Source organism: Streptomyces sp. NPDC005496, from assembly GCF_042872045.1.
In the GTDB taxonomy this organism is placed as follows: Bacteria; Actinomycetota; Actinomycetes; order Streptomycetales; family Streptomycetaceae; genus Streptomyces.
In genome coordinates this window covers 620,851-678,521 of the sequence record NZ_JBIAJQ010000002.1, presented here as the reverse complement: position 1 = coordinate 678,521, position 57,671 = coordinate 620,851, and the positions used below count along the sequence as shown (strand labels likewise).

Annotated in this window: 45 protein-coding genes (2 of these 45 only partly in view); 20 read left to right on the top strand and 25 right to left on the bottom strand. The window is 72.9% G+C overall.

Annotation, left to right across the window (positions count from 1 at the left end; all coding sequences use genetic code 11):
- The 12 genes from eccCa to ACFYQQ_RS07445 form a co-directional block, all read right to left on the bottom strand.
- On the bottom strand, nt 1-3,429 hold the 5' portion of the coding sequence (gene eccCa, locus ACFYQQ_RS07500) for a type VII secretion protein EccCa (protein WP_355789354.1). The gene continues 561 nt to the left of window position 1, outside the view; the window shows 3,429 of its 3,990 coding nt (coding positions 1-3,429); the start codon lies at nt 3,427-3,429; its stop codon lies beyond the left edge, outside the window.
- A 61-nt stretch (nt 3,430-3,490) separates the two neighbouring features.
- A complete protein-coding gene (locus ACFYQQ_RS07495; RefSeq protein WP_356237652.1) occupies nt 3,491-4,924 on the bottom strand; it encodes a hypothetical protein in 1,434 nt (477 codons plus the stop codon).
- A gap of 9 nt (nt 4,925-4,933) precedes the next feature.
- Nucleotides 4,934-6,319: a type VII secretion integral membrane protein EccD gene (eccD, locus tag ACFYQQ_RS07490; RefSeq protein ID WP_355795085.1), complete on the bottom strand. Its 1,386-nt coding sequence runs from the start codon at nt 6,317-6,319 to the stop codon at nt 4,934-4,936.
- A 10-nt stretch (nt 6,320-6,329) separates the two neighbouring features.
- Complete coding sequence (locus ACFYQQ_RS07485) at nt 6,330-6,647, bottom strand: hypothetical protein (protein WP_356164749.1); 318 nt, start codon at nt 6,645-6,647, stop codon at nt 6,330-6,332.
- Between the two features lie 127 nt (nt 6,648-6,774).
- Nucleotides 6,775-7,086 (bottom strand): pore-forming ESAT-6 family protein, encoded by a 312-nt coding sequence (locus ACFYQQ_RS07480; RefSeq protein ID WP_121402948.1) that lies wholly within the window; start codon nt 7,084-7,086, stop codon nt 6,775-6,777.
- Nucleotides 7,087-7,109: 23 nt separating this feature from the next.
- A complete protein-coding gene (locus ACFYQQ_RS07475) occupies nt 7,110-7,442 on the bottom strand; it encodes a hypothetical protein (protein WP_355793989.1) in 333 nt (110 codons plus the stop codon).
- Between the two features lie 475 nt (nt 7,443-7,917).
- Nucleotides 7,918-8,307 (bottom strand): D-ribose pyranase, encoded by a 390-nt coding sequence (gene rbsD / locus ACFYQQ_RS07470; RefSeq protein WP_355793988.1) that lies wholly within the window; start codon nt 8,305-8,307, stop codon nt 7,918-7,920.
- Nucleotides 8,304-9,203: a ribokinase gene (locus ACFYQQ_RS07465; RefSeq protein ID WP_356237653.1), complete on the bottom strand. Its 900-nt coding sequence runs from the start codon at nt 9,201-9,203 to the stop codon at nt 8,304-8,306. Before ACFYQQ_RS07465 ends, rbsD begins: the two co-directional genes overlap by 4 nt.
- 166 nt (nt 9,204-9,369) lie before the next feature.
- Nucleotides 9,370-11,322, bottom strand: a complete 1,953-nt coding sequence (locus tag ACFYQQ_RS07460; RefSeq protein WP_355782309.1) for a substrate-binding domain-containing protein — start codon at nt 11,320-11,322, stop codon at nt 9,370-9,372.
- Entirely contained in the window at nt 11,312-12,850 is a 1,539-nt protein-coding gene (locus ACFYQQ_RS07455) for a sugar ABC transporter ATP-binding protein (RefSeq protein ID WP_355782311.1), read from the bottom strand. The genes ACFYQQ_RS07460 and ACFYQQ_RS07455 overlap by 11 nt, the downstream gene beginning before the upstream one ends.
- The gene (locus tag ACFYQQ_RS07450) at nt 12,847-13,872 is read right to left on the bottom strand and encodes a LacI family DNA-binding transcriptional regulator (RefSeq protein WP_355782314.1); all 1,026 of its coding nucleotides are present in this window, start codon (nt 13,870-13,872) and stop codon (nt 12,847-12,849) included. The genes ACFYQQ_RS07455 and ACFYQQ_RS07450 overlap by 4 nt, the downstream gene beginning before the upstream one ends.
- Before the next feature lie 138 nt (nt 13,873-14,010).
- The gene (locus ACFYQQ_RS07445; protein ID WP_355782317.1) at nt 14,011-14,436 is read right to left on the bottom strand and encodes an ATP-binding protein; all 426 of its coding nucleotides are present in this window, start codon (nt 14,434-14,436) and stop codon (nt 14,011-14,013) included.
- A gap of 256 nt (nt 14,437-14,692) precedes the next feature.
- Between ACFYQQ_RS07445 and ACFYQQ_RS07440 the strand changes: the two genes are divergently transcribed.
- From ACFYQQ_RS07440 to ACFYQQ_RS07425, 4 genes are all read left to right on the top strand, one after another.
- Complete coding sequence (locus tag ACFYQQ_RS07440; RefSeq protein ID WP_355782320.1) at nt 14,693-15,496, top strand: helix-turn-helix transcriptional regulator; 804 nt, start codon at nt 14,693-14,695, stop codon at nt 15,494-15,496.
- Nucleotides 15,497-15,504: 8 nt separating this feature from the next.
- Nucleotides 15,505-15,702 (top strand): DUF397 domain-containing protein, encoded by a 198-nt coding sequence (locus ACFYQQ_RS07435; RefSeq protein WP_355782322.1) that lies wholly within the window; start codon nt 15,505-15,507, stop codon nt 15,700-15,702.
- 32 nt (nt 15,703-15,734) lie between these two features.
- Nucleotides 15,735-17,993, top strand: coding sequence for an ATP-dependent RecD-like DNA helicase (locus ACFYQQ_RS07430; RefSeq protein ID WP_355782324.1), 2,259 nt, complete (start codon nt 15,735-15,737; stop codon nt 17,991-17,993).
- 261 nt (nt 17,994-18,254) lie between these two features.
- A complete protein-coding gene (locus ACFYQQ_RS07425) occupies nt 18,255-19,544 on the top strand; it encodes a citrate synthase (RefSeq protein ID WP_121402961.1) in 1,290 nt (429 codons plus the stop codon).
- 708 nt (nt 19,545-20,252) lie between these two features.
- On the opposite strand, the gene ACFYQQ_RS07420 is transcribed toward ACFYQQ_RS07425, so the two are convergent.
- The 3 genes from ACFYQQ_RS07420 to ACFYQQ_RS07410 all read right to left on the bottom strand — a co-directional run bounded on the left by ACFYQQ_RS07420 (nt 20,253) and on the right by ACFYQQ_RS07410 (nt 23,653).
- The gene (locus ACFYQQ_RS07420; protein WP_355781631.1) at nt 20,253-22,511 is read right to left on the bottom strand and encodes a heavy metal translocating P-type ATPase; all 2,259 of its coding nucleotides are present in this window, start codon (nt 22,509-22,511) and stop codon (nt 20,253-20,255) included.
- 112 nt (nt 22,512-22,623) lie between these two features.
- Nucleotides 22,624-22,863, bottom strand: a complete 240-nt coding sequence (locus ACFYQQ_RS07415) for a heavy-metal-associated domain-containing protein (protein WP_355781633.1) — start codon at nt 22,861-22,863, stop codon at nt 22,624-22,626.
- 148 nt (nt 22,864-23,011) lie between these two features.
- On the bottom strand, nt 23,012-23,653 hold the full coding sequence (locus ACFYQQ_RS07410) for a TetR/AcrR family transcriptional regulator (protein ID WP_355781646.1): 642 nt from the start codon (nt 23,651-23,653) through the stop codon (nt 23,012-23,014).
- A gap of 235 nt (nt 23,654-23,888) precedes the next feature.
- On the opposite strand from ACFYQQ_RS07410, the gene ACFYQQ_RS07405 reads away from it, so the two are divergent.
- Together ACFYQQ_RS07405 and ACFYQQ_RS07400 are read left to right on the top strand one after the other, a co-directional pair.
- A complete protein-coding gene (locus ACFYQQ_RS07405) occupies nt 23,889-26,102 on the top strand; it encodes an MMPL family transporter (RefSeq protein WP_388903833.1) in 2,214 nt (737 codons plus the stop codon).
- Between the two features lie 41 nt (nt 26,103-26,143).
- A complete protein-coding gene (locus tag ACFYQQ_RS07400) occupies nt 26,144-27,187 on the top strand; it encodes a zinc-dependent alcohol dehydrogenase family protein (protein WP_355788217.1) in 1,044 nt (347 codons plus the stop codon).
- Nucleotides 27,188-27,336: 149 nt separating this feature from the next.
- Here ACFYQQ_RS07400 and ACFYQQ_RS07395 read toward each other — a convergent pair whose 3' ends face one another.
- Together ACFYQQ_RS07395 and ACFYQQ_RS07390 are read right to left on the bottom strand one after the other, a co-directional pair.
- Entirely contained in the window at nt 27,337-27,537 is a 201-nt protein-coding gene (locus tag ACFYQQ_RS07395) for a MerR family transcriptional regulator (RefSeq protein ID WP_355788220.1), read from the bottom strand.
- A gap of 358 nt (nt 27,538-27,895) precedes the next feature.
- Nucleotides 27,896-28,897 carry a sugar phosphate isomerase/epimerase gene (locus tag ACFYQQ_RS07390; protein ID WP_355788222.1) on the bottom strand — a complete coding sequence of 334 codons (1,002 nt, stop codon included), beginning with the start codon at nt 28,895-28,897 and terminating at the stop codon, nt 27,896-27,898.
- Nucleotides 28,898-29,019: 122 nt separating this feature from the next.
- On the opposite strand from ACFYQQ_RS07390, the gene iolC reads away from it, so the two are divergent.
- From iolC to ACFYQQ_RS07360, 6 genes are all read left to right on the top strand, one after another.
- Nucleotides 29,020-29,970: a 5-dehydro-2-deoxygluconokinase gene (gene iolC, locus ACFYQQ_RS07385; protein ID WP_355788224.1), complete on the top strand. Its 951-nt coding sequence runs from the start codon at nt 29,020-29,022 to the stop codon at nt 29,968-29,970.
- Between the two features lie 80 nt (nt 29,971-30,050).
- A complete protein-coding gene (locus ACFYQQ_RS07380; protein WP_356165068.1) occupies nt 30,051-30,929 on the top strand; it encodes a deoxyribose-phosphate aldolase in 879 nt (292 codons plus the stop codon).
- Between the two features lie 7 nt (nt 30,930-30,936).
- Nucleotides 30,937-31,761 carry a 5-deoxy-glucuronate isomerase gene (gene iolB, locus ACFYQQ_RS07375; RefSeq protein ID WP_355790740.1) on the top strand — a complete coding sequence of 275 codons (825 nt, stop codon included), beginning with the start codon at nt 30,937-30,939 and terminating at the stop codon, nt 31,759-31,761.
- On the top strand, nt 31,758-33,632 hold the full coding sequence (gene iolD, locus ACFYQQ_RS07370) for a 3D-(3,5/4)-trihydroxycyclohexane-1,2-dione acylhydrolase (decyclizing) (RefSeq protein WP_355790742.1): 1,875 nt from the start codon (nt 31,758-31,760) through the stop codon (nt 33,630-33,632). The genes iolB and iolD overlap by 4 nt, the downstream gene beginning before the upstream one ends.
- A gap of 13 nt (nt 33,633-33,645) precedes the next feature.
- Nucleotides 33,646-35,148, top strand: coding sequence for a CoA-acylating methylmalonate-semialdehyde dehydrogenase (mmsA, locus tag ACFYQQ_RS07365; protein ID WP_356164791.1), 1,503 nt, complete (start codon nt 33,646-33,648; stop codon nt 35,146-35,148).
- A gap of 377 nt (nt 35,149-35,525) precedes the next feature.
- The gene (locus ACFYQQ_RS07360) at nt 35,526-36,935 is read left to right on the top strand and encodes an APC family permease (protein ID WP_356164794.1); all 1,410 of its coding nucleotides are present in this window, start codon (nt 35,526-35,528) and stop codon (nt 36,933-36,935) included.
- Between the two features lie 4 nt (nt 36,936-36,939).
- Here ACFYQQ_RS07360 and ACFYQQ_RS07355 read toward each other — a convergent pair whose 3' ends face one another.
- Complete coding sequence (locus ACFYQQ_RS07355; protein ID WP_356164797.1) at nt 36,940-37,389, bottom strand: GNAT family N-acetyltransferase; 450 nt, start codon at nt 37,387-37,389, stop codon at nt 36,940-36,942.
- 116 nt (nt 37,390-37,505) lie between these two features.
- On the opposite strand from ACFYQQ_RS07355, the gene ACFYQQ_RS07350 reads away from it, so the two are divergent.
- The 3 genes from ACFYQQ_RS07350 (at nt 37,506) to ACFYQQ_RS07340 (ending at nt 42,721) form a co-directional block, all read left to right on the top strand.
- The gene (locus ACFYQQ_RS07350) at nt 37,506-40,157 is read left to right on the top strand and encodes an alpha/beta fold hydrolase (protein WP_388903829.1); all 2,652 of its coding nucleotides are present in this window, start codon (nt 37,506-37,508) and stop codon (nt 40,155-40,157) included.
- On the top strand, nt 40,154-41,017 hold the full coding sequence (locus ACFYQQ_RS07345) for an ABC transporter permease (RefSeq protein ID WP_355788946.1): 864 nt from the start codon (nt 40,154-40,156) through the stop codon (nt 41,015-41,017). Before ACFYQQ_RS07350 ends, ACFYQQ_RS07345 begins: the two co-directional genes overlap by 4 nt.
- Before the next feature lie 153 nt (nt 41,018-41,170).
- Nucleotides 41,171-42,721, top strand: a complete 1,551-nt coding sequence (locus tag ACFYQQ_RS07340; protein WP_388903826.1) for a von Willebrand factor type A domain-containing protein — start codon at nt 41,171-41,173, stop codon at nt 42,719-42,721.
- Between the two features lie 46 nt (nt 42,722-42,767).
- Here ACFYQQ_RS07340 and ACFYQQ_RS07335 read toward each other — a convergent pair whose 3' ends face one another.
- Nucleotides 42,768-45,956, bottom strand: coding sequence for a glycoside hydrolase family 2 TIM barrel-domain containing protein (locus ACFYQQ_RS07335; RefSeq protein WP_355789998.1), 3,189 nt, complete (start codon nt 45,954-45,956; stop codon nt 42,768-42,770).
- 258 nt (nt 45,957-46,214) lie between these two features.
- Here ACFYQQ_RS07335 and ACFYQQ_RS07330 point away from each other — a divergent pair, with 258 nt between their 5' ends.
- A complete protein-coding gene (locus ACFYQQ_RS07330) occupies nt 46,215-48,140 on the top strand; it encodes an AMP-dependent synthetase/ligase (RefSeq protein ID WP_388903824.1) in 1,926 nt (641 codons plus the stop codon).
- Between the two features lie 76 nt (nt 48,141-48,216).
- Here the strand turns inward: ACFYQQ_RS07330 and ACFYQQ_RS07325 are convergent, their stop codons facing one another.
- Nucleotides 48,217-48,609 (bottom strand): rodlin, encoded by a 393-nt coding sequence (locus ACFYQQ_RS07325; RefSeq protein WP_355792990.1) that lies wholly within the window; start codon nt 48,607-48,609, stop codon nt 48,217-48,219.
- Between the two features lie 250 nt (nt 48,610-48,859).
- On the opposite strand from ACFYQQ_RS07325, the gene rdlA reads away from it, so the two are divergent.
- The 3 genes from rdlA (at nt 48,860) to ACFYQQ_RS07310 (ending at nt 50,725) form a co-directional block, all read left to right on the top strand.
- The gene (gene rdlA, locus ACFYQQ_RS07320; protein WP_355792992.1) at nt 48,860-49,252 is read left to right on the top strand and encodes a rodlin RdlA; all 393 of its coding nucleotides are present in this window, start codon (nt 48,860-48,862) and stop codon (nt 49,250-49,252) included.
- A 296-nt stretch (nt 49,253-49,548) separates the two neighbouring features.
- Nucleotides 49,549-49,740: a chaplin gene (locus ACFYQQ_RS07315; RefSeq protein ID WP_355792996.1), complete on the top strand. Its 192-nt coding sequence runs from the start codon at nt 49,549-49,551 to the stop codon at nt 49,738-49,740.
- 100 nt (nt 49,741-49,840) lie between these two features.
- The gene (locus tag ACFYQQ_RS07310; protein ID WP_355792994.1) at nt 49,841-50,725 is read left to right on the top strand and encodes a chaplin; all 885 of its coding nucleotides are present in this window, start codon (nt 49,841-49,843) and stop codon (nt 50,723-50,725) included.
- A 45-nt stretch (nt 50,726-50,770) separates the two neighbouring features.
- On the opposite strand, the gene ACFYQQ_RS07305 is transcribed toward ACFYQQ_RS07310, so the two are convergent.
- Both ACFYQQ_RS07305 and ACFYQQ_RS07300 read right to left on the bottom strand, forming a co-directional pair.
- A complete protein-coding gene (locus tag ACFYQQ_RS07305) occupies nt 50,771-52,033 on the bottom strand; it encodes an NAD(P)-binding domain-containing protein (RefSeq protein ID WP_356164815.1) in 1,263 nt (420 codons plus the stop codon).
- Entirely contained in the window at nt 52,033-53,337 is a 1,305-nt protein-coding gene (locus ACFYQQ_RS07300; RefSeq protein ID WP_388903820.1) for an ATP-grasp domain-containing protein, read from the bottom strand. The genes ACFYQQ_RS07305 and ACFYQQ_RS07300 overlap by 1 nt, the downstream gene beginning before the upstream one ends.
- Nucleotides 53,338-53,505: 168 nt before the next feature.
- Between ACFYQQ_RS07300 and ACFYQQ_RS07295 the strand changes: the two genes are divergently transcribed.
- Nucleotides 53,506-54,855 carry a glycoside hydrolase family 26 protein gene (locus tag ACFYQQ_RS07295; protein WP_388903818.1) on the top strand — a complete coding sequence of 450 codons (1,350 nt, stop codon included), beginning with the start codon at nt 53,506-53,508 and terminating at the stop codon, nt 54,853-54,855.
- A gap of 64 nt (nt 54,856-54,919) precedes the next feature.
- Here ACFYQQ_RS07295 and ACFYQQ_RS07290 read toward each other — a convergent pair whose 3' ends face one another.
- The 3 genes from ACFYQQ_RS07290 to ACFYQQ_RS07280 all read right to left on the bottom strand — a co-directional run.
- Nucleotides 54,920-55,987 carry a GNAT family N-acetyltransferase gene (locus tag ACFYQQ_RS07290; protein WP_356237766.1) on the bottom strand — a complete coding sequence of 356 codons (1,068 nt, stop codon included), beginning with the start codon at nt 55,985-55,987 and terminating at the stop codon, nt 54,920-54,922.
- Between the two features lie 137 nt (nt 55,988-56,124).
- On the bottom strand, nt 56,125-56,793 hold the full coding sequence (locus ACFYQQ_RS07285; RefSeq protein ID WP_356164823.1) for a lipopolysaccharide biosynthesis protein: 669 nt from the start codon (nt 56,791-56,793) through the stop codon (nt 56,125-56,127).
- Nucleotides 56,790-57,671: the 3' portion of a glycosyltransferase gene (locus ACFYQQ_RS07280; RefSeq protein ID WP_356164826.1), read on the bottom strand. 252 nt of this gene lie beyond the right edge of the window; only the last 882 of its 1,134 coding nucleotides appear in the window; the start codon falls outside the window, past its right edge — the gene reads right to left on this strand; it ends in the stop codon at nt 56,790-56,792. The genes ACFYQQ_RS07285 and ACFYQQ_RS07280 overlap by 4 nt, the downstream gene beginning before the upstream one ends.

Sequence of the window (57,671 nt, the reverse complement as noted above, 5' to 3'; positions counted from 1 at the left end):
CTCCACGAGCTGCCCGGCGATCAGCTTCAACAGGTTGGTCTTGCCGCACTCGTTGTCGCCGAGGACCAGCAGGTGCTGGTCGCTCCCGAACAGGTCGAGGAGGGCGGGCGCCAGCGCGTCCTGGTCGACGCCGATCGGCACCCGCCGCGGCTCGGCGGCCACGGACAGCAGCTGCGCCGCCGGCATCCGCGTCGGCAGCACCCGTACGGGCGGCGCCACGTCCCCGTGCCAGGTGGCCCGGATCGTGCGCGCCGCCTCCTCCAGCGCGGGCCCGATGTCGTCCCTGGACGGCGAGCCGTCGATACGCGGCAGCGCGACCTGGGCGAACAGCTTCCCGTCGGTGAGGACCCGGCCCGGGGTGTCCGCGGCCAGCGTCTCGGACAGCTTGCGGTCGACGGAGGAGTCGGCCGGGTCGTTGAGCCGCAGCTCGACACGCGTGCCGAACATGGACTGGGTGGCGATCCGCACGTCGTTCCAGCGCAGCATGCCGGCGACCACGTGGATGCCGTAGCCGCCGCCGCGCTTGAGCAGGTCGGTCACCGAGTCGTCGAGGTCGGCGAACTCGTCGCGCAGCGCCCCGAACCCGTCGACGAGCAGCACGACGTCGGTCGAGCCGAGCTCGGTCAGCCGGCCCTGCGCGCGCAGCCGGCGCAGCTGCTCCACGGAGTCGATGCCGTGCTCGCGGAACAGCTCCTCGCGGGCGGCAAGCATCGCGCGCACCTCGGCGACCGTCCGCGCGGCCCGCTCGTGGTCGGCGCGCCCCGCGATCCCGCCGACGTGCGGCAGCCCGGCCAGCGCCGACAGACCGCCGCCGACCAGGTCGAGCCCGTACACGGCGACGTCGTACGGGGTGTGCGTGGTCGCCAGGGACAGGGCGAGGGTGCGCAGCATCGTGGTCTTGCCGGACTGGGGCCCGCCGATGACGGCGACGTGCCCGCCGGCGACGGTGAGGTCGAGCAGCCACTTGCCCTGCCACTGGCTCGCCGGGTCGTCCAGCACCCCGAGCGGCACGCGCATCGCCCCGGCCCGCCCGGCGGCCAGGTGCAGCCCGCGTCCGGTCACCTCGACGGGCCCCGCGGCGGCGTCCAGCGTGATGGCGGCCGGCAGCGGCGGCAGCCAGATCCGGCGCACCGGCGGCGCCGCGCCGGTGAGCCGGCCGACCATCACGGACATCACGGTCGGCCCGGTCTCCCGCTTGGTGGCCGCCGGTTCCGCGGCGCCCTCGGCCGGGGCCGCGTCGAGCGTGTTGAAGGCGGGGTAGGGCCAGGCGAGCGGCTCGTCGTCCTGCTGGTCGCGCAGCGCGGGACCGCGGTAGGCGCCGGACACGTACCCGGCCTTGAACCGCTCGTACAGCGAGGTGTCGACCTTCAGGTAGCCGAAGCCCGGCAGCGGCGGCAGATGGAAGGCGTCGGTGGTGTCGAGCACCGTGCGCGACTCGTCGGCGGAGAAGGTGCGCAGACCCAGGCGGTACGACAGGTAGGTGTCGAGACCCTTCAGCTTGCCGCCCTCGATGCGCTGGCTGGACAGCAGCAGGTGCACGCCGATGGAGCGTCCGATGCGGCCGATGGACAGGAACAGGTCGATGAAGTCCGGCTTGGCGGTGAGGAGTTCGCCGAACTCGTCGATGACGACGAACAGGTGCGGCAGCGGCTCCAGATCGGGGCGCCCGGCGGCGCGCAGGGCCGCGTAGTGCCCGATGTCGGCGACGTTCCCGGCGTCCTTCAGCACCTGCTGGCGGCGCTTGACCTCGCCCGCGAGGCTGGTGTGGACGCGCTCGACGAGCCCGGCCTGGTTCTCCAGGTTCGTGATCACCCCGGCCACGTGGGGGAGTTCGGTGAACGGCGCGAAGGTGGCACCGCCCTTGTAGTCGACGAGGACCAGGGCCAGGTCCTCGGGGGCGTGGGTGGCGGTGAGCGCGAGCACCAGGGTGCGCAGCAGTTCGCTCTTGCCGGAACCGGTCGCGCCCACGCACAGCCCGTGCGGCCCCATGCCCAGCTCGGAGGACTCCTTCAGGTCGAGCAGCACCGGCTCGTGACGGTCCGTCAGTCCGATCGGCACACGCAGGAACTCGCGCTCGCCGCGCGGCGCCCACAGCCGCTCCAGGTCGAGCGCGGTCGGGTCCTCGACACCGAGCAGCCCGGGGAAGTCGACGGGCCCGGACACCGGGGTCCCCTCGGCGGCGGACTCCGCGGACAGCCGCAGCGGGGCGAGCAGCCGCGCCAGCCCCTCGGCGCCGGCCGGGCTCACCGCGTCCGCCGTGCCCTGCGCCACCGGGGACGGCTCGCGCAGGTCCTCGACGGTCACCTGGTCGCCGTCGACGCGGATGCGCACGCCGACCTGGTCCGGTTCGTGCACCTGCCGTTCCAGCAGGTGGAGCACGGTGACGCCCATGTCCCGCAGCTCGACGGCCGTGTCGGGCCGCGGGAGCTCGGCGGCCGTGGCGCCGTACTCGTCGCTCACCACCAGCAGCCGGCTCGTCAGCCGCAGCGCGTCGCGGCCGGACAGGCCCCGCCGCACCTCCGCCGCGTACGACGCCCGCTGTCCCAGCTCGTGCCGGCACAGCGCGGCGAGCTGCGGCAGGCTCGGGGCGATCCGGCGGGCGGCGACCGGGCCGTCCTGCTCCTGCGGATCGAGCACGTGGGGCAGCCACTTGGCCCACTCCCACTCGGTCAGCCGGTCGCCCGGCACGCCGAGCGCCATCGCCACGTCGTCGGGCGCGTGCGTGACGGCGGCCTGGACGAGCAGCGCGCGGGCGACCCGCAGCACCCCCTCGCGGTCACCGACGATGCTGACGTTGCCCGCCCGGTCCAGCGGCACCGTCAGCGGGCAGTCACTGGCGACCGAGTACCGCGCCAGCAGCGCCCGCGCCTCGTTCAGCATGAACGGGTCCGGCGGGGTCATCACACCGCCGGCGTCGGAGCCGATGGCCAGTTCCTGCACCGGCACGTCGCCGGTGCCCACCCGCACCCGGAGGAAGTCGGGGTCCTGACGGCGCCGCTCCCACAGCCGCGCGGGGTCCCGCACCAGGTCGTAGAGCGCCTCCGGGGGCGGGTTGAGGACCCGGGCGAGCTGCCGCCGCTCCCGCTCGGCCGCCCCGAACTCCTCGCGCAGCTCCTCCAGATACTCCAGGTACCGCTCACGCTGGGCCCGCCGGGTGCGCTGCGCCTTGCCGCGCTGCGACAGGAACAGCCCCACCGCGCCGAGCAGCGCGATGACCAGCACCATCGCGCCGAGCGCCGCGAACTGGCTGTTGCGGATGACGGTCATCATGACGACCGAACCCATGACGCCGGCCATCGGCAGCAGCGCCGTCGCCGCGTTGCCCAGCTTGCCCTCGGGCAGGTTCGGCGGCGGCTCCACCGTGCGCGGCCCGGCGGGCGCGAGCGGCCGGGTGGAGCGGGCGGGCCGGTGTATCAGACTCTGGGTCACGGACGGACCCTTTCTCGTACGGCTCCTGTGGCGTGCGGCGCGGCGGCGGTACGGCGGACGCTCATCGCACCCTCGTCGCGCGCCGCATGGCCTCGGCGGCGAGGCGGACCGTGGCGTCTCGGGTGGCCTGCCCGAGCAGCTCGGGGCGGATCGGGCCGCCGCCCGCCAGATGACGGTCGTAGGGCAGGGGGACGACGGTGACGCCCGTCTCCTTCAGGTGCGCGACGGCCGCCTTGACGTCCAGCACCAGATCGGGCGATCCGGCCGTGAGCGCGACGACCGTCGAGGCGAGCGCGGCGTGCGGCAGCTGGGCCAGCCAGTTGAGGACCTGGCGGGTGCCGTTGACGCCCTCGGCCGTGGTCGGGGCGACGACCACCCGGGCGTGGGCGGTGTCCATCGCGGTGCGGGCCACCTCGCCGGGCAGGCTCTCGCAGTCCACCACCGTCACCGCGAAGTAGCGGCGCAGCGCCAGCGTCACCGTGCGGTACGTGGGGACGTCCAGCGGGGCGCCGACGCGGCCCCGGCTCGCGGGCAGCAGCCAGCCGCCGTCGGCGACCGGCACCAGGTAGCCGGTGACGTCGTTCAGCCGCATCGAGGGGCTGAGGATCGGCGCCAGGTCCCCGCAGGCCCAGCGCACCGACTCCGCGCCCATGCGTACGGGCAGCGTGCCGAGTGCGGCGTCGGCCTCCAGGGTCAGCACGGGGTCGTGCCGGTAGTGGTTGAAGGTCCGGCCGAGCAGCGCGGAGACCGTCGACTTGCCGACGCCTCCGCGGATCGAGGTCACGGCGATGACCCGCCCGGTGGTGACCGGTTGTTGCAACTCCCGGGCGATCCGGGTCTCCTCGGTCACGTCCTGCGCGGCGGACGCGGTGAGGCGGCGCAGCGAGCGTCCGGTGCGCCGGGTGAGGGAGTCCCCGTGCTGCGGGCGGCCGAGGGCGCGGGCGAGCCGCGGGTCGACGGTGGGCACGGCCTCCGGGGCGGACTCCGGCAGCCGGGGGTCGCGTGAGCCCCGCGGCACGGGACTGTCCCCGGGCTGCCCTCCGCCCGCCGCGGCCGAACGGGCCGGGTGCGGCAGGGCCGGTGAGGGCGCGGGGCGCGTGGGCGCGGGCGCCGGCTGCGGCTCGGGGTGCGCCGGGGCGGGCTCCGCGGTCTCCAAGGGCGGGGCGGGGTACGCCGGTTCGCCCCCTCCGGCGGGCGGCGCGGCGGCCAAGGGCTGCGCTCCGGGGCGCGGCGGATGCACGAGACGCAGCGCGGGCTCGCCCCGCCGCACGCCGGGGACCCCGGCGCCGGGAGGGCCGGAGGGCCCCACGCCGGGCGTCGGAGCGGTCGCCGCGGGGTTCTGCCCGGCACCGCCCGGTGCGGCGGCCGTACCGGAGGCGCCGGCCCCCGTGGGCACACCGGTGTCACCCACGGCCCGGGGTTCCCCGGTGGTCTGTCCCAGCCGGCGCAGCACGTCGCGCTGCCAGTCCCCTCCCCGTCCCTGTTCCTGCGCCATGTCCGCCCCTTAAGCGAAGGTGTCGAGCAGTCGTCCGTACACGCCGAAGACGCCGAGAACCAGCGGGAACAGGGCGATCACCCCGACGGTTTCCAGCATGTCGCCGGCGCGCCGCAGCCGTACGCGCACATGCTCGGCGGGCTGCACCGACAGGACCAGCAGCGGCAGCACCGCGAGCCCCGCCAGCACGGCCAGCGGCCCCGCCGCCCCGGACCGGTCCAGCCACACCAGGAGCAGCCGCACCGCGAGCACGGCCGACGCCGCCAGCAGCACCACCACCTCCGCGACCAGCGGGAAGGCACGGGCCCGCAGCGCCACCACGACGGTCGTGACGACCGCGAGCAGCACCGTCCACACGGTGGGCTCGCGCAGCGCCAGGACACCCGCGGCGACCGCCGAGACGGCCACCGTGACCGTCGCCAGCGCCAGCCCCCGGTGCGTTGCGGCCAGCGCCGCCGACACCTGGTACCGGCTCACCGAGGCGCCGCCCGAGCGCCGGTCGTCGAGACCGGACAGCCCCGACGCCATCAGCGCCAGCCGGGGCAGCAGCCCCAGCACGACGACGGACCCGACGGCGAGCACGGCGCCGACCCGGGCCTGTTCCCCGGCGTCCGACATGCCCGGTTGGAGGGCCACGGCCGCCTCCCAGCAGAGGCCCGTCGCGGCCAGCGCGGCACCGCCGACGAGCCCGCCCCGGCCGAGCGGCGTGAACCGTCCCAGCAGGACGAGCGTCACGACGACCGCCGCCACCGCACCCGCCGCCTGCGCCGCCCCCGGCCAGCCGCGGGCGTCGCCCAGCGTCCAGGCACCGAGCACCCCCAGTGCCCCGCCCGTGGTGAGCAGCGTGGCCGCGAGCCCGCGCCGTCCCGTCCGCCCGAGCAGCACACCGCCGAGCAGGCACACCGCGGCGAGTGCCAGCAGCGCGGCGCCGACGGACCCGTGCGTGTAGTGCGCCCGCGCGACGACACCGGCGACGAGCGCCCAGCCGACGGTCGCGAGCCCGGCCACGATCCGCCGGACGGCGGGCCGCCAGCGCCAGGCACGCGAGTCCAGGTCGTCGGCGGTCTCGTCGCTGACGTCATGTACCACCGGCGCCGAGGGCGCGTCCTCGGCACGCACCAGCCGCAGCACGGCCCCGTCGGGCACCCCCGCGGACTCCAGCGTGCCGTCGTGCGCGAGCGCGGAGCCGTCCGCGGTCACCAGGTGGCGCAACTGGGGGCGCTCGGAGACCTGGTCGCCCAGCAGCCGCAGCACCTCGGGCAGGAGCAGCCCGACGGGTTCCCGCGACGGCAGGACCAGGTCCACCCTCCGTCGCTCGCCGACCAGGGTGACCCGGCTCAGCGCCGTGCGGCCCGTCGGTCCGGTCTGGCTCGAAGCCCCCGCGGATATCGCCATGTCGTACCAATCACCGGGTCGAAGGAGTCACTGAGGAAGCGGAAGGCTGCGGGGAGGACCCCGGCGACGACGGGGCGGAGACACCCGGAGAAGGCTGTACGGGACCGCCGTTGGGGCTCTTGCCGATGATCCGGTGGGACACGAACGACCACCCCACGCACCCCGCGCACAGCACCGCCGCGATCACCACCCCGGCGAACACCTTCCCCAACCGCTCGTCCACCGAGCGCCGTTGCCGCTGCGTCCCGAACAGCAGGGCGTCCCGCAGCCGCCGTCGCCGTACCGACACGGACTCCAGCAGCTGGCTGTCGTACTCCTGGGCCGTCACCGTGTTCCCTTCGGCATGGACGTGCCGTTCGCCGGGATCCGGTGGATCCCGTCCGCGGTTCCCCCGCCGCGGCCCGGTGTGCCGGACCCGGGGCCGCGGACTCGCCGCGGCCCCGGGCCGGTCCGCCTCAGCCGATGTTGTCGACCGCGGCGCGCGCCTTGGCGAGCGTCGCCTGCGCGGTGCCGTCGTTCTGCTCCAGCGTGGTGCGCACGAGGCGGATGATGTCGCGGACCTCGTTCGCCGCGCGGTTCCAGCGGACTTCCTTGCCGTGGTAGTCGTCGGAGACACCGTCGGCCTGGAACTCGGCCATCGCGGCCTGCACCGCGCGGTCGCGGTCCCCGAGGACGCGCTCCAGCTGGCCGATGATGCCCTGAAGGCTGCCCTGCACCTCCGTGGAGGCGCCGGTGTCGTACGAGCGGCGGTCCTGGTTCTGACCCATGATCCAAATCCCCCTGAGTCGTCTTATCGGGCGCCGAAGCGGGCCGCGTCGAAGTTGGCCTGCCCCATGTTCTGGTGGGCGTTGTCCTGCTGCTCGGTGTCACCGGTGCCGAACGCGGTGTCCATGCCGCCCTGGCCGCCGAGGATCGCGCCGAGCGAACCGTTCAGCGCGTCGGTGATCTCGTCCGCCCGGCTCTTGAACGAGTCGAACGCGGCCTTGCCGGCGCCGTTGAACTTGCCCTCCAGCGGCTCCGCGGCCTGCACGAGCCACTTGATCAGGGTGCCCAGGTCGTCACTGGATCCGACCGTGCTCTTGCCCAGGTCCGCCAGGGTCGTGGCCCCCATGTCGAACTTCACGTATCCACCCCCGTGTATCGCGTATGACTCACCAGTACGTCGAACATCGTGACCCATAACGCGTTGCAGCGGCAACGCCGTTGGGTGCCAAGTGACACGATCAGGACGTAACACGGACTTCTTCGCGACGCGTCGCCCCGGGGCTCCGCCGGGGCTCCCACGGGGCTCCGGCAAGGCTCTCGCGGGGTGCCGGAGTGCCTCGGAAAAAATCTTGGAAATACCGTGCAACCCTTCCGGGAGTCCGCGGGTCTAGGTGTGCGTCAGGACTCTTGGAGGGGGATCCGGGGGGATCGCGGGGGTTCTGATGCGGAGGGGAAAGCCGAGGGGGCCCGGTCGACGGACCGGGCCCCTTCGAAATGCCCGCGCACGGCCGGGAACCGGCCCGACGGGCGGCTGATCCCGGCGACGGACGGCCGCGACCACGCGCCTCACGGCCGCAATCAAGCGCCTCACGGCCCCGGGCGCGCCGTCCTCCTCAGAAGAACACCCCGCACCGCAGCAGCACGTTGGCGTACGGCCGTGCCTCCCCGGTGCGCACGATCAGCCGCGCGCCCGCCGAGCGCGACTTCAGCTCCTCGTGCGAGACCAGCTCCAGCACGGGCAGGCGCGAGCGGAGCAGGGCCGCCGCCTCCGGGTTCGCCTCCCGCACCTCGTGGGCGGCCGTCCCGCACTCCACCACCAGCTCCGCGAGCAGCCCGTCCAGGACCTCGGCGAACGACGGCACCCCGGCCCGGAACGCCAGGTCCACCAGCCGCGGCCCGTCCGGGACGGGCATCCCCGCGTCGCACACCAGCACCCCGTCCCCGTGCCCCAACTCGGCGATGGCGCCCGCGAGATGGCGGTTCAGTATCCCGGCCTTCTTCACAGCGCGCCGACCTCCTCGGCGGTCGGGAAGGACACCTGCGCGCCCTCCCGGGTGACGGCGGCGGCGCCGACCCGGGCCGCGTAGGCGGCGGCCTCGGCAAGGGACGCCCCGGCCCCGAGGCGCCAGGCCAGCGCCGCGGTGAACGCGTCGCCCGCCCCGGTGGTGTCCACCGCCGCCACCTTCACCGGCGCGACGCGGGCCGACCCGCTCCCGTCCGCCACCAGCGCGCCCGCCGCGCCCAGCGTGACGACGACCGAGCGCGGGCCGAGGGCGAGCAGCGCACGCGCCCAGTCCTCGGGCTCGGGTCCCGCCGCCTCGCCCAGCAGGACGCGGGCCTCGTGCTCGTTCACGATCAGCGGGTCGCAGGCCGCCAGCACCTCGGCGGGCAGCGGCACGGGCGGTGAGGGGTTGAGGACGAACCGGGAGCCGGACGGCAGGCACCGTACGGTCTCCACGACCGTCTCCAGCGGGATCTCCAACTGCGCCGAGACCACCCGCGAGGCCCGCAGGAGCTTCTCGGCCGCGCGGACGTCGGCGGGCGTCAGCCGTCCGTTCGCGCCCGGCGAGACGACGATGCTGTTGTCCCCGGACGGGTCGACGGTGATCAGCGCGACCCCGGTGGGCGCCCCGCCGGCCAGCACACCCGCCGTGTCGACGCCGGCCGCGCGCTGGGAGTCGAGCAGCAGCCGTCCGTGCGCGTCGTCGCCGACCCGCGCGAGCAGCGCGGTACGGGCACCGAGCCGGGCGGCGGCGACCGCCTGGTTGGCGCCCTTGCCGCCCGGATGGACGGCTAGGTCGGAGCCGAGCACCGTCTCCCCGGCCGCGGGCCGCCGCTCGACCCCGATCACCAGGTCGGCGTTGGCCGAGCCCACGACCAGCAGGTCGTAGTCGTACATCAGCACACTCTTTCCGTACGTCGACGGGGCGGACCCCGTCCGTCCACGGGAGCCGGGTCCGGCCCCCGTACGCCGGTGGGGACCGGGTCCGCGGTGAGGCGGACCCGGCCCGACCGCCGGCGAACGGCCCGCGGACCGGCGGGGGAGCCGGTCGGCGGGCCGGGCGTCAGCCGCCGAACCCGGCCACGTTCTTCGACGTGACGACCTTCACCGGCACCTTCACGGTCTCGTCGACCTTCTTGCCCTCGGCCGCGTCCAGCGCGTTGCGCACCGCGATCCGGCCGAGCTCCTTGGGCTGCTGGGCCACGGAGGCGTACAGGGTGCCCGCCTCGACCGCCTTCAGTCCGTCGGGCGTGCCGTCGAAGCCGATGACGGCGACCGACTTGCCGGCCTTCGAGCCGAGGGCCTTGATCGCGCCGAGCGCCATCTCGTCGTTCTCGGCGAAGACGCCCTGGACGTCCGGGTGCGCCTGGAGCATGTTCGTCATGACGTCGAGGCCCTTGGTGCGGTCGAAGTCCGCGGGCTGCTTGGCGACGACCTTGATGCCCGGGAACTCCTTGAGGCCCGCGGCGAAACCGGCGCCCCGCTCCCGGCTGGCGGACGTTCCCGCCTGGCCCTGGAGGATCGCGATGGTGCCCTTGCCGCCCAGCTTCTCGGCGAGGGTCCGGGCGGCGAGCTTGCCGCCCGCCACGTTGTCGGAGGCGACGAGCGCCGCCGTGTCGGCCTTGTTGACGCCCCGGTCGACGCCGACCACGGGGATGCCTGCCTTGTTCGCGGCGCGTACCGCGGGGCCCGCCGCGTCCGAGTCCACCGGGTTCACGATGATCGAGTCGAGACCCGAACTGGTGAAGTTCTGCAGCTGGTTGGCCTGCTGCGAGGCGTCGTTCTGCGCGTCGGTGACGGTCAGGTCCGCGCCGAGCTTCTTCGCCTCCTGCTGGGCGCCGGCCCGGATCTGGACGAAGAACGGGTTGTTCAGCGTCGACAGGGACAGTCCGACCTTCTTGTCGGTGCCGCCCGAGGAGCCGTTGTGCAGGAAGGACATGCCGCCCACGACGGCCGCCGCGACCACGGCCGCCAGCACATAGGTGCCCGCCTGCCGGGCCCGGCCGCCCGGACCGCCCGTCCCGGCGGCCGTCGGGGTCGCCCCCGCCTTGCGCCGCACCGTGTCGAGCAGCACCGCCAGCGCGATGACGACACCGATGACGACCTGCTGCCAGAACGCCGACACCGAGAGCAGGTTGAGTCCGTTGCGCAGCACCGCGAGGATCAGCGCGCCGATCAGGGTGCCGGACGCCTTGCCCGTGCCGCCGGCCAGCGAGGCGCCGCCGATGACGACCGCGGCGATCGCGTCGAGCTCGTAGCCCTGGGCGGCCTGCGGCTGCGCGGAGGAGAGCCGGGAGGCGAGCACGATGCCCGCCGCGGCGGCGAACAGACCGGACAGCGCGTAGATCGCGAGCTTCTGCTTCTTCACCCGCAGACCCGAGAGGCGGGCCGCCTCCTCGTTGCCGCCGATCGCGTACATGGAGCGTCCGATGTACGTACGGCCGAGGATCAGGGCGGTGATCAGACCCATCACGATCATCACGAGGACCGGCACAGGCAGCCAGCCGCCGAGGGTGTCGCCGAGGTGCGAGACGGAGTCGGGGAAGGGGATCGGGCTGCCCTGGGAGATCACCAGGGACAGTCCGCGGCCCACCGAGAGCATGGCCAGCGTCGCGATGAACGGCGGCAGCTTCCCGTACGAGATGAGCACGCCGTTGACCAGCCCGCACGCTATGCCGGTGGCGATGGCGAGGAGGACCGCGATCCCCACCGGGACGCCGTGCGAGGTGGCCGTCCAGGCGAGGACGGTCGCGGAGAGCGCGGCGACGGAACCGACCGACAGGTCGATGCCCGCCGAGACGATCACGAAGGTGACACCGAAGGCGAGGATGGCGGTGACGGCCGCCTGGACGCCGATGTTGAGCAGGTTGTCGGTCGTCAGGAAGTCGCCGGACAGCGCCGACATCGCGACGACGAGGACGATGAGCGCGGTGAGCGCGCCGTTGTCGAGAAGGAGGCGGCGGACCGCCGAGGCGCCACTGGCGCCCGATGAGCTCTTGAGCGTGTCAGTGGCCACGGGAGTCCTCCACTGCGGTAGTTCCGGTGTTGGCGGTAGCGGGTGTGCTGACGGCGAGTGCCATCACCGCGTCCTGGGTGGCTTCGGCGGCGGGGAGTTCGCCCGCGATCCGGCCCTGGGCCATGACCAGCACGCGGTCGCTCATACCGAGCACCTCGGGCAGGTCGCTGGAGATCATCAGGACGGCGGCTCCGGCGGCCGTGAGCGCGTTGACGAGCTGGTAGATCTCGACCTTGGCGCCGACGTCGATGCCGCGCGTCGGCTCGTCGAGGATCAGCACCTTGGTGTCGGCGAGCAGCCACTTGCCGATGACGACCTTCTGCTGGTTGCCGCCGGACAGGGTGCGTACGTGCTGGCCGAGTCCGGCCATCCGGACGCCGAGCTGCCCGGCGATCCGGGCGGCGGCCGCCCGCTGGCCCCTGAGGTCGACGAGCCCGCCGTGGGTCGCCGAACGCAGGGTGACGAGACCGAGGTTCTCCTCCACGGACGCGTCGAGCAGCAGTCCCTGGCCCTTGCGGTCCTCGGGGACCAGCCCGATGCCGGCGGTCATGGCGGCGGTGACGTCGTGACGCGGCAGCCGCGCCCCGGCGACCTCGACGGTGCCGCTGTCGTACGGATCGGCCCCGAAGACCGCCCGGACGACCTCGGTGCGTCCCGCGCCCACCAGTCCCGCGATGCCGACGACCTCACCGGCGCGCACCTCGAACGACACGTCGTGGAAGACGCCGTCCCTGGTGAGCCCCTCGACGGTCAGCAACGCGGTTCCGGCGTCGGCGCGTTCGCGCGGGTACTGCTGCTCGATCGACCGGCCCACCATGAGGCGTACGAGTTCGTCCTCGGGTGTGGAGGCGGGCACCTGGCCGACGCTCCGGCCGTCCCGGATGACGGTGACCCGGTCGCCGAGGGCGGCGATCTCCTCCAGGTGGTGGGTGATGAAGACGATGCCGACGCCGTCCTCGCGCAGCCTGCGCACGATCGAGAAGAGCTTCTCGACCTCCTCGGAGGTGAGTACCGCGGTCGGCTCGTCCATGATCAGGACGCGGGCGTCCAGGCTGAGCGCCTTGGCGATCTCGACCATCTGGAGCCGGGCGATGCCCAGTTCACGCACCCGGGCCCGGGGGGACACGTGCACGCCGACCCGGTCGAGCAGTTCGGCGGCGTCGGCCTCCATCTTCTTGCGGTCGATGAGTCCGAAGCGCCGCGGCTGGCGGCCGAGGAAGATGTTCTCGGCCACCGTCAGGTCGGGGACGAGGTTGAACTCCTGGTAGATGGTGGCGATCCCGAGGCGCTCGGAGTCCTGGGCGCCGTGGATGCGCACCTCCTCGCCGTCGACGAGGACCCGTCCTGCGTCGGGGCGGTAGGCGCCGGAGAGCATCTTGATGAGGGTGCTCTTGCCCGCGCCGTTCTCCCCGAGCAGCACGTGCACCTCGCCGCGGCGCAGGTCGAAGTCGACGCTGTCGAGGGCGACGACGCCGGGGAACGTCTTGCGTATCCCTTCGATACGCAGCAACTCGTCCGTACGGCTCACGGGTTGCTCCTTTGCACGGGACGTACGGGTGCCGGCTCGCCGCAGGAACGGCGCACGACGAGACGGGCGGGGAGGGTGACGGACTGCGGGGGCCGCCCTTCGATCCGGTCGACCAGGGCGCGGACGGCTGCCCGGCCCAGTTCACCGGTCGGCTGGGCGATCGCCGTGACCGGCGGGTCGGTGTGCACGAACCACGGGATGTCGTCGAAGGCGGCGAGGGCGATGTCCTCGGGGACCCGCAACCCGCGTGCCCGGACGGCGTCCAGCGCGCCGAGCGCCATCAGGTTGTCGGCGGCGAAGACGACCTCGGGCGGCTCGGCCAGGTCGAGGAAGCCCTCGGTGGCCCGGCGCCCGCTCTCCGCCTGGAAGTCGCCCTGGCCTATGTAGGCGTCGGGCAGGGCGATGCCGTACTCGGCGAGCGCCTCCCGGAAGGCCTCCACGCGCTCGCTGCCGGTGGTGGTCGCCGCCGGGCCCGCGATGATGGCGAGCCGCCGGTGGCCGAGCCCGTGCAGGTGGGCGACGAGGTCGCGGACGGCCGCCCGCCCGTCCGCCCGGACGACCGGCACGTCCACGCCGGGGATCCAGCGGTCCACGAAGACCATCGGGGTGCCCGCGCGGGCGGCGTCCAGCATGCCGGGGGAGCCGCCGTCGGCGGGGGAGACGAGGAGGCCGTCGATCCGGCGGTCGAGCAGCGTGCGGACGTGGTGGTCCTGGAGGTCGGGCCGCTCGTCGGCGTTGCCGATGATCACGCTGTAGCCGAGGGCGCGGGCCTCCTCCTCGACGGAGCGGGCCAGCTCGGTGAAGTACGGGTTGAGCACGTCGCTGATGACCAGGCCGAGGGTGCGGGTCTGGTCGGTGCGCAGGGAGCGGGCGACGGCGTTCGGGCGGTAGCCCAGGGTCTGGACGGCGGTCAGGACACGGGCGCGTGCGTCCGCGCTGACCGACGGATGGTCGTTCAGGACGCGCGAGACCGTGGCGACGGACACGCCCGCCTCGGCAGCGACGTCCTTGATGCTCGCCATCGTCGCTCCACCTCCTCGTGGAATCGATTACATGCAGGAATTGGAATCGATTACATGGGGAAAGGCAAGGGTCGCCAGTGGCCGAGATTGAATCGTGACCTGTGGCGTGATACGGCCCACGACGGCCTTCTTGGGCGCTCAGACGGCGGCCAGCTCGCACCACACGTACTTGCCGCGGTTGCCGTGCCGGGCGAGCGGGTGCCAGCCCCACTCCGTGGAGCAGGCCCGCACCAGGGTGAGCCCTCGCCCCTGTTCGGGGTGCTCCTGCTCCTCCTGCCCCTCCTGTCCGGACGGCGCCGGCGGCTCGGGCGGCTCGGGGTCCGTGTCCCAGGCCCCGATCCGCAGTGTGCCGGGCGGCGACCAGCGCACCCGGAGGGCGGCGGGGCCCTTCGTGTGGCGTACGGCGTTGGAGATCAGCTCGGTCGCGAGCAGCTCGGCGACGTCGGTGAGGCCGATCAGTCCGTGCATGGTGAGGATCAGTCGGATGGTGCGGCGGCTGACGGTGACGGCGCGCACGTCGTTGGGGACGTGTAGGGAGTACTCCCAGGACTCGTTTTCGGGCATGCGTGAACTCCGTTCGGTGGAGGGGGAGTTGCGGCGGGCCGGCGGTGGCAGTGTCGCGCCCGTCATGGCAGGACGGGGCGGTGCGCTTCCGGTGCCCCGGGGGTGCCGCAGAGTGTGCGTCGCGTCACTGACGGTAGATCTAAATCTAGAGACGCCGCAAGCGGGTCACGTAATCTGGCCCCCAATGAGTGGCGTCCGCGGGCGCGTTGAACCAGAGGGCGGTCAGGCTTTGAGGCGCGAACCGACGGCACGTCAGATGCGACTGGCGACAGAGCTGCGCAGACTCCGCGAGGCGGCAGGCCTCACGGCGCGCCAAGCGGCGGCGCTCCTGGGGGTGAGCCCGGCTCAGATCACCCACATCGAGTCCGGCCTCGCGGGCGTGAGCGAGCAGAGGCTGCGCCGCCTCGCCTCTCATTACGCCTGCACGGACGAGGAGTTCATCGACGCGTTGGTGGCCATGGCGACGGACCGGACGCGGGGCTGGTGGGAGGAGTACCGGGGATTGCTGCCCACGTCGTTTCTGGACCTGGCCGAACTGGAACATCACGCCGTGTACCTGCACGACGTGGCGATCCTCTACGTGCCGGGTCGGCTGCAGACGGAGGACTACGCCCGCGCCCTCTTCAGTTCGCGAGTTCCCGAACTGACCGACGAGGAGGTCGAGTTTCGGGTGCGTCACCGAATGGCACGCCAACAACTGCCCCTCCCGCACGAGGTGGTGATCCACGAGGCGGCGCTGAGGATCAGGGTGAGCGACCGCGCCGCAACCCGAGCGCAGCTCACGCGGCTTCTCGAATCGTCCGAGAGTGCCCACGTCACCCTGCGAGTGATCCCCTTCGATGTGGACGGTTTCACCAAAGCGTCCGCCACCATGACCTACGCGGGTGGCTCTCTGCCCCGATTGGACACGGTCGTGCGCGACGCGCCGCACGGGTCGGTCCTCATCGACGCCGAAGCTCAACTGGCGACTTACCGAACGAACTTCCGTAGGGTGCAAGCTGCATCGCTCGACCCGGAGCGATCGCGTGAACTCATCAACGGACTGGCGAAAGAGTTGTGAGGCGCCCCATGACGTTCGACAACTGGCACAAGTCGTCCCACTCGGGCGAGGGCGACGGCAACAGTTGCGTGGAGATCGCGACCCTCCCCGCCCACGTCGCCGTCCGTGACTCGAAGGCCCCCGCCCAAGCCACCCTCACCTTCCCGGTGACGGCCTTCGTCCCCTTCGTGGAGGCGCTCAAGCAGGCCCCCGTGGCTGATCGCTGACGGCTGTCACACCCTCCGGGTACCGTCGGGACATGTCCGATCAGGCGGGAACCCGCCAGGTGACCCTGGCGGTGGTGGAAGGCGTACTGGAGCGCATCACGTACGCCAACGAGGAGACCGGGTACACGGTGGCCCGGGTGGACACCGGCCGTGGTGCCGGCGACCTGCTGACCGTCGTCGGCTCGCTCCTCGGCGCACAGGTGGGCGAGTCCCTGCGCCTGGAGGGCCGCTGGGGCTCCCACCCGCAGTACGGCAAGCAGTTCACGGTGGAGAACTACACGACGGTGCTGCCCGCCACCGTCCAGGGCATCCGCCGCTACCTGGGCTCGGGTCTGGTCAAGGGCATCGGCCCGGTCTTCGCGGACCGCATCACCCGGCACTTCGGCGTCGACACGCTGCGGATCATCGAGGAGGAGCCGAAGCGGCTCGTCGAGGTCCCCGGTCTCGGCCCCAAGCGCACCAGGAAGATCGCCGACGCCTGGGAGGAGCAGAAGGCGATCAAGGAGGTCATGCTCTTCCTCCAGAGCGTCGAGGTGTCGACGTCCATCGCCGTCCGCATCTACAAGAAGTACGGCGACGCGTCGATCTCCGTGGTGAAGAACCACCCCTACCGCCTCGCGTCGGACGTCTGGGGCATCGGTTTCCTCACCGCCGACAAGATCGCCCAGTCCGTCGGCATCCCGCACGACAGCCCGGAGCGCGTCAAGGCCGGTCTGCAGTACGCGCTCTCGCAGTCCACCGACCAGGGCCACTGCTACCTCCCCGAGGAGCGGCTCATCGCGGACGCGGTGAAGCTGCTCCAGGTCGACACGGGACTCGTCATCGAGTGCCTGGCCGAGCTGGCCGCACCCGGCGAGGACGGCGAGGACCCGGGCGTCGTGCGCGAGAGGGTCCCGGCCCCCGACGGCGGCGACCCGGTCACCGCGGTCTACCTGGTCCCCTTCCACCGCGCCGAACTCTCCCTCTCCGCCCAGCTGCTGCGGCTGCTGCGCACCGGCGAGGACCGGATGCCGGGGTTCCACGACGTGGACTGGGACAAGGCGCTCGCCTGGCTGAAGGGGCGTACGGGCGCGGAGCTGGCCCCCGAGCAGGAGGCGGCCGTCCGGCTCGCGCTGACGAAGAAGGTCGCCGTCCTCACCGGGGGACCTGGCTGCGGCAAGTCGTTCACGGTGCGCTCGATCGTGGAGCTGGCCCGGGCCAGGAAGGCGAAGGTCGTGCTGGCGGCGCCCACGGGCCGGGCGGCCAAGCGCCTCGCGGAGCTGACCGGCGCCGACGCCTCCACCGTGCACCGGCTGCTGGAGCTCAAGCCCGGCGGGGACGCGGCGTACGACCGGGAGCGGCCGCTCGACGCCGACCTGGTGGTGGTGGACGAGGCGTCGATGCTGGACCTCCTGCTCGCCAACAAGCTGGTCAAGGCGGTCGCCGAGGGTGCTCACCTGCTGTTCGTGGGGGATGTCGACCAGCTGCCCAGCGTCGGCGCCGGCGAGGTCCTGCGCGATCTGCTCGCCGACGGCAGCCCGATCCCGGCGGTCCGCCTCACCCGCGTCTTCCGCCAGGCCCAGCAGTCCGGCGTGGTGACGAACGCCCACCGGATCAACGCGGGCCAGCAGCCCGTCACCCAGGGACTCAAGGACTTCTTCCTCTTCGTCGAGGACGACACCGAGGAGGTGGGCCGGCTCACCGTGGACGTGGTGGCCCGGCGCATTCCGGCCAAGTTCGGTCTCGACCCGCGGCGCGACGTGCAGGTGCTCGCGCCGATGCACCGCGGCCCGGCGGGCGCCGGAGCACTGAACGGCCTGCTCCAGCAGGCCGTCACACCGGCCCGCCCCGACCTCCCCGAGAAGCGCTTCGGTGGGCGGGTCTTCCGCGTCGGCGACAAGGTCACCCAGATCCGGAACAACTACGAGAAGGGCGAGAACGGCGTCTTCAACGGCACGGTCGGCGTCGTCACCTCGCTCGACCCGGACGAACAGCGCCTGACCGTACGCACGGACGAGGACGAGGAAGTGGAATACGAGTTCGACGAGCTCGACGAACTGGCCCACGCGTACGCGGTGACCATCCACCGCTCCCAGGGCAGCGAGTACCCGGCGGTGGTGATCCCGGTCACCACCAGCGCCTGGATGATGCTCCAGCGCAATCTGCTCTACACGGCGGTCACCCGCGCCAAGAAGCTGGTCGTCCTCGTCGGCTCCCGCAAGGCGATAGGCCAGGCGGTCCGCACGGTCTCCGCCGGGCGCCGCTGCACCGCCCTGGACCACCGTCTGGCGCCCCGCCCCCTCGGAGCCTGAGACGCCGGGACGGACGCGGGGAAGGGCTCAACGGTCCCGGCACGGCGGGGTTCGTAAAAAATGATCGATCAAATGAGTCACAAAGGTCACACTCCACTTCCGGAAGCGGAGCGTGGGGGGCAGGATGAGCAGGTTGGCGGCACTGAGTGCCGCCAATAGGCCCAATGGTCGACCCCGAGTGCACTCTCCAGGGCCAAATGGGGGATGGTAGAGACAGTCAGGGCACCTCGAAGAAGAGGCACAACGTCGGTGAGGGATGACGTGAGCGACAACTCTGTAGTACTGCGGTACGGCGATGGCGAGTACACCTACCCGGTGATCGACAGCACCGTCGGCGACAAGGGCTTCGACATCGGGAAGCTCCGCGCCCAGACCGGTCTGGTCACGCTCGACAGCGGATACGGCAACACCGCCGCCTATAAATCCGCGATCACCTACCTCGACGGCGAGGAAGGCATCCTGCGGTACCGCGGTTACCCGATCGAGCAGCTCGCCGAGCGCTCCACCTTCCTTGAGGTGGCGTACCTGCTGATCAACGGCGAACTGCCGACCGTCGACCAGCTCTCCACCTTCAAGGGCGAGATCACGCAGCACACCCTGCTGCACGAGGACGTCAAGAACTTCTTCCGCGGCTTCCCGCGTGACGCCCACCCCATGGCGATGCTGTCGTCCGTGGTCAGCGCGCTGTCCACCTTCTACCAGGACAGCCACAACCCGTTCGACGAGAAGCAGCGCCACCTCTCGACGATCCGCCTGCTCGCCAAGCTTCCGACGATCGCGGCCTACGCGTACAAGAAGTCGATCGGTCACCCGTTCGTCTACCCGCGCAACGACCTCGGGTACGTCGAGAACTTCCTGCGGATGACCTTCTCGGTCCCCGCGCAGGAGTACGACCTCGACCCGGTCGTCGTCTCCGCGCTCGACAAGCTGCTCATCCTGCACGCGGACCACGAGCAGAACTGTTCGACCTCCACCGTGCGCCTGGTCGGCTCCTCGCAGGCGAACATGTTCGCCTCGATCTCCGCCGGCATCTCGGCCCTCTGGGGCCCGCTGCACGGCGGCGCCAACCAGTCGGTGCTGGAGATGCTCGAAGGCATCCAGGCGTCCGGCGGCGACGTCGACACCTTCATCCGCAAGGTGAAGAACAAGGAAGACGGCGTGAAGCTCATGGGCTTCGGGCACCGCGTCTACAAGAACTTCGACCCCCGGGCGAAGATCATCAAGGCCGCCGCGCACGACGTCCTCTCCGCCCTCGGCAAGTCGGACGAGCTGCTCGACATCGCGCTGAAGCTGGAAGAGCACGCGCTGGCCGACGACTACTTCGTCGAGCGCAAGCTCTACCCGAACGTGGACTTCTACACGGGCCTCATCTACCGCGCGATGGGCTTCCCGACCGAGATGTTCACGGTCCTGTTCGCCCTCGGCCGCCTGCCGGGCTGGATCGCCCAGTGGCACGAGATGATCAAGGAGCCGGGTTCCCGCATCGGCCGCCCGCGCCAGATCTACACGGGCGAGGTCCTCCGCGACTTCGTCCCGGTGGAAGCCCGCTAGACAGCACCTTCCAGGCAAAAAACCGCCCCGACGGCTCCTCCCGAAAGCGAGTGAGCCGAAGGGGCGCGCCTGTGTCGAGGGGCCGACGCGCGGAGGCCCCGACGAAGGAGGGGTCGAGCACGATCGGCCCCTCGACACAGGCTTCCGCGCCCCGGAGGCGAACCGAGCTCCTGGAAGAGGGGGCCCCGGAGGCGAACCGAGCGCCAGAAATACGGAAAGCGCCCTGCTGCCGGTCCCCCCACGGGCCGGCAGTCAGGGCGCTTTCCTTGTCCCGGTGCGGATTCCCCCCACGGGATCCGGCCGGGCGTCTGTGGGACAGCGCCTGAATCGCTGCGAGCTAAACGAGCAAAACTGGTTACGCCACTGCGTGACGAGGTGCGGTCTGCCGGGACCCGTACGGACCGGGAGGGCCGCTCAAAGCTCTCCGGCGTACGTGCCCCGGCAACGCAGCTCCGGGAACGTCCCCCAAGACATCCCCAGATGCCGGCTCCGCCCCCCAAGACGTTGCCGACATCGCCAACTTAGACTCACGAACCCCTTCGTTGGTTACGTTCACATCACTGTGACCTGCGTCTCTTGCATATGTCCTGAAAATGCGCAAGAGCCCCGATACGTCGATCGGAGACCAAGCGTAAGGATGATGCGCGAGCCTTGTGAAGAGCTTATGTGAGGCTTCCGTTGGACTCTAGAGGGACTCCCGCCCCGTCGTCATGAGAATGCCCTGAGCCGAAGGCTGTTCGTGACCACGAACACCGAGGAGAAGGCCATGGCGGCGCCCGCGATCATCGGGTTGAGGAGTCCCGCGGCGGCCAGCGGCAGCGCGGCCACGTTGTATCCGAAGGCCCAGAGCAGGTTCCCCTTGATGACGGCGAGGGTCCGGCGCGAGAGCCGGATCGCGTCGGCGGCGACGCGCAGGTCCCCGCGGACGAGGGTCAGGTCGCCGGCCTCGATGGCCGCGTCGGTCCCCGTGCCCATGGCGAGACCGAGGTCGGCGGTGGCGAGCGCGGCGGCGTCGTTGACGCCGTCGCCGACCATGGCGACCGTCCGGCCCTCGCCCCGGAGCCGCTCGATCACCTCGACCTTGCCCTCGGGCAGCACCTCGGCGACGACTTGGTCGATGCCGACGGCGCGGGCCACGGACTCGGCCACCGCCCGGTTGTCGCCGGTCAGCAGCACCGGCGTGAGACCGAGGGCGCGCAGGGCCCTCACCGCCTCGGCGCTGGTCTCCTTGACCGTGTCGGCGACGGTCAGGACGCCGATCGCCGTCCCGTCCCGGGTGACCACGACGGCCGTACGGCCGCCGGCCTGGGCCTCGGCGCGGGCGCGGGCCAGCTCGGGCGGGAGGGTGCCGTGCGGCAGCCGTCCCACCGTGATCTCCCGTCCCTCGACGCGTCCGCGCACGCCGAGTCCGGGGACGTTCTCGAAGTGCTCGGGAGCGGGCAGGGCGCCGGCGCGCTCCTCGGCGCCTGCGGCGACGGCCCGGGCGATCGGATGCTCCGAGGCGTGCTCCAGGGCTCCTGCGGCCCGCAGGAGCTCGCTCTCGCCGATGCCTTCGGCGGCGTACACCTCGTGCAGGGTCATCCGGCCGGTGGTGACGGTCCCGGTCTTGTCCAGGACGACGGTGTCGACGCGGCGGGTGGACTCCAGGACCTCGGGGCCCTTGATGAGGATGCCGAGCTGGGCGCCGCGTCCCGTGCCGACCATCAGCGCGGTCGGGGTCGCGAGGCCGAGGGCGCAGGGGCAGGCGATGATCAGGACCGCGACGGCGGCGGTGAAGGCGGCCACGGTGTCACCGGTGAGACCGAGCCAGAAACCGAACGTGCCGACGGCGATCAGCAGTACCACCGGCACGAAGACCGCGGAGATCCGGTCGGCGAGGCGCTGCACCTCGGCCTTGCCGTTCTGCGCGTCCTCCACCAGCCGTGCCATCCGGGCCAGCTGGGTGTCCGCGCCGACGCGGCGGGCCTCCACGACCAGGCGGCCCGCGACGTTCACGGTGGCGCCGGTGACGCCGTCGCCGACGGACACGTCGACCGGCACGGACTCGCCGGTCAGCATGGACGCGTCGACCGCCGAGGTGCCCTCGACGACGGTGCCGTCGGTGGCGATCTTCTCGCCGGGCCGTACGACGAAGCGGTCGCCGACGGCCAGTCCGTCGACGGGGACGCGCACCTCGCGGCCGTCCCTGAGGACGCGGACGTCCTTAGCGCCGAGCTCCATCAGCGCCCGCAGGGCCGCCCCGGCGCGCCGCTTGGAGCGGGCCTCCAGATAGCGGCCGAGCAGGATGAACGCGACGACGCCGGCCGCGACCTCCAGGTAGATGGTGGAGGCGCCGTCGTGGCGCGAGACGGTGAAGGTGAAGCCGTCCCGCATGCCGGACATGCCCGCGTCGCCGAAGAACAGCGCCCAGAGGGACCAGCCGAAGGCGGCGAGCGTGCCGACGGACACGAGCGTGTCCATGGTGGCCGCGCCGTGCCGCGCGTTGGTGAGGGCGGCGCGGTGGAAGGGGAGTCCGCCCCAGACGACGGCGGGCGCGGCGAGGGTGAGTGCGAGCCACTGCCAGTTGTCGAACTGCAGTGCCGGGATCATCGACATCAGGACGACGGGCAGCGCGAGGGCGGCGGAGACGGTCAGCCGCTGCCGCAGGGAGGCGAGTTCGGGGTCGTCCGCGGCGGGCGCCTCGGTGTCCTCGGCGGGCGGGGGAGCGGGCTCCTCGGCCGTGTAGCCGGTCTTGACCACGGTGGCGATGAGGTCGGCGACCTGTGTCCCCGCGGGGTAGGTGACCTTCGCCTTCTCGGTGGCGTAGTTCACCGTGGCGGTGACGCCGTCCATGCGGTTGAGCTTCTTCTCGACCCGGGCCGCACAGGAGGCGCAGGTCATCCCGCCGATGACGAGTTCGACCTCGGAGGCCGGGACGGACGGCGCGGAGGTCTCCGTCACCGGGGTCCTGGCTGCTGCGGTGGTCATGTCCGGCTCCAGTCGATGGGCCGGGCCGTACGGAGTCGGTGTCTGCCGGCCGGTACGGCCCGGTGCGGGGACGAGGTGCTGCGGGCGGCGCCGCAGCCGGGCTCGGGCGGGGTCAGGCGCGGCCGACGAGCTCGAAGCCCGCCTCGTCCACGGCGGCGCGTACGGCCTCGTCGTCGAGCGGCGCGGCGGACACGACGGTGACCTCGCCGGAGGAGGCCACGGCCTTCACCGAGTCGACGCCGGCGATCTCCGAGATCTCGCTGGAGACGGAGCCTTCGCAGTGGCCGCAGCTCATGCCGCTCACCCGGTAGACGGTCGTGACGGAGTGCGGGGTGCCGGTCTGGGCGGTCATGGCGTTACTCCTCGTCGAGGCATGGGGGCGTTCCGGTGCGGGTGGGCGGCCTGTGGGATGCGGGTTCCCACCCGACGCACTCCACACTATACCCCTAGGGGGTACTAACGAGGCCGGGCGGGACGCGGCCGGACCGCGGGCGCGCCGCTCAGTGTCCGCCGCCGCCCGTCTCCCCGACGAGCGGCTTCAGGTAGCGGTACATGACCGTCTTCAGCTCGGTGACGTACGCGTCCCGCGCCGTGCCCTCGTGGGACATGATCAGGTCGAGTCCGGCCTTGAAGAGGGCGAGCGTCATGTTCGCGGTGCGGGTGCGCTCCTCGGGTGAGGCGTCGGGCAGGTAGCCGGCGACGATGTCGTCCACCCGGGTTAGCACGGCGTCGTGCACGGTGCTGATCTCCTCGGTGATGCGGCCCGGGGTGTCGGCGCCGTGCATCAGGACGCCGAACGCGGGGTTGGCGACGTTGAACTCGATGAGCGGGTCGAGGACCGCGTCGAGCATCTCGTCCAGCGGGAGCCCGATGTTCTCCGGGGCGAGGGCCTGGCCCTGCGACGCGCGCCAGTCGTGGAGCAGCTGGTCGCTGAGGCCGATCGCGAGGGCCTCCTTGTTCGGGAAGAACTGGTAGAGCGTGCCGGGGGAGACGCCCGCCTCGCGGGCGATCGCGTTCGTGCTGGCGCCCGTGTAGCCGCTCCTGCAGAACACCGAGGCGGCGGCGTCGAGGAGCTGGGCGATGCGGCGCTCGCCGCGGGCCTGGCGCCGGCGCGGCCTGTCCTCCGGCGTCCGCTCCGTGATGTCGGTGCCGGTGCCGTCGGCGGACCTGTCGGGCTTGTCGGACACGGGTTATCCCCAACTCTCAGGGCGCGATTGACAAACACGAGTGGTCGCTCGCATTCTTGGAAAACGCGAGCGATGACTCGTGTTTGCCAGTCTATGGCAAAGGACGACCCATGCGGCCTGCCCGGACGCGCGCGACGAACGCGCGGCCGCGAGCGGACGACAGGGGTCACGGTGAAGGGGACACCGCACGATGACCGTAGTCAACAGGACCCCGCGCATCGGCGGCTGGACCCGCGTCGTGACCGCGCGGCCCCGGCTCTCGCTGCTCCTGGCCCTGCTGGTCACCGCCCTCGCGGTGGTCGCGGGCAGCGGTGTCGCCGACCGGCTGGGCAGCGGCGGCTGGGAGGACCCGGACGCCCAGTCCACCTACGCGACCGAGGCGCTGGAGCACCGCTTCCCCGCCTCGCAGCCCAATCTGCTCCTCCTGGTCGACGCGGGACGCGCGTCGGTGGACGACCCCGCCGTCGCCGCCGAGGCGAAGCGGCTCGCGGCCCGGCTCGCCTCCGAGCGGGGCGTCACGGGCGTCGGCTCCTACTGGCAGTCAGGCTCACCCGCCCTGAAGGCCGAGGACGGGCACGAGGCACTCGTCGCCGCCCGGATCACGGGCGACGAGAAGACCGCGGGCGAGACCCTGGACCGCCTGGCACCCGCCTTCCGGGGGACGCACGGCCCGGTCGAGGTCCGCGTCGGCGGACCCGTCGCCGTACGGCACGAGATGCAGACGACCATCCGCGAGGACCTGACCCGCGCCGAGCTGATCGCCCTCCCGGTGACGCTCGTGCTCCTGGTGATGGTGTTCGGGAGCGCGGTGGCGGCGCTGCTGCCGCTCGGCGTGGGCATCATCGCCATCCTCGGCACGAACGCGGTCCTGCGCGGACTCACCGAGCTGACCGACGTCTCGGTCTTCGCCATGAACCTCACCACGGCCCTCGGGCTGGGCCTCGCCGTCGACTACGCCCTGTTCATCGTCCGCAGGTTCCGCGAGGAGCTGTCCGCGGGCGCCGAGCCCCGGGCCGCCGTCGCCACCACCCTGCGCACCGCCGGGCGCACGGTCCTCTTCTCGGCCCTCACGGTCGCCGTGTCGCTGGCCGCGATGCTGCTCTTCCCGCAGTACTTCCTGCGCTCCTTCGCCTACGCCGGCATCGCGGTGGTGCTGCTCGCCGCGGGCGCCGCCCTCGTCCTGCTGCCGGCCGCGCTGGTCCTGCTCGGACACCGGGTGAACGCCCTGGACCTGCGGCGCCTGCCGCGGCGCGGCCGGCCGCGCAGGACGGCCGAAGGGGCGGCCTGGGGGCGCACGGCGGACCTCGTCATGCGCAGGGCACCGGTCTTCGCCCTGGCCACCACCGTCGCCCTGGTCGTCCTCGGACTGCCGTTCCTGGGCGTGCGGTTCGGCACGGCCGACGACCGGCAGCTCCCCTCGACCGCCGAGTCCCACACCGTCCAGCAGCACATCAGGGACGGCTTCCCCGGCAGTCCGGGCGGCGGCCTCGAAGTGCTCGCCGAAGGCCGCGCGACCCGGGCCGAGTACGCCGCGTACAAGGACCGGATCGCCGCGCTGCCCGGCGTGCTCCGGGTGGACGGACCCCTGGTGGAGGGCGACTCGGCGTACTTCACGGTGCTGCCGAAGGGCGAGGCCGTCGACGACGCCGCCCAGCGGCTGGTGGGCGACCTGCGCGCGGCCGACGCGCCCTTCGGCACCGCCGTCACCGGCACGGCGGCGGTCCTTGTCGACTCCAAGCACGCGATAGCCGACCGGCTGCCGTGGGCGGTCGCCTTCATCGCGCTCGTCACCCTGCTCCTGGTGTTCCTGCTGACCGGCAGCGTGCTCGTACCGCTCCAGGCGGTCCTGCTGAACGCGCTCAGCCTGACGGCGATGTTCGGGGCGGTGGTCTGGGTCTTCCAGGACGGCCATCTGTCGGGGCTGCTCGGCTTCACCGACACGGGCTCGATCGAGACCACCCTGCCGGTCCTCATGTTCTGTGTCGCCTTCGGACTGTCCATGGACTACGGCGTGTTCCTGCTCTCCCGCATCAAGGAGGAGTACGACGCGACGGGCGACCACCGGGAATCGGTCCGCTTCGGCCTCCAGCGCACCGGCGGACTGATCACCGCCGCCGCGGTCATCCTGGCGGTGGTGATGGTTGCGATCGGCACCTCGCGGGTGACCAACACCAAGATGCTCGGCCTCGGCATCGCGCTCGCCGTCCTGATGGACGCGATGATCGTCCGCAGCCTGCTCGTGCCCGCCGTCATGCGGCTCACCGGCAGGGCCACCTGGTGGGCCCCGGGTCCGCTGCGCCGCTTCCACGAGCGGTTCGGAGTCGCCGAAGGGGACACGCGGCCCCCCGCCTCCGAGGTGCAGGAGCCCGACCTGGACCGGGACAGGATCGAGGTACGCGGATAGCGTTCCCCGCGGACACGATCTCCGGGCGAGGGGCGAGACGGATGCGGGCAGTGGTGTTCGAGCGGTACGGCGAGCCGGCCGAGGTGCGCGAGGTGGCGGACCCGGCACCGGCCGGGCACGGGGTCGTGGTGCGGGTCGAGGCCACCGGGCTGTGCCGCAGCGACTGGCACGGCTGGCAGGGGCACGACCCGGACATCACGCTGCCGCACGTGCCCGGTCACGAACTCGCCGGTGTCGTCGAGGCCGTGGGCGCGCGGGTGACCGGATGGCGCCCCGGGGACCGGGTCACCGTGCCCTTCGTCTGCGCCTGCGGCACCTGCCCCGCCTGCGCGGCGGGCGACCAGCAGGTCTGCGAGCGCCAGACCCAGCCCGGCTTCACCCACTGGGGCTCCTTCGCGCAGTACGTGGCGCTGGAGCACGCCGACGTGAACCTGGTCGCGGTGCCCGAGGAGCTGTCCTTCGGGACGGCGGCCTCGCTGGGCTGCCGGTTCGCCACGGCGTTCCGCGCGGTGGTCGTACAGGGACGGGTGGCGGCGGGGGAGTGGGTCGCGGTGCACGGGTGCGGGGGCGTCGGGCTGTCCGCCGTGATGATCGCGGCGGCCTCGGGCGCCCGGGTCGTGGCCGTGGACGTCTCCGCCCGGGCGCTGGAGCTGGCGCGGACGTTCGGGGCGGCCGAGTGCGTCGACGCCTCCCGGGTCGCGGACACGGCGGAGGCGGTGCGCGAGGTGACGGGCGGCGGCGCCCACCTCTCCCTGGACGCGCTCGGTTCCCCCGCCACCTGCGCCGCCTCCGTGAACGGCCTGCGCCGCCGCGGCCGTCATGTGCAGGTGGGCCTGCTGCCCTCGCCGACCGGCTCCACCCCGGTTCCGATGGCACGGGTGATCGGCCTCGAACTCGAAGTGCTGGGCAGCCACGGGATGGCGGCGCACGCCTACCCCCGGATGCTGGAGCTGGTGCGGGCGGGCGTGCTGCGCCCCGATCTGCTCGTCACGTCGACCATCCCGCTGGACGCCGCGCCGGCCGCGCTGGAGGCGATGGGCACGGCCCCGGGCTCCGGGGTGACCGTCGTCGAACCCTGGGCCTGAGGGGCCGCACCGCCCACGTCCGGGTCCGCGCCGGAGCCCTTCACTGCCGCCTCCCGCCCGTCGAACCGGCTCCGGGGGCCGGCCCGTCGCCGCCGGGGCGGCCGTGACTCCCGGCGTCAGTGCCGCCGGGGCGGCCGTGACTCCCGGGGTCAGTCCTCCCGGCGCCCCCGGTTGCCCGGCCGGGACGCGACCCAGGCGCGGACGGTGTCGGCGTACCAGTACGGTTTTCCGCCCTCCACATGGTCGGGCGGTGGCAGCAGGCCGTGTTTGCGGTACGACCTCACGGTGTCCGGCTGCACCCGGATGTGCGCGGCGATCTCTTTGTACGACCAGAGCCGACGGTCGGTCATCAGTGGCACCTCCCTGCGCGCGCCGCGGCGGCGGCCGGGGGCGGCCGTCGGGGGAGCCGGGCGCTGCGCTGGCGATCACAAAGCCTGTGCCCGTTGAACGACGCTGCGTGACCGGGAGGCTGGGCCTGTCGCCCGGGTGTGACCCAAGACCCGCGTATACGCGACATGTGTGACAGGAAGCGGTCTTTTGTGACACGGGTGACGCATTGAGCGTCGTGAGCACCCTGGGAACAACTGATGGCCCCGGCCCCACCGCACGCCGACGGACCCCACGCGCCCCCCCGGCGCACCGCCGCGCCCCCCGAAGCCGCGCCCCCGAATCGCCCCACCCGCGCCCTCGAACCTGGCCCCCGTCCGTTCAGGCCCCGCAGGACCTCAGGAACGCCCGGGTCCGTTGGGCGATCGGGAGGGGCTTGTCCGGTGGGCAGGGGTACATGTCCTGCTCGACGATCGCGAAGAGGTCGACGTCGAGCTTCTGCGCGGCGGCGAGGACGGGCTCCAGCGCCGGTACGCCGGAGGGCGGTTCGCACATGACACCGCGTGCCACGGCCGGCCCGAACGGCACCTCGCCCGCCCGGACCTCGGCCAGGACCAGCGGATCCACCTGCTTGAGGTGGAGGTAGCCGATGCGTTCGCCGTACGTCTCGATGAGCTTGACGCTGTCGCCGCCGCAGTAGGCGTAGTGCCCGGTGTCCAGGCACAGCGAGACGAGCGAGGAGTCCGTGGCGTCCAGGAAGCGGGTGACGTTCTCCTCGCTGTCGATGTGCGTGTCGGCGTGCGGGTGGACGACGATCCGCAGCCCGTAGCGCTCCCGCACCTCGTGGGCGAGCCGCTCGGTCTGGGCGGTGAGGCTGCGCCACTGCGTCGGTGTCAGGGTCCTGTCCTCCAGTACCGCGCCCGTCTTGTCGTCCCGCCAGAAGGAGGGGATGACGACGAGGTGCTCGGCGCCCATGGCCCGGGTGAGCTCGGCGATGGCCGAGACGTGCGCCCAGGTGGAGTCCCACACCGCCGGGCCCCGGTGCAGGCCGGTGAACACCGTGCCGGCCGAGACCGTGAGCCCGCGCCGTGCGGTCTCCTCCGCCAGGACGGCCGGATCGGTCGGCAGATAGCCGTAGGGGCCCAGCTCGATCCACTCGTACCCGGACGCGGCGACCTCGTCGAGGAAGCGCTGCCAGGGGACCTGCCGCGGATCGTCCGGGAACCAGACGCCCCAGGAGTCGGGAGCCGAACCGATCCGGATGCGGGACAGTGAGGAGGGAGGCGACGACCGCGGTGACGGCCGGGGCGACGACGGGCGTGAGGGGCCAGGTGACGACGGACGTGACGGCTCGGGCGATGGCTGCGGTGACAACGACGTCATGGGCGTCAGCTTCGGACCGCCCCTGGAAGGTGTCAAGCCCTGGTCCGAATGTCTGGACAAAGCGTTGACAGGGCTCCCCGGGCGACGCTAGACCTGGGGACAGCCCAAGCGAAGGGATCTCGATGGCGTACGACCTGATCACCATGGGGCGGATCGGCGTGGACCTCTACCCGTTGCAGACGGGCGTGCCGCTGGCCCGGGTGACGTCCTTCGGGAAGTTCCTCGGCGGGTCGGCGACGAACGTCGCGGTGGCCGCCGCCCGCCTCGGCCGGCGCACGGCGGTGATCACACGTACGGGCGACGACCCCTTCGGCGCGTACCTCCACGACGCGCTGCGGGACTTCGGCGTCGACGACCGCTGGGTGACGCCGGTCGCCGGGCTGCCGACCCCGGTCACGTTCTGCGAGGTCTTCCCGCCGGACGACTTCCCGCTCTACTTCTACCGGCAGCCCAAGGCGCCCGACCTGGAGATCCACGCGGACGAGCTCGACCTGGAGGCGGTGCGCGACGCCTCCGTCTTCTGGGTGACCGGCACGGGACTGAGCGAGGAGCCCAGCCGCACCGCGACGCTCGCGGCGCTCGCCCACCGGGCCGGGGCGGGCACGACGGTCTTCGACCTCGACTGGCGCCCCATGTTCTGGAAGGACCCCGGGTCCGCGCGCCCCTTCTACGCCGAGGCCCTGCGCCACACCACCGTCGCCGTGGGCAACGTGGACGAGGTGGAGATCGCCACCGGCGAGCGCGACCCGCACACCGCCGCCCGCGCCCTGCTGGCGGCGGGCGTCGAGCTGGCGGTGGTGAAGCAGGGCCCGAAGGGCGTCCTCGCCGTCCACCGCGACGGCACGTCCGCCGAGGTCCCGCCGCTGCCGGTGACCGTCCTCAACGGCCTCGGCGCCGGCGACGCCTTCGGCGGCTCCCTGTGCCACGGCCTGCTGGCCGGCTGGGACCTGGAGCGGATCATGCGGTATGCGAACGCGGCGGGCGCCATCGTCGCCTCCCGCCTGGAGTGCTCCTCGGCCATGCCGACCCCGGACGAGGTCGAGGACGCGCTCGCCGCGGGAGCGGTGCGGTGAGGGCGGGACACGTCGGCGGGACGAGGCACGGGGAGGGCGCCGGCGACGGCCGCGGCACCGCTCCGGGTGCCCTCGGCCCGATAGACGTATCCGAGCTGGTCCGCGTCCGCGCCCAGCACCCCGAGGCGATCGCCGAGGCCGCGGCCCGCCGCCCCCGGCGCCCCCTGGTCGACGGCGGCGGCCGCCTGATGATCATCGCCGCGGACCACCCGGCCCGGGGCGCGCTGGCCGTCGGCGACCGCAGGTTCGCCATGGCGAGCCGCGCCGACCTGCTGGAACGGCTCTGCCTCGCGCTCTCGCGGCCCGGTGTCGACGGCGTTCTCGCCACCGCCGACATCCTCGACGACCTGCTGCTGCTCGGCGCCCTGGACCGCAAGGTCGTCCTCGGGTCGATGAACCGCGGCGGCCTCGCGGGCGCCGCCTTCGAACTGGACGACCGGTTCACCGGGCACCGCCCGCAGGACATCGAGCGGCTCGGTTTCGACGCGGGCAAGCTGCTGCTGCGCATTGACTACGACGACCCGGGCTCGCTGCGGACCCTGGAGTCCGCCGCCCGCGTCGTCGACGAGATGGCCGGGCGCCGGCTCCCGGTGTTCGTCGAGCCGTTCCTGTGCCGCCGCGACCCGGCGACCGGGGCGCTGCGCAACGACCTCGGCGCCGAGGCGGTCACCAAGTCCATCGCCATCGCGAGCGGCCTGGGCGGCACGTCGGCGTACACCTGGCTGAAGGTTCCCGTCACCGAGAACCCCGACGACATGGCCCGCGTCATGGAGACCTCCACGCTGCCCGCCGTCCTGCTCGGCGGCGACGTCGGCGAGGACCAGGAGGGCGCGTACGAGAAGTGGCGCGGTGCCCTCCAACTGCCCACCGTGCAGGGGCTGGTCGTCGGCCGCTCCCTGCTCTACCCGGCGGACGGGGACGTGGCCGCCGCCGTGGACACCGCCGTCGGACTCCTGTGAGGACCGGATGACGAGCAACGACCTGTACGTCCCCAAGGGCGCCGCCGCAGGCCCGCTGTACGCCGTCGACATCGACCCCAAGCGGGCGGGATGGGAGTACAGCAGCCTGCGCGTGGTCGACCTCGCGCCGGGCGGCACGCACACCTTCACCAGCGGCGACAGCGAGTGGATCGTGCTGCCCCTGGAGGGTGGTTGTACGGTACACACGGAGGGTGAGGAGTTCCATCTCCTGGGCAGGGAAAGCGTGTTCGGCGGAGTCAGCGACTTCGCCTACGTTCCCCGCGACGCCCGGGCACTGATCGCCTCCGGCGCGGGAGGCCGCTTCGCCCTGGCAGGAGCGAAGTGCGAGCGCCGACTCCCCGCCCGCTACGGCCCCGCGCCGGAGGTTCCCGTCGAAGACCGCGGCAGCGGCACCTGCGCCAGGAAGGTGCGCAACTTCGCCTCGGCCGACGGCTTCGAATGCGACCGGCTGATCGCCGTCGAGGTCGTCACCCCCGGCGGCAACTGGTCCTCGTACCCGCCGCACAAGCACGACGAGCACCGCCCCGGCGTCGAGTCGCTGCTGGAGGAGATCTACTACTTCGAGATCGAGGGTCCGGGCGGTTTCGGCTATCAGCGCGTGTTCCCCTCACGCGAGGGCGGCGCCGACGTGCTGGCCGAGGTGAGGACCGGCGACGCCGTCCTCGTCCCCGACGGCTGGCACGGCCCGTCCGTCGCGGCTCCCGGGCACACCATGTACTACCTGAACGTGATGGCGGGTCCGGGCGCGGAGCGGGAGTGGCGGATCTGCTTCCACCCCGGACACGGAGAGAGCGCGGAGGGATACCGATGACCCGTCTGACGGTCGCGCAGGCGCTGGTGCGCTTCCTGGCCTCCCAGTTCACGGAACGGGACGGCGAGCGGCAGCGGCTGATCGGCGCCACCTGGGGCATCTTCGGCCACGGGAACGTCGCCGGGATCGGCCAGGCGCTCGTCGAGTACGCGGACGAGATGCCGTACCACCAGGGCCGCAACGAGCAGTCCATGGTGCACGCGGCCGTCGGCTACGCGCGCCAGCGCAACCGGCTGTCCACGCACGCCGTGACGACGTCGATCGGCCCCGGCGCCACGAACCTCGTCACCGGCGCCGCCCTCGCGACGGTCAACCACCTGCCGGTGCTGCTGCTGCCCGGCGACGTCTTTGCCACCCGCCCGGCCGACCCGGTCCTCCAGCAGCTGGAGGTCCCCTACGCGGGCGACGTGTCGGTCAACGACTGCCTGCGCCCGGTGTCGAGGTACTTCGACCGGATCACCCGCCCCGAGGCGCTGATCCCGGCGGCGCTCCAGGCGATGCGGGTGCTGACGGACCCGGTGGAGACGGGCGCGGTCACCCTCGCGCTGCCGCAGGACGTGCAGGCGGAGGCGTTCGACTGGCCGGAGGAGTTCTTCGCGGAGCGGGTCTGGACCGTCCGGCGCCCGGCCCCCGACTCCGGCGAACTGGCCGAGGCCGTGCGGGCCGTCCGCGAGTCCCGGCGCCCCCTGATCGTCGCGGGCGGCGGGGTCCACCACAGCCGCGCCGAGGACGCCCTCGCGGAACTCGCCGCGGCCACCGGCATCCCGGTCGCCTCCACCCAGGCCGGCAAGGGCTCCCTGCGGTGGGACCACCCGCAGGACGTCGGCGGCATCGGCCACACCGGCACCGCGACCGCCGACGAACTGGCGCGCACCGCCGACCTGGTGATCGGCGTCGGCACCCGCTACACCGACTTCACGACGGCGTCCGGCACCCTCTTCGCGGGCTCGGGCGTCCGCTTCCTCAACCTGAACATCGCGCCCTACGACGGGCACAAGCTGTCCGGGCGGACCCTGATCGCGGACGCCCGCGCCGGTCTGGAGGAGCTCACCGAGGCGCTCACCCTGCACGGCCACCGCGCGGAGCCCGCCTACGTCACCGAGTACACGGACGACAAGGAGCGCTGGGAGTACCGGGTCGACGCGGCGTTCGAGGCGGACGACCCCGACATCCGGCCCACCCAGCCCCAGGTGCTCGGCATACTCGACGCGCTCGTCGATGAGGAGGACATCCTCATCAACGCGGCGGGTTCGCTCCCCGGCGACCTGCACAAGCTGTGGCGGGCGCGGTCCCGGGACCAGTACCACGTGGAGTACGGGTACTCGTGCATGGGCTACGAGATCCCGGCCGCGATCGGGGTGCGGATGGCGGCGCCCGGCCGGCCCGTGTGGGCGCTGGTCGGCGACGGCACCTACCTCATGATGCCGACGGAACTCGTCACCGCGGTCCAGGAGAACGTGCCGGTCAAGGTGGTGATCCTGCAGAACCACGGGTACGCGTCCATCGGCGGCCTCTCGGAGTCCGTGGGCGGCGAGCGGTTCGGCACCGCCTACCGCCACCGGTCGGGCGAGGGTGCCTATACGGGGGCGCCGCTGCCCGTGGACCTCGCCGCCAACGCGGCCAGCCTCGGCATGCGGGTGCTGCGGGCGAAGACCGTGCGTGACCTGCGGGAGGCGCTGGCGCGGGCACGGGCCGCGGACACTCCCACATGTGTCTACGTGGAGACCGAAACGGCAGACACAGTGTCGGGCGCGCCCCCGGCCCAAGCCTGGTGGGATGTACCCGTGGCCGAGACCGCGACCCGCCCGTCGGCGGTCAAGGCGCGCGACGAGTACGACCGGCACGTCTCCACCCGACGCCGCCATCTGTGAGGGAGTTTCTGGCATGACGAAGATCGTCAACCACTGGATCGGTGGCAAGCCCACCGAAGGCGCGTCGGGTACGTACGGCCCGGTCACCGACCCGGCGACCGGCGCCGTCACCACCAAGGTCGCCTTCGCGAGCGTCGACGAGGTCGACGCGGCGGTGGCCGCCGCCAAGGAGGCGTACGCGACCTGGGGCCAGTCCTCGCTCGCGCAGCGCACCAACATCCTGTTCCGGTTCCGGGCGCTGCTCGACGCGAACCGGGACGCGGTCGCCGAGCTGATCACCGCCGAGCACGGCAAGGTCCACTCGGACGCGCTCGGCGAGGTCGCCCGCGGCCTGGAGATCGTCGAGCTGGCCTGCGGTATCAACGTGCAGCTGAAGGGCGAGCTGTCCACGCAGGTCGCCAGCCGCGTCGACGTGTCCTCCATCCGGCAGCCGCTGGGCGTGGTGGCGGGCATCACGCCGTTCAACTTCCCGGCCATGGTGCCGATGTGGATGTTCCCGATGGCCATCGCCTGCGGCAACACCTTCGTGCTGAAGCCGTCCGAGAAGGACCCGTCGGCCTCCATGAAGATCGCCGAGCTGCTCTCCGAGGCCGGCCTGCCCGACGGTGTCTTCAACGTCGTGCACGGCGACAAGGTGGCCGTCGACCGCCTGCTGGAGCACCCGGACGTCGCGGCCGTGTCCTTCGTCGGCTCCACGCCGATCGCCCGCCACATCCACACCACGGCCGCCGCGAACCACAAGCGCGTCCAGGCCCTCGGCGGCGCCAAGAACCACATGCTGGTCCTGCCCGACGCCGACCTGGACGCCGCCGCGGACGCCGCGGTGTCGGCCGCGTACGGCTCGGCCGGCGAGCGCTGCATGGCGATCTCGGCGGTCGTCGCCGTGGGCGCGATCGGCGACGAGCTGGTGGCGAAGATCCGCGAGCGCGCCGAGAAGATCAAGATCGGCCCCGGCAACGACCCGGCGTCCGAGATGGGCCCGCTGATCACCGCGGCCCACCGCGACAAGGTGGCCTCGTACGTGACGGGCGCGGCGGCCCAGGGCGCCGAGGTCGTCCTGGACGGCACCGGCCACACCGTCGAGGGCTACGAGGACGGCCACTGGATCGGGCTGTCGCTGCTGGACCGGGTCCCGGTGACCGCCGACGCCTACCGGGACGAGATCTTCGGCCCGGTGCTGTGCGTGCTGCGCGTGGACACCTACGAGGAGGGCGTCGACCTCATCAACGCCTCGCCGTTCGGCAACGGCACCGCGATCTTCACCCGGGACGGCGGCGCCGCCCGCCGCTTCCAGCTGGAGGTGGAGGCGGGCATGGTCGGCGTCAACGTGCCGATCCCGGTGCCCGTCGGCTACCACTCCTTCGGCGGCTGGAAGGACTCCCTCTTCGGGGACCACCACATCTACGGAAACGACGGCACGCACTTCTACACGCGCGGCAAGGTCGTGACCACCCGCTGGCCGGACCCGTCGGAGGCCCCGGCCGGCGTCGACCTGGGGTTCCCGCGCAACCACTGAGGGTGATCGACGCAGGCAGTGAGGCCGTCCGCATTGCGGACGGCCTCACGTTTTTTTGACGGCCGAGCTGCGGTTCCCGTTCAGACGGGATGAAACGGGTGACGCAGGCCACGTCCGTATTGGATCTTGGAAAGCAAGGTCACATTCCCGAACGGCTTGATGATTGCAATATCGGGGCGTCGAAGCCTGCGAAAGTGATGTGACCTGGGTCGCTGCACGGCTGCGGATTCCGTAGGTAAACAGCCATTGACGTGCTGGTTTTCGTCGGGGTTCCATTCAGCGCCGGGAGCGGACGAAGACATGAACGACGCGAGCCGCCGGAGGCGATATCGCTCCCGCCCGAAACACCTGACGCACGAGTCGATCGGAACCACTCCATGACCGACACGCTCCGCCCTGTCGAGACCGCCGCCCCGGACGCCGCCCCCACGGCGTCCGGCGGCCCCCTCAAGCTCAAGCGCTCCATCGGGATCGTCGGCGGCACCCTGCTGACGCTCTCCTGCGTGACCCCGGCCTCGACGCTCTTCGTGGTCGTGCCCGACCTCTTCTCGTCCCTCGGCACGGCCACCGCCCTCACCATCGCGATCGGCTCGCTCCTCTGCATCGCCGTGGCGTTCTGCTACTCGGAGCTGGGCACCCTCATCCCCAGCGCGGGCGGCGAGTACGCCATGGTCTCCACGATGGCCGGACGCCTCGCCGGCTGGCTCGTCTTCGTGCTCTCCCTGCTCGTCGTCATGATCGTGCCGCCGGTGATCGCGATGGGCACCGCGGACTACCTCGCCCCGATCGTGCACCTCGACCCGTCCTACGCGGGTGCCGCCGTCATGCTGCTCGCCACCCTCGCCGGCCTGCTCGACCTGCGCGCCAACGCCTGGATCACCGGCGTCTTCCTGGTCCTCGAGGTCATCGCGGCGGCCGTCGTGGCAGTCCTCGGCTTCGCGCACGGCGAGCGCGGCGCGGGCAGCCTGGTCTCCCTCCAGGTCGCGGACGCCGGAGGCCACACGGACACCGTCACGGCCATGCTGATCGTCTCCGGCCTCGCCATCGCCCTCTTCGTCACCCAGGGCTTCTCGACCGCGGTCTACCTCTCCGAGGAGCTGGAGAACCCGCGCCGCAACGTCGCCCGTACCGTCCTCGCCACCCTCGCCATCTCCACGGTGATCATCCTGGTGCCGGTCGTCGCCATCACCATGGGCGCCCCCGACCTGGCGGCCCTGTCCGGCGGTGACATCAGCACCATGGTCACCGCCTGGTCGAACTCCGCGGTCGGCACCTTCGTCAGCCTCTGCGTGGCGCTCGCCATCATCAACGCGGGCATCGTCATGGTCATCCAGAACTCCCGCGTCCTGTTCGCCTCCGCCCGCGACAAGGCCTGGCCCGAGCCGGTCAACCGGGGCCTGTCCCGCCTCGGCCGCTTCGGCTCCCCGTGGGTCGCCACCCTGCTCGTCGGCATCCCCGGCGCCGTCCTGTGCTTCGTGAACCTCGACACGCTGTACGGCGTCACCGGAGTCTCCGTCACCGGCATGTACCTGCTGGTCGCCGTCGCCGCCCTGCTCGCCCGGCGCGGGACACACGCCCACACCTCCGCCTGGCGCATGCCGCTGTGGCCCGCCGTACCGGTCCTGCTGATCGGCGTCCTGGCGTACATCCTCAGCCAGCAGGAGACGGGCTACCTGCTGTGGACCGGCGGCATCACGGCCGTCGCCACCCTGTACTGGGCCTTCTACCTGCGCCCGCGCCGCGACACCCGCTGGCTGGTGTCGATCCCGGAGGACGGCCAGGCCTGATTCCTCAGGCCCGGGGCGGCGCCTCCGGCGCGAAGTCCCACACCACCACCGTGCACGTCCCGTCGTCCTCGCCACCCGCGCTGCGGTAGGTGGCGAGGGCGACGTCGTTCCCGGTGTCCACGCCGACCCACATCCCGTAGCAGCCGCGTTCGCGGGCGAGGTCGGCGAGCGTCCGGGTCAGCGCCCGCCCGGCCCCGCGCCGCCGGTAGGGCTCGGCGACCGCCAGCTCGTACAGGAACATCTCGGTCCCCTTGTCGGGGTGCACGGTCTCGACCCCGCTGACGAAGCCCACCGGCTCCGGCGGGCCGCCGGACTCCGGGGTCCCGTACGCCAGGAACAGGTGGTGGCCCCCGGCCTCCAGGAATCTTTGCGCCCACTCGGGACGCACGGGACGGTCGAAGAGGTACTCGGCGGCGGTCAGTTCCCCGACCGTGGTGGCACGGCGAATCTCCATGGGGCGTTCGTACCACGGGCGCGGTACGCGGGGGCGCGAGCGTACTCCCAGGGGAGGGGGCCGGGTTCAACCCGGCGGCTGCGTCGGGCGCCGGCGGGCCCCCTTACGGTGGACGCATGGATCTTCGACTGTCCCGACTGCGCGGACCCGCACCCCGGGGACCGCGACGGTGGGCCGCCGCGGCGGCCGCCGTCGTCGTGCTCGCCGGCGCCGGCACGTGGACGGCCGCCGCCTCCGACGAGGCCCCGCCCGTGCACCGCGCCGACAGAGCCATGGCCATGGGCGACGGAGTGAAGATCAACACCTCGTACTTCACCTCGGGCACCGGCCGCCGCCCCGCCGTCCTGCTGGCGCACGGCTTCGGCGGCAGCAAGGCCGACGTCCGGGAGCAGGCCGAACAGCTCGCGCGCGACGGATACGCGGTGCTGACCTGGTCGGCCCGCGGCTTCGGCGGCTCCACCGGCAGGATCGGCCTGAACGACCCCGCAGGCGAGGTCGCCGACGTCTCCCGCCTCATCGACTGGCTCGCCGCCCGGCCCGAGGTGGAGCTGGACGCCGCGGGCGACCCGCGGGTGGGCCTCAGCGGCGCCTCCTACGGCGGCGCGGTCTCCCTGCTGGCCGCCGGACACGACCGCCGGGTGGACGCCATCGCCCCGGAGATCACCTACTGGAACCTGGCGGACGCCCTCTTCCCGAACGGGGTCCTCAAGAAGCTGTGGGCCGGCCTGTTCATCAACTCCGGCGGCGGCTGTGAGCGCTTCGAGGACCCGCTGTGCGCCATGTACAACCGGGTCGCCGAGGCCGGGAAGCCCGACGCCCGGGCCCGGGCGCTGCTCGACGCCCGCTCCCCGTCCGCCGTCGGCGACCGCATCAAGGTGCCGACGCTCCTGGTGCAGGGCCAGACCGACTCGCTGTTCCCGCTCGGCCAGGCCGACGCCGCGGCCAGGGCGATCCGGGCCAACGGCGCGCCGGTCGACGTCGACTGGATCTCCGGCGGCCACGACGGCGGCGACATGGAGACCGACCGGGTGCGGGCCCGCGTCGGCGCCTGGTTCGACCGCTACCTGAAGGACGACGCCCACGCCGACACCGGCCCCGCCTTCCGCGTCACCCGCACCGGCGGCGTCGACTCCACGGACGGCGCCGCGCGGCTGCGGGGCGCGAGCGCGGACACGTACCCGGGCCTGGAGAGCCGCGGGCGGGACATCGCGCTGAGCGGACGCGAGCAGGCCGTCCGCAACCCCGCGGGGGCCAGCCCGCCCGCCATCTCCGCCCTCCCCGGCCTCGGTGACTCCGGCGGCATCTCCCAGCTGTCCTCCCTCGGCGTCGGGATCTCCATCGACTTCCCGGGCCAGTACGCCAAGTTCACGTCCGCCCCGCTCACCGAGGACCTGCGGATCACCGGATCGCCCACGGCGACCGTGCACGTGCGGTCGACCACCGACGACGCCGTCCTCTTCGGCAAGGTGTACGACGTCGGACCGGGCGGCTCCCGGCAGGTGCTGCCCGCCCAGCTCGTGGCGCCCGTCCGGGTCGAGGGCGCCAAGGCCGGCAAGGACGTCCACCTGACCCTGCCCGCCGTCGACCACGAGCTGCGCAAGGGCCACCGGCTGCGCCTGGTCCTCGCCTCCACGGACCTCGGCTACGCCTCCCCGACCGCCCCCGCCACGTACACCGTCTCGCTCAAGGGCGACCTGCGGGTCCCGAGCGCGCCCGGCGTGACGACCGCCGCTGCGCCGCTGCCCTCCTGGTTGTGGTGGCTGCCCGTGGCCGGCGCCCTGGCCGCGCTCGCCCTGCTGCTCACCGGCCGCCGCCGCACCGCCGCCGGGCCGCCCGACCCGGAGCGGGCCGAGGTGCCGCTCCAGATCACCGGCCTGAGCAAGCGGTACGCCAGGTCCGCCGACCGGTACGCGGTCCGGGACCTGTCCTTCCGCGTCGAGAAGGGCCAGATCCTCGGCCTGCTCGGACCGAACGGCGCCGGCAAGACGACGACCCTGCGCATGCTCATGGGCCTGATCACGCCCGACGACGGTTCGATCCGCGTCTTCGGGCACGAGATCCGGCCGGGCGCTCCCGTGCTCTCCCGGGTCGGGGCCTTCGTCGAGGGAGCGGGCTTCCTCCCGCACCTGTCGGGCCGCGAGAACCTGGAGCTGTACTGGCGGGCCACCGGACGCCCGCCCGAGGACTCGCACCTGGACGAGGCCCTGGAGATCGCCGGACTCGGCGACGCCCTGGCCCGCGCGGTGCGCACCTACTCGCAGGGCATGCGCCAGCGCCTCGCCATCGCGCAGGCCATGCTGGGCCTGCCGGACCTGCTGATCCTGGACGAGCCGACCAACGGCCTCGACCCGCCCCAGATCCGCGAGATGCGCGAGGTCATGATCCGGTACGCCGCGGCGGGCCGTACCGTGATCGTCTCCAGCCACCTCCTCGCCGAGGTCGAGCAGACCTGCACCCACCTCGTGGTCATGGACCGCGGCAGGCTGGTGCAGGCCGGCCCGGTGAGCGAGATCATCGGCTCCGGCGACACCCTCCTGGTCGGCACCGGCACACCCGTGGCCGGGCCGCTCGCCGAGAAGGTCGGCGCGCTGCCCGGCGTGCTCTCCGCCCTCGTCACCGACGACGGGCTGCTGGTCCGCCTCGCCCCCGGGGGCAGCGCCGAACACCTGGTAGTGGAGCTGGTCCGGCTCGACGTGCCGGTGCGGTCCGTCGGCCCCAACCGCCGCCTCGAAGACGCCTTCCTCACCCTAATCGGAGGCTCCGCGTGAGCACCCTCACCGAGCGCGCCGAGACTGCCGACGGGTACCGCCCGCGGCGGACACTGCCGCTGCGGGTCGAACTCGTACGGCAGCTGAAGCGCCGCCGCACCCTCGTCATGGGGGCCGTGCTCGCGCTGCTGCCCTTCGTCCTCGTCGCCGCCTTCGCGATCGGCGGCGAGCCGGGCGCGCGCAACGGCCAGGTGACGCTGATGGACACGGCCACCGCGTCCGGCGCGAACTTCGCCGCCGTCAACCTGTTCGTCTCGGCCGGCTTCCTGCTGGTGATCCCGGTGGCGCTGTTCTGCGGGGACACCATCGCCTCCGAGGCGAGCTGGTCCTCGCTGCGCTACCTGCTGGCGGCGCCCGTTCCGAGGACCCGGCTGCTGTGGTCCAAGCTCACCGTGGCGCTCGGCCTCAGCCTCGCCGCCATGGTGCTGCTGCCCGTCGTGGCGCTGGCGGTGGGCAGCGCCGCCTACGGCTGGGGCCCGCTGGAGATCCCCACCGGCGGCGAGCTGTCCACCGGCACCGCGACCCAGCGCCTGCTGATCGTCGTGGCGTACGTCTTCGTGTCCCAACTGGTCACCGCCGGGCTCGCGTTCTGGCTGTCGACCCGCACGGACGCCCCGCTCGGCGCGGTGGGCGGCGCGGTCGGCCTGACGATCGTCGGCAACGTCCTGGACGCGGTGACCGCGCTCGGCGACTGGCGCGACTTCCTGCCCGCGCACTGGCAGTTCGCCTGGGCGGACGCCCTCCAGCCGACCCCGGAGTGGGGAGGCATGATCCAGGGCACGGCCGTCTCGGTGACGTACGCGCTCGTCCTGTTCGCCCTCGCCTTCAGGGGCTTCCGGCACAAGGACATCGTGTCGTAGGTCTCCGGAGCGTCACCTACCGGTCTCGGCGGCCCCCGCCGTGGCCGCTTCGAGATCCATCCGCAACACCCCGTGCCGCACGGAACGGCCCTCTCGGACGTCACAGTCACAGACACAGGCCATGAGCCGGGACCGTTCACCGAGGGGGCACGGATGGGGATCGACCATGCACGGCGACTGCGCGGCGGACTGCTCGCGCTGACGGTCGCGGGGGGCCTGCTGGTCGCGGGCTGCGGCGGGGACGGGGACCACGGCCAAGCCTCGGACGGGGCCGCCAAGTCCCGTGACCGGTCGACCGGTTGGCCCGCCCCCGCGCCGAACGCGCCGCGGGACGACGAGCACCGGGAGGAGAGCGGCGACACCGGCCGGGACCTCGCGCCGTCCCCCGACCTCCTCTCCACCTTCGCCCTGGACGTCGACACCGCCTCGTACGGCTACGCCCGCCGCACCCTCGCCGACGGCCGGCTGCCCGACCCGGCGACCGTCCGCCCCGAGGAGTTCGTCAACAGCTTCCGCCAGGGCTACGAACGCCCCGACGGCGACGGCTTCTCGGTCACCGTCGACGGCGCCCGCACCGGCCAGGAGGACTGGTCGCTGGTCCGCGTCGGCCTCGCCACCCGCGCCGTGCGGGACGAGGGCGAACGCCCGCCCGCCGCCCTCACCTTCGTCGTCGACGTCTCCGGCTCCATGGCCGAACCGGGCCGCCTCGACCTGGCCAGGGACGCCCTCGGCGTGATGACGGACCGGCTGCGCGCGGACGACTCGGTCGCCCTGGTCGCCTTCAGCGACGAGGCCGAGACGATCCTGCCCATGACACGGCTGGGAACCGGCCGGGCACGCGTCCACTCCGCGATCCGAAGCCTGGAGCCACGGTCCTCCACCGACCTCGGCGAGGGAGTCCGCGCCGGCTACGACACCGCCGTGGAAGGACTGCGCGAGGGCGCCACCAACCGCGTCGTCCTGCTCTCCGACGCGCTCGCCAACACCGGCGACACCGACGCCGACTCCATCCTGGAGCGCGTCTCCGGCGCCCGCCGCGAGCACGGCATCACCCTGTTCGGCGTCGGGGTCGGCAGCGACTACGGCGACGCCCTGATGGAACGTCTGGCCGACCGGGGCGACGGCCACACCGCGTACGTCGCGAACGACGAGGAGGCCCGGAAGGTCTTCTGCGAGGAGCTCCCGCGCAACATCGACCTCACCGCCCGCGACGCCAAGGCCCAGGTCGCCTTCGACCCGGCGGCCGTCGAGGAGTTCCGCCTGGTCGGCTACGACAACCGGCAGGTCGCCGACGAGGACTTCCGCGACGACCGGGTGGATGGCGGCGAGACCGGCCCCGGCCACACGGTCACCGCCCTGTACGCCGTCCGCACCCGGCCCGGCGCCTCGGGCCGGCTCGCCACCGCGACCGTCCGCTGGCTCGACCCCGGCGACCGCACCCCGCACGAGGAGTCGGGCCGGCTGGCGGCCGCCGCCCTCGGCGACGACCTGTGGAGCGCGCCGCCCGGCCTCCAGGTCTCGGCGGTGGCCGCCTACTTCGCCGACGACCTCCGCCGGGGCGACAGCCGCTGGAGCGCGCTGCCGGCCAGGCCACCGCTCGGCGCCCTCGCCGACCGCGCCGGACGGCTCGCGACCGCCACCGAGGACGACGCGGTGCGCGACCTGGCCGACGCGATCCGCCGGGCGGACCGGCTCCGGGACTGAGGGCACCCGGCCGGACGGACCCCGCGCCCGTCCGGCCCCGCGCGTCCTAGGCCGGCCGCAGCCGGTAGGCGTAGGTGTACGTCCGGCCGGAGCGCAGCACGTACTCCCCGAGCGGCGCCGCGCCCCAGGAGTTGATCCCGCCGACGCCCATCTGCCGGTGGTTGACCAGCAGCACGGTCTCGTCCCGCCGCTTCAGCTCGTGGGGGTGCCGGGGCCCGTCGAGGTCGAACGGCGAGTGATGCAGGGCGCTGGTCTCCAGCAGCGGTTCGCCGTCCGCGGGGTCGGCGGCCACCAGGAGCCCGTCACCGGAACGGTCGGTCAGCGACAGCCGCCGCACGTCCGTCATGTTGCCCATCTGCTGGGGACGGACGTACGGCGCCGTCTGCTCGTCCACCGTGGACCGGTGACGGCCCACGAACGCGGCGGCCTTGCGGTCCTGGTAGTTCTCGTGCGGCCCCCGGCCGAACCAGTCGAGCCGCTCGAAACCGGGCGGGACGGTCAGCAGGGCGCCCACCATCGGCAGGTCCGGCAGTCCGGCCGCGGCGTCGAGGGTGTGCCGCACCCCGACCTCGCCGTCGGCGCGCACGGTGAACACGGTGTGCCAGGTGGAGGCGCCGGGCTCGGTGGGCAGGGTGCAGCCGACCTCGACGACGACCTCACCGGACCCGGTCCGCCGTGCCTCGACCGACGTCACCGTCCGCCCGGTGCCTGCCCCCCGCCAGGTCCGCGCGGTGGCCGGGAACTTGCGGCCGATGTCGTTGTCGGTGGGCCCGCGCCAGAAGTTGGGCACGGGACCCTCGGCCAGCAGCGGCCGTCCCCGCCAGGTGTACGCGGAGAGCGTCCCGGACTCCTTGGAGAGCACGACCTCCACCTCCCGCCCGGTCACCGTGACCTCGGTGGCGGTCTCCGCGAGGGTGAGGCGGCCCCGGGGGGCGGCGGCCGGACGGGCGGGCGCGTGCCAGTCCAGCGCCAGCTGCTCGGCGGCCACCTCGTGCCCGGCCTCCGCCCAGCGCGTCGCCGCGCGCAGCACGAAGGACAGGTCGAGGAAGTACTCGGCTCCCGGCTCCGGCGCCGAGGGTCTGCGGTACGGGATGCGGACCGTCCCCTCGGCGCCCGGGGCGACGCGCGGCGCGGCGAGCGTGCCGTGCTGGACCCGGGTGCCGTCGCAGGTCACGGACCAGCGCAGCTCGTAGGAGTCCAGGCCGCTGAAGAGGTGCTTGTTGCGGATCTTCACCGTCCCGGCGGACAGGTCGCCGGCGGCGATCCCCACCGGCTGGTAGCACTTCTTCACCTCGGCGAGCCCCGGATGGAGCGAGCGGTCCGCGGCCACCAGCCCGTTGCAGGAGAAGTTGCCGTCCGTCGGATAGCCCGGGTGCCAGTCGCCCCCGTACGAGAGGTACGTGCGCCGGGTGTCGCCGGGCACGGGCAGCCGGATCGCCTGGTCCGCCCAGTCCCAGACGAAGGCGCCGTGCAGGTTCGGATAGCGCTCGAAGACCTCCCAGTACTCCCGGAGGTTGCCGCCGCTGTTGCCCATCGAGTGCGTGTACTCGCACAGCATGAAGGGCTTCGGGTCGCCGGACCTGCCGTAGCGCTCCACCCCGGCAGGGCTGGTGTACATCTCGCTGTGCAGGTCGGCGACCGCGTTCATGCCCTCGTAGTGGACGGGGCGGGAGGCGTCCCTGGCGTGCACCCAGTCGGCCATCGCCTTGAAGTTCGACCCCTGCCCGGCCTCGTTGCCGAGCGACCAGACGACCACGCAGGCGTGGTTCTTGTCGCGCTCCACCAGGGAGCGCAGCCGGTCGACGCAGGCGTCGGTCCACTCGGCGAGCGAGCCGGGCACGGTGTCCCGCACCCCGTGCGTCTCCAGGTTGGTCTCGTCGACGACGTACAGGCCGTACTCGTCGCACAGCTCCGTCCACCGGGGGTGGTTCGGGTAGTGCGAGGTGCGGACGGCGTTGATGTTGTGCCGCTTCATCAGGCGGATGTCCTGGAGCATCCGTGCCTCGTCGACGGCCTGCCCGCGGTCGGGGTCCGTCTCGTGCCGGTTGGTGCCCCGGAACATGAGCGGCCTGCCGTTGATCGTGAACCGGCCTGGCCCGTAGCCGATCTCCCGGAAGCCCACCCGGGTGCCGTGCACGTCGACCGGCCGTCCCGAGCCGTCGGCCAGCGTGACGACGAGCGTGTACAGGTTCGGCTCCTCGGCGGACCACAGCGCGGGCGCCTTCACGTCCGCCCTGAGCCGGACCTCCGCGTCGCCGTCCTCGAACCCGACGTCCCCGGCGGGCATCCGGACCGGCACCCGGCGCCCGTCCGCGCCGAACAGCTCGGCCGTCACCCGGTACCCGTCCTGCCGCTCACCGCCGCGGTCGCGCACGGTCACGTCGACGGAGAGCACCGCGTCCCGGTACGCCGCGTCCAGCTCGGTGCGCACGAACAGGTCCTGCACGTGCACTTGGGGGACGGAGTACAGGTACACGTCCCGGAAGATCCCGGACAGGTCGATCATGTCCTGGTCCTCCAGCCAGCTGCCGTCGGACCAGCGGTAGACCTCGACGGCGAGCGTGTTGCGCCCCGGCCGCAGATGGCGGCTGATGTCGAACTCGGCCGGGGTGTAGCTGTCCTCGCTGTAGCCGACCCGCTCCCCGTTGACCCACACGAAGAACGCCGACTTCACGCCCTGGAACGAGATCAGCGTCCGCCGCCCGGCCCAGCCCTCGGGCACGGTGAAGGAACGCCGGTAGGAGCCGACCGGATTGAAGTCGTGCGGCACCTGCGGCGGCGTCGGCGTCTCGTAGCCGACCCACGGGTACCTGACGTTGAGGTAGATGGGCTCCGGGTAGCCCTCGATCTCCCAGTTCGACGGGACGGGGATGCGGTCCCAGCCGCCGTCGTCGAAGCCGGGCGCCTCGAAGCCGACGGGCCGCCGGTCGGGGTTCCTCGACCAGTGGAAGCGCCAAGTCCCGTTCAGCGAGCGGTGGTACGGCGACTCGGTGAACCGCCCGCGCAGCGCGTCGGCGGCACTCGCGTACGGCACGAGACGGGCCCGGGCGGCCTCGCGGCCGATCTGGAAGACGCCCGGTCTCGCGTCCCACTCGGGCTCTCCCGCGCGGGCGGCGGCCGTCGCGGCGAACGCCCCCTTCTGTGCGGTGAAGGCGGTCCACCCCGCGAGGGCCCCGCCGGCCAGCAGGAGGGTCCGGCGGCTCGGTCGGCCGGTGGTCGGTCGGTCTGCACTCACGCTGCGGCTCCGCACGTAAGACGACAAGAAACGCCAGCGTCGAACCGAACCGCTCAGCACGCAAGGCCCCACGGGGCTCACAACTCCCTTTGGCGCAAAGGAGGCGAGGCCATCGGAGGGGCGAGCACCCGTGGGCGGCAAGTGCGGGAAGACCGTGCGCGACCCATTGAATTTCTGTTACGCACGAGTAAGTTGACTCCAGAGTAAGTACCGTTCCAGCACCCCGCACCTCCGCACGAGCCGCGACCGGGAGCCGCCATGGGCGTACGCAAGGACTTGAGACGGGCGAGGCGCGGCACCGGCCTCGGGACCCGCCCCGCGATCGAGCTGGTCCGCGACGAGACCGGCAGGGTCCGCGAGGCCCGTGCCACCCCGCTGGCACCGCCGCCGGTCACCGGCAGCACCGCCGACCTGCCGTACACCAACGCCGCCGAGGCACCCGGCGCCGTGGTGCTGCGCCGCCGGCAGGGCGGCTCCTGGCGGCCGGTCACCGCGGCGGCCTTCGCCCGCGAAGTCACCGACACCGCGAAGGGGTTGATCGCGGCCGGACTCGAACCGGGCGGCCGGGTCGCCGTGATGTCCCGCACCCGCTACGAGTGGACCGTCCTGGACTTCGCCGTCTGGGCGGCGGGCGGCCAGAGCGTCCCCGTCTACGCGACCTCGTCCCCGGACCAGATCGACTGGATCGTGCGGGACTCAGGCGCCCGCTTCGTCGTCGCGGAGACCCCGGAGAACGCGGCGGCCGTCGCCACCGCCACCGCGGGACACCCCGAACCGCCGCGCGTCTGGCAACTGGACGTGGGCGCGCTCGCCGACCTCGCCCGCTCCGGCCGCGACGTCCCCGACGAGGAGGTGGCCAAGCGCCGCGCCGCCCTCACCCCGGACACGGTCGCCACCCTCTGCTACACCTCCGGCACCACCGGACGGCCCAAGGGCTGCGTCCTCACGCACGCCAACCTGCACGCCGAGGCCGCGAACACGGTCGAACTGCTGCACCCCGTCTTCGAGGCGGTCACCGGCCGGACGGCCTCCACCCTCCTCTTCCTCCCGCTCGCCCACATCCTGGGCCGCTCCCTCCAGATCGCCTGCCTGACGGCGCGCATCGAACTGGGCCACTGCCCGAGCATCAAGCCCGACGAACTGCGCCCCGCCCTGCGGGAGTTCCGCCCCACCTTCCTCGTCGGCGTCCCGTACCTCTTCGAGAAGATCCACGACACCGGCCGCGCGACCGCCGAGAAGATCGGCCGGGGCGCCTCCTTCGAGCGGGCCCACCGGATCGCGGTCCGCTTCGGCCGGGCCCACCTCGACCGGTTCCTCGGCCGCGGCAAGGGCCCCGGACCGGGCCTGTGGGCGGCCTGGGCCCTGTACGACCTGCTCGTGTACCGCCGCGTGCGCCGGGAGCTCGGCGGCCGCACCCGCTACGCGATCAGCGGCGGCTCCCCGCTCGACCGCGACCTCAGCCTCTTCTTCTACGCCGCCGGGATCATCGTCTACGAGGGCTACGGGCTCACCGAGACCACCGCCGCCGCGACCGTCGTACCGCCGCTGGGCCCCCGCCCCGGCACCGTCGGCCTCCCGGTCCCCGGCACCACGGTCCGCATCGCGGACGACGGCGAGGTCCTGGTCCGCGGAGGCGTCGTCTTCGGCGGCTACCTGAACAACCCGGAGGCCACCGAAGCGGTCCTGCGCGACGGCTGGTTCGCCACCGGCGACCTCGGCTCCCTCGACGAGGACGGGTACCTCACCATCACCGGCCGCAAGAAGGACATCCTCGTCACCTCCGGCGGCAAGAACGTCTCCCCGGCCGTCCTGGAGGACCGTCTGCGCAGCCGTCCGCCCGTCGGCCAGTGCCTCGTCGTCGGCGACAACCGCCCCTACGTCGCCGCCCTGATCACCCTCGACCCGGAGTCCGTGGCCCACTGGCTCGCCGTCCGGCGCCTGCCCGCCGACACCCCGCTGTCCGAGCTGGTCACCGACCCCCGGCTGCGCGCCGACGTCCAGAAGGCCGTGGACCACGCCAACGCGGCGGTCTCCCGCGCCGAGTCGATCCGCGCCTTCCGGCTGGTGACGGGCGAGTTCACCGAGGACAACGGCCTGCTCACCCCGTCCCTCAAGGTCCGGCGGCACGCGGCGGTGGCGGCGTACGCGGACGAGATCGAGGCGCTCTACCGGCAGGAGCGCTGACACAGGAGCGCTGACACACGAAAAGGGGCGGGGCCACCGACGTGATCGGTGGCCCCGCCCCTCGCGTGCCGGAGTGTCAGTCCTCGCTGTTGGCGGACAGGATCGACACGTCCTCCAGCAGGTGCGCCAGCGCTCCGTCGCGCTTGGTCTGCGTGGAGTTCTCCGTGCACTGCTGGTTCAGGTCGTCCGACAGGATCGGGACGTCCTGGATCGGGATGAGGTTGACGACCGGAACGTTGATGTCGTTCAGGCCGATGCAGGGCTTGTTGAAGGAGCCCTGGATGAGCGCCATCTGGGGGCTCATGTTGCCGTACGTGGCCGAGTTGCCGAAGCTCTGCATGGCCGCGTTGCCGTTCGCGATGGCCGGCCCGTTGTCGTCGCCGAGAGCCATCGCCGTCGGAGCCGCGGCAGCGGAGGCACCCACGACGGAAGCGGTGATCGCCGCAGCGGCAATAACCTTTTTAATCACTGGCCAGTCCCTTCTGAAGAAACCCCGTCCACCGGAGCGCCATGACCAACTCCGTTTGGCAAGGATGGTTTCTGTCGTTCACCCGCCCGGCGGATACGCGGCGGGGTCCCTCTACCCACCGAAACCCTTGATTTCTCGTCACTGTCCCGAACTCGTGGCGTCCAACCGGGTGAACCCCCGCAACTAATCCCGCGGCGCCGGGTTGATGAGGCAGTACGACAGTGCGTCGCTACGAGGAAAGGAACACGCAGTGCTCAAGAAGGCTATGGTCGCCGCGGCGGCCGCCGCTTCTGTGATCGGTATGACGGTGGCGGCTGCTCCCCAGGCCCTTGCCATCGGTGACGACGCCGGACCGTCCGTTGCCAACGGCAACGGTGCGACGTCGGCTTTCGGCAACTCGGCGACCAAGGGTGACATGAGCCCGCAGCTGTCGCTGGTCGAGGGCACCCTCAACAAGCCGTGTGTCGGCCTTGAGGACATCAACGTCGCGGTCATCAACCTCGTTCCGATCCAGGACGTGCCGATCCTGTCGGACGACCTGGCTCAGCAGTGCAGCGACAACTCGACGCAGGCCAAGCGGGACGGCGCCCTGTCGCACGTCCTGGAGGACCTCTCCGTCCTGTCCGCCAACGGCGAGAGCTGAGACGTTCCCGGTGCAGCCCGGGTTGCCCGCGATTTTCCGTGCGGGCCGCCCGGGCTTTTGCCCACGTGTATTCCACCGGCCTCGCCGGATTTCGTGCGGAGCGTTCGAGTGAATTATCAAGCGGCTTTCGTTCCGTAGTTTCTCCGGGCCTCCGCCCCTCGTTTACCGCATGCAGGTCGTGCTGCGAGCCGTTCCCGAAGTGCTCGCTCGGTTTCGGCCGTCACAGGGGCATGACCGCAGAGAAGGGAAAGCACGTGAATTACAAGAAGAGCGCAGCCGTCGTCGCCGGCGCCATCATGGCTCTCGGCATGGCCGCCCCGGCCTTCGCGGACGCCGGCGCCCAGGGTGCCGCTGTCGGTTCCCCGGGTGTCCTGTCGGGCAACGTCGTCCAGATCCCCGTTCACGTTCCCGTCAACGTGTGCGGCAACACGATCAACGTGATCGGTCTGCTGAACCCGGCGTTCGGCAACACCTGCGTCAACGACTGACCCCGGAGCGCACCTGCCTCCCGGCTCGGTCATGCCGGCCTTGGACGACCTACACGGTTCCAAGGCCGGCTTTCCCACTTCTACCAGCAGGAAGACAACGATGCGACAGACCCTGAGCAGGGGAATGGTCGTGGCCGCCGCCGCGACGGGCATTCTGTCCATGTACGGCAGCCCGGCACTGGCCGACTCGCAGGCGGGCGGGGCCGCGTCGGACTCGCCCGGTGTCGGTTCGGGCAACAACGTGGCGGTACCCGTGGACGTTCCGGTGAACGCCTGCGGCAACTCCGTCAACGTGGTGGGCGCGCTGAACCCGGCCTTCGGCAACTCCTGTGCCAACGGCCCCAGGCAGCACGGCTCCCACGGCTCCCACGGCGCCCCTCACCGGCCCGCCCCGCACGGGGGCCACGGCGGCAACCACGGCTCCGGTCACCACGGGGGCGGACACGACGACGAGGGCGGGTACGGCGACGCGCCGGGTTCGCACGGTCCGTCGTCCGGGCACGGCCACTCCGGGTCCTCGGCGCACGGCGGCACGCAGGGTTCGCCCGGGGTCGGCGGCGGCAACGACGCCGAGGCGCCCGTGGACGTACCGGTGAACGTGTGCGGCAACACCGCCGACGTGATCGGGCTGCTGAACCCGGTGTTCGGCAACGTCTGCGGCGAGGAGCCCGGCAGGTCCGGCGGGAAGCCGCAGCAGCCGCACACCCCCGGACAGCCGCACACCCCGCCCGGTGTGCTGCCCGACACCCCGTCCGAGGTCCCGCGGGGCCCGCACGGAGCCGAGCCGATCACCTCCCCGGTGGAGACCCGGGCGCTGCCCCCGGTCGACACCTCGGAGAGCCTGGTCGACTCGACCACCGGCTCCTCGTCCGCGCTGGCCCGCACCGGCGGCGAGGACGTGCTCAGCGCGGCGGCCGCCAGTGCCGCGCTGCTGATCAGCGGGACCGTCCTGTACCGCCGCAGCCGCACCGCGTCCCGTCGGTAGTGCTCCTGGGTGCCGGACGCGCCGTGCCCGGCACCCAGGCCCGCCTCAGCGCCCGGCCGTGTCCAGCGCGTCCGGCGAACGGCGCGCGGGCGCCGGGATCAGCCCGCCCCGCGCCCCGGTGCGCAGCCGCCGGCGCACCCCCCGCACCAGCGTGCCCGCGGTGAACGACGCGCCGTGCACGAAGCGCATCGCCGGCCCGAAGCCCGACGCCGTCACCAGTCCCGCCATGAACAGTCCGGGCACCGAGGACTCGAAGTCCCGCCCGACGTGGGGCGATCCGTCCGCGACCGTGCGCAGACCGCCCCGTAGGTCGTCCGCCAGCAGCCCGAGCCGCTCGCAGCCCGCCCTGAACCCCGTGGCCGCGATGACGTGCTCGGTGTCCAGCACCGCCGCCTCACCGGCCCGGCTCACCGTCTCCAGGCGTACGGCGCCGCCCTCGCCGTACGCCGCCGCCACCTCGTGCCCGAGCAGCACCTCGACGGCGGACTCCACCCGGTCGCGCACCCACCACGCGCCCGCCGGACCGAGCGCCGTCGCCGCGACCCGGGCCCGCGTGGCCGCCGGGAGCCGGCGGAAGAGACCCGGGCGCTCGGCGTAGAACCAGTTGCGCCAGCCGCAGCCGAGGCCGCTGTGCGGGGCGCGCAGCGACTGCGTCCACGGGCGCTCCCACGGAGGCGGCACGTCGTTCCAGCGGAGACGGCCCGCGCGGGCCACCACCCGGACCCGGGTGCCCTGTTCGGCGAGGAGCGCCGCCGTCTCCAGGGCCGCCTGGCCGCCGCCGACCACCGTGACGTCCCGGCCGCGGAACCGGCCGAGGTCGCCGTGGTGGCTGCTGTGCGAGACGTACGCGGGACCGAGCCCGCGCAGGGCCGCGGGGATCTCGGTGAACGGCAGCACGCCCACCGCCAGGGCCACCGTCCGCGCGCGCAGCACCTCACCGTCCTCGGTGACCGCCTCGAAGCCGCCCGGGACCGCGGCGATCCGTGCCACCGTCCGTTCGTCGACCCCCGGCACGCCCTGGCGCGCGAACCACAGCCCGTACGAGGCGAACGTCCCGACCGGGATCGGCTCCCCGTGCCCGGCCCGGACCCCCTGTTCCGCGCAGTACGCGTCCAGGCGCAGCCGGCCCCCGGGGTCGGACAGATTCGACGCCCAGGGCTCCGACTTGAGGAACATCCCGGGGGGCATGTGGTCCCGCCAGGACGCCATGGGCCTGCCGAGTACGCGCAGGTCCAGGCCGGCGGCCGCGGCGTGGGAGGCGATGGACAGGCCGTAGGGACCGGCCCCCACCACCAGCAGGTCGTGCATCAGCAGCTGCTCGCTTTCTCGTCGTCGGTCAGCGTGACCGCGTCGTCGCCCGCCGGGCGCACGTCGTCGGCCGTCAGGTCGCGCGGCTCCGGCTGCCGTACGAGCCGGGGGAGCGGCGCGGCCGGCTGCGGGGCCTGCGCGCGGTCCAGCAGGCGCGCGGCCACGTGGCGGGACCACATGCTCCACAGCGCGAGGCCGGGACCGAGGTCGTCGTACGCGTGCCAGGCCAGCTCCCGTCCGCCGGGCGGCGCGCCCACGGCGGTCAGCGGGGCGTAGTTCTCCACCACGAACGTCCGCCCGGGGCGCGGCGCCGGGTCCGGCAGCGGACGGTGCGTCAGGTCCAGGTGCAGGGCGCGTACGACGTCCAGGCCCGAGGCGTCGGTGAAGAGCCGGAACTGGGCCCCGGGCCGGGGGTTGAAGTCCAGCAGGTGGTAGTGGCCGGTCGTGCCGTCCCGGCGGAAGTCGAGGTCGAAGATGCCGCGGTAGCCCAGCTCCCCGGTGAGCCGCTCGGCGAGCGCCCGCAGCGGCGGGTTCGGGGTCCACTGGCCGACCGCGGTCAGTCCGGCACCGTGCGGCCGGGCCCGCAGCTTGCGGCCCGGGCCGCCGGCGCGCAGGGCCCCCGACCGGTCGGCGTACCCGTGGAAGAACCAGTCGCGGTCGGGCCCGGGCGGCAGATACGCCTGGAGCAGCAGCGGGCTGCCCGCCTCCGCCGCCCGCAGGTACAGCGTCTGCGCCTGCTGCGCCGAACGCACGAGCACCGTGCTGCGCAGCCCGGTCCCGGGCGGCACCCGCCAGGGGCGGCTCCACTTCGCCACCACCGGCATCCCCAGCCGCCAGGCCGCCGCGGCCGCCTGCGCCGGGCTGTCCGGGACCAGCGTCAGCGGGTGCGCGATGTCCATGCGGGCGCACAGGGCGGCCAGTTCCGCCTTGTCGGCGACCCGCTCGGCGAGACCGCCGGGCTGACGCGGCAACAGGTAGGCGGGAACCAGCTCCTCGCGCAGATGGCCCACCGCGACGGCACTCGCGTCGTCCAGGGGGATCAGGACGGCCGGGCGGGAGATCCGTGCCGCCACCCGGTGCAGCACGGCGGCGATGTCACGCGGGGACGCCCCCGGTGCGGGCGGTGGATGCATTTCCCGCACAAATCGAGATCTGCGTACGGGACTTCGCCGGGAATCGGCGACCAGGTGCACGTCCACACCCGCACGTCCGAGCGAACGCACGGCGCCCAGTGTCCCGTGGTGAAAGGGATTCCGGTCGATCCGCAGGAGAACGGCGGGGACGCGGCTGTCGAGAAGCGACACGGACATTTCCTTCAGGTCGGTTCACCCGTGCGGGCGATGGGGGCACTCGAAGGCCTGAACCTCGGTTGGCGGAATTCGCATTTATATGACTGAGTGTCAGTGAACAGAGAAGCTTGAACGCGGAGCTCGACGGAGAGACAGCGGAGAAGCGTGGAGAGAGGAGCAGGTATGGCCGCACAGCAGCAACGGCCCCGGGCCGGACGGTCGGCTTTCGTCGCGGCCGCGATCGTCACGTCGCTCGCCCTGGCATCGGGACCGGTGCACGCCGTGAGTTCGGGGGCCCTCGGGGTCGCCGACCCGCCGGCACCGGAACCCGCCGCGACAGCACCCGCCTCGACGGCACCCGCCGCGGCCCCGGCGCCCCCGGGCGCCGGACCCGTGACACTCCCCGCGCCCGTCACGCCGCCGGTCACCCCGCCGGCCGTCCCGCCGGCGCCGTCGGCCGAGCCCTCCGGCACGCCGAGACCCGCCGCCCCCCGCCCCGCCTTCGGCGCCTACCTGGACTACGGCCCCAGCGGTGTGGCCCGGATCGCCCGGCTCAGCCAGTGGCTGGGCGGCACCGAACTGCGCGTCGCCCACACCTACCTGCCCGGCGACCGCTGGAGCAACATCGAAGGAGCGCCCGGCTTCCTCGACGCCTGGGCCAACTGGCGCCGCCAGAAGGCCGACCGGCTCCTGGTCCTCAACGTCCCGATGATGGAGCGCAACGAGGAGCACGTCTCCGACGCCGAGGTCCGCGGACTGCTGGCCGAGGGTGCGTCCGGCGCGTACGACAGGCACTTCCGCGCCCTCGCCGAGCGGCTGGTCGCGCTGAAGGTGCCGGACACCGTCGTCGTGCTCGGCTGGGAGATGAACGGCATTACCTACACCCATCGCTGCGGTCCCGATCCGGAGGCGTGGAAGAAGTACTGGAACAGAATCGTCACGACCATGCGTTCGGTGCCGGGCCAGAAATTCCGGTTCGACTTCACACCGAACCGCGGCCGGGACGCCATTCCCTGGACGCAGTGCTATCCCGGGGACGACACGGTCGACATCATCGGCATGGACTCGTACGACCAGCCGCGAGGTCTTTCATTCGACGAACAGGTGAAGGAACCCTTCGGCCTTCAGGCGCACGTGGATTTCGCGAAGGCCCACGGCAAGCCCGTCTCCTATCCGGAATGGGGCCTGTTCCGCAACGGTGACAACGCGACGTACATGAAGCGCATGCTCGCGTGGATGGACGAGCACAAGCCGCTCTACAACACCGTCACCGACTACTGCCCGCACGGCGTGTGGCAGTGCGACGACAACCCCAGGGCCTCGGAGATCTACCGGACCATGCTCTCGGGCCGCACCGATCCGGCCCCCGACCCCACGGCCCCGCCGACCAAGACGCCCCCGACCGCGCCTCCGACGACACCGACCCCCGGGCACCCGGAGAACTGCTCGCCGGTGGAGCTGGGCGACTGGGTCGAGCACTGGATCGGCGGCAAGCTCTGCCTGCGCTTCGACTGGTGGTCGCGCAACCGGTGACCCCGTGAGGGGCGCGTGCGGGGCGCGCCCCTCACCGGCCGGTCCCCGGACGGCGGCGGGTCGTTCAGGACCCGTCGCCACCGCGCTCCCTCCAGCGGTGCACCAGGTCCCGGCACAGGCGGCGGGCGCTCACGCCGGCCAGCACCACCAGGAACAGCGGCGCCGTACGCCGGCGGGACAGCAGCAGCCGCCGGTTGACGACCGTCTCGGGGCGCCACCGGTACTTGTACGACTCGGCGCCGCGCAGCAGGCTCAGCACGCGCCGCCTGCCGTCGACCGCCTCCCGCGCGGACGCCTGGAGCAGCATCGTGGCCACGTCCGCCTTGCGCTCCCGCAGCAGCGGGTCCGAGCCGTACAGGTAGCCGCCCGCGAGGCCCGGCGACAGCAGCGTCAGATCGACCGCCACGACCGTGCCGTCCAGCAGGAACTCCGTCACCAGGGCGTCGCCGGAGCGCACCATCCGGCTCACCGACCGCACCAGATGGGCGGCGAACCGGGGCCGCACGTGCTCGGACGTCACCTTGCGGCCCTGCCACTGCAGCCGGTGCAGCTCCAGCAGCCGGTGCAGCGCCGCGTCCACCTCGTCGTGCCCCACGACACGGTGCTCGACGCCGAGGGAGGCGAGCTTGCGCAGCTTGGCGCGGGCCCGCTGGGCGCGCGAGGCCGGCAGCCGCTCCAGCAACTCCTCCATCGGCAGGGCCGGCAGCTCCATGCAGACCGAGTCCCGCACCCGCGTGCGCGGCCCGCGCCACCCCTCGTAGACCCGCTCGACCGCGCCGCCCGGCCGTACCTCGCGGAAGTCGATCAGCGCGGTACGGGCGGCCTCCGCCAGCCCCGCGGCGAGCGCGGGAGCGGCCCGGTCGGCGTGCTCGTCGTCCAGCAGCACGTCCGCGTAGTCCGAGATCGCCCCGCCGAGCGGGACGAGGACGGGCAGTACGCGGCGTACGCGCATCAGCGGCGCCACCGCCCGCAGTTCGCCGCCCTCGCGGACCACGAGGAGACGCAGCCCGCCCGGGGTGCCGTACGACAGCCACCAGGAGTGCAGCCAGGCGTGGCTCTGGAACGGGGTGGCCGCCGAGCACCGCCGGTACAGCCGCTCCCAGGCCGGGCCCAGCTCGGCGAACTCGCGCACATCGGTGACGAGTTCGGCGACGAGGGTACTTCCGGCGCCTTCCGTCCGCGTACCGGAGCCCGCCTCCGGGCCGGCCGCGGGCGCCGGTACGGTGGCGGACCCCTCGGTGACCCCGGTGCCGGCAGCCCGCTCGGTGCTCACAGCTGTCCGTGCGCGTCGGCGGCGACGGCCGGACTCGGCACGGACGCGGCGCGGGCCGTGTCGTCCGTCGTCCGCCGGGGCCGTACGAGGAGCGCGAGCCCGCCGAGCAGTCCGCCCGCGGCGGTGCCCACCAGACCCGTCACCGCGGGCGACGCCGACGACGGCTCGGCCGGCTTCACCGCGCGCGAGAACGGGAGCAGCTCCACGTGGGTGCTGCTCTTGGTGTCGTTGGCGTGCCGGGTCAGCGAGCGCGAGACGGCGTTGGCCATGTCGGCCGCCAGGTCCGGACGCGAGGAGGTCGCCGTCACCGAGACCATCGGGGCGTCCGGCGAGGTCGCGGTCCGCACGCTCTCCTGGAGCGTGGCGACGGGCACCCCGGCCCACACCTGGGCGTCGCCGAGCACCGCGACCTGCGTGGCCACCCGCCCGTAGGCCTGCGCGAAGCCGAGCGCCGCCGCCGGGTCCGCCTTCTGGGTCGGCACGACCACGACATAGCTGGTCGCCGTGTACGTCGCGGGCGTCAGCACGCCGTACGTGCCGCCCGCCAGGCCGCCGAGCAGGGCACCGGTCGCGAGCAGACCCCAGGGGGGCAGGCTCCGCGCGCGGGACAGGGCCGAGCCGGGCCTGGCGGCCTGGCGGTGGTGTCCGGTGTGGTTGTCGGTCATGAGGAACTCACTCCCAGAGAGGTGCAGGAGACCGCCGCCGCGTACACGTCCATGAGCTGGGCGGCGCTGCGGGTGATGCAGTAGTGGTGGGCGGCTTCGGGTGCCGTCCTGGGCCGGGGGCCCTCGGCGCGGACCTTCACCAGCGCCCGGGCGAACGACTCCGCGCCGCCCTGCACCCGCCGGGCACCGAGCGCCGCGCCCGGGGGCAGGTCCTCGATCGCCGGGCAGGACACGTAGAGCACCGGCAGTCCGGCGGCCAGCGCCTCGACGACGGCGAGCCCGAACGCCTCCTCCGCGCACGGCGAGGCCAGCGCGTCCATCGCCGCCGTCAGCGACGGCAGGTCGGCGCCGGGCAAGCCGCCGGTCGGACGCTCCCCGGTGAGCAGGACCCGGTCCGACACGCCGGCGCGCTGGGCGGCCCGCCGCAGGACGCTCTCCTCGGGACCACCGCCGACCAGCAACAGCCAGTAGTCGTCCGGGAGTTCGGCCAGCGCGCGGACCAGGACGTCGAACCGCTTGCCCGCGGTGAGCCTGCCGACGCCCCCGACGACGTACGCGCCCTCGGGCAGTCCCAGCCGCCGCCGGGTGCGCTCGCGCAGCACCGGGTCGAAGCGGAAGCGGTCCACGTCGATGCCGTTCGGCACGATCTCGATGCGCGGCCCCGGCACGCCCCAGCGCCGCAGCCGGTCGGCGACGGTGGGGGAGACGGCGACGGTGGCGCTGCCGAGCCGTTCGCTGGCCAGGTACAGCGCGCGGACGCCCGTGGTGAGCGCCCGCCCTTCCATCTGCGAGTCGCCGAGGGAGTGTTCGGTGGCGACGACGGCCTTGACGCCCGCCAGCCGCGCGGCGATCCGCCCGTACACGCAGGCCCGGTAGAG

Bases quoted from the DNA above. Each gene is read 5' to 3' on its own strand.
- ACFYQQ_RS07495 (WP_356237652.1), bottom strand. From the start codon at position 4,924: ATGGCGCAGGAACAGGGACGGGGAGGGGACTGGCAGCGCGACGTGCTG.
- eccD (WP_355795085.1), bottom strand. From the start codon at position 6,319: ATGGCGATATCCGCGGGGGCTTCGAGCCAGACCGGACCGACGGGCCGC.
- ACFYQQ_RS07480 (WP_121402948.1), bottom strand. From the start codon at position 7,086: ATGGGTCAGAACCAGGACCGCCGCTCGTACGACACCGGCGCCTCCACG.
- ACFYQQ_RS07465 (WP_356237653.1), bottom strand. From the start codon at position 9,203: ATGTACGACTACGACCTGCTGGTCGTGGGCTCGGCCAACGCCGACCTG.
- ACFYQQ_RS07450 (WP_355782314.1), bottom strand. From the start codon at position 13,872: ATGGCGAGCATCAAGGACGTCGCTGCCGAGGCGGGCGTGTCCGTCGCC.
- ACFYQQ_RS07445 (WP_355782317.1), bottom strand. From the start codon at position 14,436: ATGCCCGAAAACGAGTCCTGGGAGTACTCCCTACACGTCCCCAACGAC.
- ACFYQQ_RS07440 (WP_355782320.1), top strand. From the start codon at position 14,693: ATGCGACTGGCGACAGAGCTGCGCAGACTCCGCGAGGCGGCAGGCCTC.
- ACFYQQ_RS07435 (WP_355782322.1), top strand. From the start codon at position 15,505: ATGACGTTCGACAACTGGCACAAGTCGTCCCACTCGGGCGAGGGCGAC.
- ACFYQQ_RS07430 (WP_355782324.1), top strand. From the start codon at position 15,735: ATGTCCGATCAGGCGGGAACCCGCCAGGTGACCCTGGCGGTGGTGGAA.
- ACFYQQ_RS07420 (WP_355781631.1), bottom strand. From the start codon at position 22,511: ATGACCACCGCAGCAGCCAGGACCCCGGTGACGGAGACCTCCGCGCCG.
- ACFYQQ_RS07415 (WP_355781633.1), bottom strand. From the start codon at position 22,863: ATGACCGCCCAGACCGGCACCCCGCACTCCGTCACGACCGTCTACCGG.
- ACFYQQ_RS07405 (WP_388903833.1), top strand. From the start codon at position 23,889: ATGACCGTAGTCAACAGGACCCCGCGCATCGGCGGCTGGACCCGCGTC.
- ACFYQQ_RS07400 (WP_355788217.1), top strand. From the start codon at position 26,144: ATGCGGGCAGTGGTGTTCGAGCGGTACGGCGAGCCGGCCGAGGTGCGC.
- ACFYQQ_RS07395 (WP_355788220.1), bottom strand. From the start codon at position 27,537: ATGACCGACCGTCGGCTCTGGTCGTACAAAGAGATCGCCGCGCACATC.
- ACFYQQ_RS07390 (WP_355788222.1), bottom strand. From the start codon at position 28,897: ATGACGTCGTTGTCACCGCAGCCATCGCCCGAGCCGTCACGTCCGTCG.
- iolC (WP_355788224.1), top strand. From the start codon at position 29,020: ATGGCGTACGACCTGATCACCATGGGGCGGATCGGCGTGGACCTCTAC.
- iolB (WP_355790740.1), top strand. From the start codon at position 30,937: ATGACGAGCAACGACCTGTACGTCCCCAAGGGCGCCGCCGCAGGCCCG.
- iolD (WP_355790742.1), top strand. From the start codon at position 31,758: ATGACCCGTCTGACGGTCGCGCAGGCGCTGGTGCGCTTCCTGGCCTCC.
- mmsA (WP_356164791.1), top strand. From the start codon at position 33,646: ATGACGAAGATCGTCAACCACTGGATCGGTGGCAAGCCCACCGAAGGC.
- ACFYQQ_RS07360 (WP_356164794.1), top strand. From the start codon at position 35,526: ATGACCGACACGCTCCGCCCTGTCGAGACCGCCGCCCCGGACGCCGCC.
- ACFYQQ_RS07355 (WP_356164797.1), bottom strand. From the start codon at position 37,389: ATGGAGATTCGCCGTGCCACCACGGTCGGGGAACTGACCGCCGCCGAG.
- ACFYQQ_RS07350 (WP_388903829.1), top strand. From the start codon at position 37,506: ATGGATCTTCGACTGTCCCGACTGCGCGGACCCGCACCCCGGGGACCG.
- ACFYQQ_RS07340 (WP_388903826.1), top strand. From the start codon at position 41,171: ATGGGGATCGACCATGCACGGCGACTGCGCGGCGGACTGCTCGCGCTG.
- ACFYQQ_RS07330 (WP_388903824.1), top strand. From the start codon at position 46,215: ATGGGCGTACGCAAGGACTTGAGACGGGCGAGGCGCGGCACCGGCCTC.
- ACFYQQ_RS07315 (WP_355792996.1), top strand. From the start codon at position 49,549: ATGGCTCTCGGCATGGCCGCCCCGGCCTTCGCGGACGCCGGCGCCCAG.
- ACFYQQ_RS07310 (WP_355792994.1), top strand. From the start codon at position 49,841: ATGCGACAGACCCTGAGCAGGGGAATGGTCGTGGCCGCCGCCGCGACG.
- ACFYQQ_RS07305 (WP_356164815.1), bottom strand. From the start codon at position 52,033: ATGCACGACCTGCTGGTGGTGGGGGCCGGTCCCTACGGCCTGTCCATC.
- ACFYQQ_RS07295 (WP_388903818.1), top strand. From the start codon at position 53,506: ATGGCCGCACAGCAGCAACGGCCCCGGGCCGGACGGTCGGCTTTCGTC.
- ACFYQQ_RS07285 (WP_356164823.1), bottom strand. From the start codon at position 56,793: ATGACCGACAACCACACCGGACACCACCGCCAGGCCGCCAGGCCCGGC.